Origin of the sequence: Peterkaempfera bronchialis (assembly GCF_003258605.2) — a bacterium.
GTDB lineage: Bacteria > Actinomycetota > Actinomycetes > Streptomycetales > Streptomycetaceae > Peterkaempfera > Peterkaempfera bronchialis.
The window spans coordinates 4,893,777-4,951,447 of sequence record NZ_CP031264.1; the positions used below are offsets into that span (position 1 = coordinate 4,893,777).

46 protein-coding genes (2 of these 46 cut by a window edge) are annotated in these 57,671 nt (G+C 73.3%); 32 read left to right on the forward strand and 14 right to left on the reverse strand.

All coding sequences use genetic code 11. From position 1 onward, the window contains the following. A protein-coding gene (gene gabT, locus C7M71_RS21835) for a 4-aminobutyrate--2-oxoglutarate transaminase (RefSeq protein ID WP_111494366.1) crosses the window boundary here: on the reverse strand, nucleotides 1–1,353 show its 5' portion. It extends 33 nt beyond the left edge of the window; only the first 1,353 of its 1,386 coding nucleotides appear in the window; the start codon lies at nucleotides 1,351–1,353; its stop codon lies beyond the left edge, outside the window. Between the two features lie 253 nt (nucleotides 1,354–1,606). On the opposite strand from gabT, the gene C7M71_RS21840 reads away from it, so the two are divergent. The 3 genes from C7M71_RS21840 to C7M71_RS21850 all read left to right on the forward strand — a co-directional run bounded on the left by C7M71_RS21840 (nucleotide 1,607) and on the right by C7M71_RS21850 (nucleotide 7,141). Further along, nucleotides 1,607–3,754 (forward strand): ATP-binding protein, encoded by a 2,148-nt coding sequence (locus tag C7M71_RS21840; RefSeq protein WP_229758841.1) that lies wholly within the window; start codon nucleotides 1,607–1,609, stop codon nucleotides 3,752–3,754. Between the two features lie 171 nt (nucleotides 3,755–3,925). Next, the gene (locus C7M71_RS21845; RefSeq protein WP_114914485.1) at nucleotides 3,926–5,521 is read left to right on the forward strand and encodes a PucR family transcriptional regulator; all 1,596 of its coding nucleotides are present in this window, start codon (nucleotides 3,926–3,928) and stop codon (nucleotides 5,519–5,521) included. 174 nt (nucleotides 5,522–5,695) lie between these two features. After that, nucleotides 5,696–7,141 (forward strand): aldehyde dehydrogenase family protein, encoded by a 1,446-nt coding sequence (locus tag C7M71_RS21850; protein WP_111495036.1) that lies wholly within the window; start codon nucleotides 5,696–5,698, stop codon nucleotides 7,139–7,141. 57 nt (nucleotides 7,142–7,198) lie between these two features. Here the strand turns inward: C7M71_RS21850 and C7M71_RS21855 are convergent, their stop codons facing one another. Both C7M71_RS21855 and C7M71_RS21860 read right to left on the reverse strand, forming a co-directional pair. Beyond that, the gene (locus tag C7M71_RS21855) at nucleotides 7,199–7,870 is read right to left on the reverse strand and encodes a DedA family protein (protein ID WP_229758842.1); all 672 of its coding nucleotides are present in this window, start codon (nucleotides 7,868–7,870) and stop codon (nucleotides 7,199–7,201) included. After that, the gene (locus C7M71_RS21860) at nucleotides 7,867–8,673 is read right to left on the reverse strand and encodes an MBL fold metallo-hydrolase (RefSeq protein ID WP_111495034.1); all 807 of its coding nucleotides are present in this window, start codon (nucleotides 8,671–8,673) and stop codon (nucleotides 7,867–7,869) included. Before C7M71_RS21860 ends, C7M71_RS21855 begins: the two co-directional genes overlap by 4 nt. Nucleotides 8,674–8,860: 187 nt before the next feature. Between C7M71_RS21860 and C7M71_RS21865 the strand changes: the two genes are divergently transcribed. From C7M71_RS21865 to C7M71_RS21895, 7 genes are all read left to right on the forward strand, one after another. Continuing rightward, nucleotides 8,861–10,957, forward strand: a complete 2,097-nt coding sequence (locus tag C7M71_RS21865) for a phage holin family protein (RefSeq protein ID WP_114914486.1) — start codon at nucleotides 8,861–8,863, stop codon at nucleotides 10,955–10,957. Nucleotides 10,958–11,065: 108 nt separating this feature from the next. Further along, nucleotides 11,066–13,045 (forward strand): acyl-CoA dehydrogenase family protein, encoded by a 1,980-nt coding sequence (locus C7M71_RS21870; RefSeq protein WP_111494400.1) that lies wholly within the window; start codon nucleotides 11,066–11,068, stop codon nucleotides 13,043–13,045. A 104-nt stretch (nucleotides 13,046–13,149) separates the two neighbouring features. Continuing rightward, on the forward strand, nucleotides 13,150–14,382 hold the full coding sequence (gene dxr, locus C7M71_RS21875; protein ID WP_111494402.1) for a 1-deoxy-D-xylulose-5-phosphate reductoisomerase: 1,233 nt from the start codon (nucleotides 13,150–13,152) through the stop codon (nucleotides 14,380–14,382). A 204-nt stretch (nucleotides 14,383–14,586) separates the two neighbouring features. After that, on the forward strand, nucleotides 14,587–15,879 hold the full coding sequence (locus C7M71_RS21880; protein WP_175607811.1) for a M50 family metallopeptidase: 1,293 nt from the start codon (nucleotides 14,587–14,589) through the stop codon (nucleotides 15,877–15,879). Nucleotides 15,880–16,131: 252 nt separating this feature from the next. Next, on the forward strand, nucleotides 16,132–17,292 hold the full coding sequence (ispG, locus tag C7M71_RS21885) for a flavodoxin-dependent (E)-4-hydroxy-3-methylbut-2-enyl-diphosphate synthase (RefSeq protein ID WP_114914487.1): 1,161 nt from the start codon (nucleotides 16,132–16,134) through the stop codon (nucleotides 17,290–17,292). Nucleotides 17,293–17,460: 168 nt separating this feature from the next. Further along, complete coding sequence (locus tag C7M71_RS21890; RefSeq protein WP_111495279.1) at nucleotides 17,461–18,315, forward strand: GNAT family N-acetyltransferase; 855 nt, start codon at nucleotides 17,461–17,463, stop codon at nucleotides 18,313–18,315. Nucleotides 18,316–18,337: 22 nt separating this feature from the next. After that, nucleotides 18,338–18,868: a GNAT family N-acetyltransferase gene (locus C7M71_RS21895; RefSeq protein WP_111495277.1), complete on the forward strand. Its 531-nt coding sequence runs from the start codon at nucleotides 18,338–18,340 to the stop codon at nucleotides 18,866–18,868. 44 nt (nucleotides 18,869–18,912) lie between these two features. On the opposite strand, the gene C7M71_RS21900 is transcribed toward C7M71_RS21895, so the two are convergent. From C7M71_RS21900 to C7M71_RS30790, 3 genes are all read right to left on the reverse strand, one after another. After that, entirely contained in the window at nucleotides 18,913–19,836 is a 924-nt protein-coding gene (locus C7M71_RS21900; protein WP_111495275.1) for an aminoglycoside phosphotransferase family protein, read from the reverse strand. Between the two features lie 77 nt (nucleotides 19,837–19,913). Further along, nucleotides 19,914–20,402 (reverse strand): ferritin-like domain-containing protein, encoded by a 489-nt coding sequence (locus C7M71_RS21905; protein WP_229758843.1) that lies wholly within the window; start codon nucleotides 20,400–20,402, stop codon nucleotides 19,914–19,916. A 206-nt stretch (nucleotides 20,403–20,608) separates the two neighbouring features. Then, entirely contained in the window at nucleotides 20,609–21,085 is a 477-nt protein-coding gene (locus C7M71_RS30790) for a hypothetical protein (protein ID WP_162824070.1), read from the reverse strand. Nucleotides 21,086–21,251: 166 nt separating this feature from the next. Here C7M71_RS30790 and rimP point away from each other — a divergent pair, with 166 nt between their 5' ends. The 9 genes from rimP to C7M71_RS21955 all read left to right on the forward strand — a co-directional run bounded on the left by rimP (nucleotide 21,252) and on the right by C7M71_RS21955 (nucleotide 30,490). Continuing rightward, on the forward strand, nucleotides 21,252–21,785 hold the full coding sequence (gene rimP, locus C7M71_RS21915; protein WP_111495324.1) for a ribosome maturation factor RimP: 534 nt from the start codon (nucleotides 21,252–21,254) through the stop codon (nucleotides 21,783–21,785). A 2-nt stretch (nucleotides 21,786–21,787) separates the two neighbouring features. Next, entirely contained in the window at nucleotides 21,788–22,756 is a 969-nt protein-coding gene (nusA, locus tag C7M71_RS21920; protein WP_111495322.1) for a transcription termination factor NusA, read from the forward strand. A 57-nt stretch (nucleotides 22,757–22,813) separates the two neighbouring features. Then, on the forward strand, nucleotides 22,814–23,104 hold the full coding sequence (locus C7M71_RS21925; RefSeq protein WP_111495320.1) for a YlxR family protein: 291 nt from the start codon (nucleotides 22,814–22,816) through the stop codon (nucleotides 23,102–23,104). Between the two features lie 186 nt (nucleotides 23,105–23,290). Further along, nucleotides 23,291–26,401: a translation initiation factor IF-2 gene (gene infB, locus C7M71_RS21930; protein ID WP_114914489.1), complete on the forward strand. Its 3,111-nt coding sequence runs from the start codon at nucleotides 23,291–23,293 to the stop codon at nucleotides 26,399–26,401. Between the two features lie 151 nt (nucleotides 26,402–26,552). Continuing rightward, the gene (locus C7M71_RS21935; protein ID WP_111493835.1) at nucleotides 26,553–26,846 is read left to right on the forward strand and encodes a DUF503 domain-containing protein; all 294 of its coding nucleotides are present in this window, start codon (nucleotides 26,553–26,555) and stop codon (nucleotides 26,844–26,846) included. Between the two features lie 86 nt (nucleotides 26,847–26,932). Further along, nucleotides 26,933–27,373: a 30S ribosome-binding factor RbfA gene (rbfA, locus tag C7M71_RS21940; RefSeq protein ID WP_111493837.1), complete on the forward strand. Its 441-nt coding sequence runs from the start codon at nucleotides 26,933–26,935 to the stop codon at nucleotides 27,371–27,373. Nucleotides 27,374–27,375: 2 nt separating this feature from the next. Next, nucleotides 27,376–28,500: a DHH family phosphoesterase gene (locus C7M71_RS21945; protein ID WP_229758844.1), complete on the forward strand. Its 1,125-nt coding sequence runs from the start codon at nucleotides 27,376–27,378 to the stop codon at nucleotides 28,498–28,500. Nucleotides 28,501–28,543: 43 nt separating this feature from the next. Beyond that, the gene (truB, locus tag C7M71_RS21950) at nucleotides 28,544–29,443 is read left to right on the forward strand and encodes a tRNA pseudouridine(55) synthase TruB (RefSeq protein WP_111493839.1); all 900 of its coding nucleotides are present in this window, start codon (nucleotides 28,544–28,546) and stop codon (nucleotides 29,441–29,443) included. A gap of 93 nt (nucleotides 29,444–29,536) precedes the next feature. After that, on the forward strand, nucleotides 29,537–30,490 hold the full coding sequence (locus C7M71_RS21955; RefSeq protein WP_111493841.1) for a bifunctional riboflavin kinase/FAD synthetase: 954 nt from the start codon (nucleotides 29,537–29,539) through the stop codon (nucleotides 30,488–30,490). A 58-nt stretch (nucleotides 30,491–30,548) separates the two neighbouring features. Here the strand turns inward: C7M71_RS21955 and C7M71_RS21960 are convergent, their stop codons facing one another. Next, a complete protein-coding gene (locus C7M71_RS21960; RefSeq protein WP_229758845.1) occupies nucleotides 30,549–31,844 on the reverse strand; it encodes a MinD/ParA family ATP-binding protein in 1,296 nt (431 codons plus the stop codon). A gap of 284 nt (nucleotides 31,845–32,128) precedes the next feature. On the opposite strand from C7M71_RS21960, the gene C7M71_RS32010 reads away from it, so the two are divergent. Then, nucleotides 32,129–32,668 (forward strand): hypothetical protein, encoded by a 540-nt coding sequence (locus C7M71_RS32010; protein WP_229758846.1) that lies wholly within the window; start codon nucleotides 32,129–32,131, stop codon nucleotides 32,666–32,668. 454 nt (nucleotides 32,669–33,122) lie between these two features. On the opposite strand, the gene C7M71_RS21965 is transcribed toward C7M71_RS32010, so the two are convergent. Continuing rightward, nucleotides 33,123–33,902, reverse strand: coding sequence for a hypothetical protein (locus C7M71_RS21965; protein WP_111490526.1), 780 nt, complete (start codon nucleotides 33,900–33,902; stop codon nucleotides 33,123–33,125). Beyond that, nucleotides 33,902–35,311 carry a type VII secretion protein EccE gene (gene eccE, locus C7M71_RS21970; protein ID WP_175607720.1) on the reverse strand — a complete coding sequence of 470 codons (1,410 nt, stop codon included), beginning with the start codon at nucleotides 35,309–35,311 and terminating at the stop codon, nucleotides 33,902–33,904. The genes C7M71_RS21965 and eccE overlap by 1 nt, the downstream gene beginning before the upstream one ends. A 207-nt stretch (nucleotides 35,312–35,518) precedes the next feature. On the opposite strand from eccE, the gene eccB reads away from it, so the two are divergent. From eccB to mycP, 4 genes are all read left to right on the forward strand, one after another. Then, nucleotides 35,519–37,147: a type VII secretion protein EccB gene (gene eccB, locus C7M71_RS21975; protein WP_162824329.1), complete on the forward strand. Its 1,629-nt coding sequence runs from the start codon at nucleotides 35,519–35,521 to the stop codon at nucleotides 37,145–37,147. Between the two features lie 177 nt (nucleotides 37,148–37,324). Continuing rightward, nucleotides 37,325–37,636 (forward strand): WXG100 family type VII secretion target, encoded by a 312-nt coding sequence (locus C7M71_RS21980; protein ID WP_111490528.1) that lies wholly within the window; start codon nucleotides 37,325–37,327, stop codon nucleotides 37,634–37,636. A 74-nt stretch (nucleotides 37,637–37,710) separates the two neighbouring features. After that, on the forward strand, nucleotides 37,711–38,007 hold the full coding sequence (locus C7M71_RS21985) for a WXG100 family type VII secretion target (RefSeq protein ID WP_111490529.1): 297 nt from the start codon (nucleotides 37,711–37,713) through the stop codon (nucleotides 38,005–38,007). A 110-nt stretch (nucleotides 38,008–38,117) separates the two neighbouring features. Continuing rightward, the gene (gene mycP, locus C7M71_RS21990; RefSeq protein ID WP_407675931.1) at nucleotides 38,118–39,419 is read left to right on the forward strand and encodes a type VII secretion-associated serine protease mycosin; all 1,302 of its coding nucleotides are present in this window, start codon (nucleotides 38,118–38,120) and stop codon (nucleotides 39,417–39,419) included. 115 nt (nucleotides 39,420–39,534) lie between these two features. On the opposite strand, the gene C7M71_RS21995 is transcribed toward mycP, so the two are convergent. The 4 genes from C7M71_RS21995 to C7M71_RS22010 form a co-directional block, all read right to left on the reverse strand. Next, nucleotides 39,535–40,950: an APC family permease gene (locus C7M71_RS21995; protein ID WP_111490530.1), complete on the reverse strand. Its 1,416-nt coding sequence runs from the start codon at nucleotides 40,948–40,950 to the stop codon at nucleotides 39,535–39,537. A gap of 431 nt (nucleotides 40,951–41,381) precedes the next feature. Continuing rightward, a complete protein-coding gene (gene eccCa, locus C7M71_RS22000) occupies nucleotides 41,382–45,329 on the reverse strand; it encodes a type VII secretion protein EccCa (RefSeq protein WP_111490531.1) in 3,948 nt (1,315 codons plus the stop codon). 294 nt (nucleotides 45,330–45,623) lie between these two features. Continuing rightward, nucleotides 45,624–46,406 (reverse strand): 5'/3'-nucleotidase SurE, encoded by a 783-nt coding sequence (gene surE / locus C7M71_RS22005; RefSeq protein ID WP_111490532.1) that lies wholly within the window; start codon nucleotides 46,404–46,406, stop codon nucleotides 45,624–45,626. 36 nt (nucleotides 46,407–46,442) lie between these two features. Next, nucleotides 46,443–47,441, reverse strand: a complete 999-nt coding sequence (locus tag C7M71_RS22010; RefSeq protein ID WP_111490533.1) for a 1-phosphofructokinase family hexose kinase — start codon at nucleotides 47,439–47,441, stop codon at nucleotides 46,443–46,445. Between the two features lie 249 nt (nucleotides 47,442–47,690). Between C7M71_RS22010 and eccD the strand changes: the two genes are divergently transcribed. The 6 genes from eccD to C7M71_RS22040 all read left to right on the forward strand — a co-directional run bounded on the left by eccD (nucleotide 47,691) and on the right by C7M71_RS22040 (nucleotide 55,146). Further along, nucleotides 47,691–49,181 (forward strand): type VII secretion integral membrane protein EccD, encoded by a 1,491-nt coding sequence (eccD, locus tag C7M71_RS22015; protein WP_111490534.1) that lies wholly within the window; start codon nucleotides 47,691–47,693, stop codon nucleotides 49,179–49,181. 243 nt (nucleotides 49,182–49,424) lie between these two features. After that, nucleotides 49,425–49,715, forward strand: coding sequence for a 30S ribosomal protein S15 (gene rpsO, locus C7M71_RS22020; RefSeq protein ID WP_111490535.1), 291 nt, complete (start codon nucleotides 49,425–49,427; stop codon nucleotides 49,713–49,715). 437 nt (nucleotides 49,716–50,152) lie between these two features. Continuing rightward, a complete protein-coding gene (locus C7M71_RS22025) occupies nucleotides 50,153–52,360 on the forward strand; it encodes a polyribonucleotide nucleotidyltransferase (RefSeq protein WP_111490536.1) in 2,208 nt (735 codons plus the stop codon). A 127-nt stretch (nucleotides 52,361–52,487) separates the two neighbouring features. Further along, entirely contained in the window at nucleotides 52,488–53,846 is a 1,359-nt protein-coding gene (locus C7M71_RS22030) for a M16 family metallopeptidase (RefSeq protein WP_229758848.1), read from the forward strand. A gap of 84 nt (nucleotides 53,847–53,930) precedes the next feature. Then, on the forward strand, nucleotides 53,931–54,686 hold the full coding sequence (gene dapB, locus C7M71_RS22035; protein ID WP_111490537.1) for a 4-hydroxy-tetrahydrodipicolinate reductase: 756 nt from the start codon (nucleotides 53,931–53,933) through the stop codon (nucleotides 54,684–54,686). Nucleotides 54,687–54,690: 4 nt separating this feature from the next. Beyond that, nucleotides 54,691–55,146, forward strand: coding sequence for a tetratricopeptide repeat protein (locus C7M71_RS22040; protein WP_111490538.1), 456 nt, complete (start codon nucleotides 54,691–54,693; stop codon nucleotides 55,144–55,146). Between the two features lie 25 nt (nucleotides 55,147–55,171). Here the strand turns inward: C7M71_RS22040 and C7M71_RS22045 are convergent, their stop codons facing one another. After that, nucleotides 55,172–55,777 carry a GNAT family N-acetyltransferase gene (locus tag C7M71_RS22045; protein ID WP_111490539.1) on the reverse strand — a complete coding sequence of 202 codons (606 nt, stop codon included), beginning with the start codon at nucleotides 55,775–55,777 and terminating at the stop codon, nucleotides 55,172–55,174. A gap of 194 nt (nucleotides 55,778–55,971) precedes the next feature. Between C7M71_RS22045 and thyX the strand changes: the two genes are divergently transcribed. Further along, nucleotides 55,972–56,706 (forward strand): FAD-dependent thymidylate synthase, encoded by a 735-nt coding sequence (gene thyX / locus C7M71_RS22050; protein ID WP_111490540.1) that lies wholly within the window; start codon nucleotides 55,972–55,974, stop codon nucleotides 56,704–56,706. Nucleotides 56,707–56,989: 283 nt separating this feature from the next. Beyond that, nucleotides 56,990–57,671, forward strand: partial view of a 4-hydroxy-tetrahydrodipicolinate synthase gene (gene dapA, locus C7M71_RS22055; protein WP_111490541.1) — the 5' portion only. The gene runs 218 nt beyond the window's last position; the window shows 682 of its 900 coding nt (coding positions 1–682); it begins with the start codon at nucleotides 56,990–56,992; the stop codon falls past the right edge of the window.

Below are 57,671 nucleotides of genomic sequence, written 5' to 3' on the forward strand. Positions count from 1 at the left end.
CAGGCCTTCGAGGAGCAGGTGCTCCGGGATGACCAGCGGGGGCAGGAAGCGCAGCACATTGCCGTAGGTGCCGGCGGTGAGGGTGACCAGCCCCTCGGCGTGGCATGCCTTGGCGATGGCGGCGGTGGCCTCCGGGTGGGGCTCCTTGCCGCCCGGCTTGACCAGCTCGACCGCGATCATGGCGCCCCGGCCCCGGATGTCGCCGATCCGCACGGTGTCGGAGTGGGCGTACTTCTCCTGGAGCTCCCGCAGGCGGCCCAGCATGATCTCGCCGATCCGCTGCGCCTTCGCGGTGAGGTCGAGCTCCTTCATGGTCTCGATGGAGCCCAGTGCGGCGGCGCAGGCCACCGGGTTGCCGCCGTAGGTGCCGCCCAGGCCGCCGGAGTGCGCGGCGTCCATGATTTCGGCGCGGCCGGTCACGGCGGCCAGCGGCAGGCCGCCGGCGATGCCCTTGGCAGTGGTGATCAGGTCGGGGACGATGCCCTCGTCCTCACAGGCGAACCACTGGCCGGTGCGGCAGAAGCCGGTCTGGATCTCGTCGGCCACGAAGACGATGCCGTTGGCCTTGGCGAACTCCACGATCGCGGGCAGGAAGCCCTTGGCGGGCTCGATGAAGCCGCCCTCGCCCAGGATGGGCTCGATGATGATCGCGGCGACGTTCTCGGCGCCGATCTGCTTGTTGATGAGGTCGATGGCCTGTGCGGCGGCCTCGGCGGCGCAGTTCTCGGCGCCGGTCAGCCAGCGGTACGGGTAGGCCACCGGGACCCGGTGCACCTCGGGGGCGAACGGGCCGAAGCCCTGCTTGTACGGCATGTTCTTGGCGGTGAGCGCCATGGTGAGGTTGGTGCGGCCGTGGTAGCCGTGGTCGAACACCACGACGGCGCTGCGCTTGGTGTAGGCGCGGGCGATCTTCACGGCGTTCTCGACGGCCTCGGCGCCGGAGTTGAAGAGCGCGCTCCGCTTCTCGTGGTCGCCCGGCGTCAGCGCGTTGAGCTGCTCGGCCACCGCGACATAGCCCTCGTACGGGGTGACCATGAAGCAGGTGTGGGTGAAGGCGGCCAGCTGCTCCGAGGCACGGCTCACCACGGCCTCGGCGGCGTTGCCGACGTTGGTGACGGCGATGCCCGAGCCGAAGTCGATCAGCGAGTTGCCGTCGACGTCCTCCACCACGCCGCCGCCCGCGCGGGTGATGTAGATCGGCAGGGTGGTGCCCACGCCGGCCGCGACGGCGGCGGACTTGCGGGCGTTGAGTTCCTGCGACTTGGGGCCGGGGATCGCGGTGACAAGGCGGCGCTCCTGCGGGAGCGACGGGCCGCCGGGCAGCTGCCCGGCGCTGGACGGAGCAGCGCTCATGGAGTTCTCCAGACGTACGGGGCGGGCCGCGGATTTCGGCTCTCTTGGGTGCAGGCTAAGGCCCGCTTCACGGGGGCTGCATACGCCACTGGGGCGTAGTGGGGCTTCCGAGTTGGCCCCGCCGGACATCGCCGCTCCGCCTGATCCGCTTCCGCGAGCCTCTCACCCGGGCGTGCCGCCTCCACTACATTGAGTCGGGGCTGGTCGGTGGGGTGCGCCGGCGGGTGGAGACGGGCGAGGGAGCGGGGCCGCGATGGGACTGGACGGCACGTACGGACAGCGGACCGGCGGCGAGCCCCCGGTGTCCGAGCCGCCGTTCCTCCCCGGGGCCCGCAAGGACCCGCCGCCGCGGCCCCCCCACAGCCCCGGCCGCCCGTCCGGCGGCCCCTTCGACCTGCGGTCCTGGCTGGCCACGCCGCGTGTCGGCGGCATCCCGGGGGTGTACGGGCTGGGGCATGTGCCCAAGCGGCAGGAGACCGAACCCGGCAGCGCCGCCGTCCCGGGCCGCACACTGCTGGCCAGGGGGGCGCTCAACCTGGTGGTGGCCTGGGTGGTGTTCCTGTACGGCGGACCGGTGGTCTTCCAGGTCCTGGGCTGGGTCTTCCATCTGGACCGCCTGAGCGCGGATGGCTGGACCAGCCCCTATGTACTGGTCCAGGGGGCCCTTCAGGCAGCCATGATCGCGGTCCTTGTCTGGATCTTCGGGCGGATGGGGCGCTGGAAGGAAGTCTGGCGGCGGTATGCCGCTCCCGCGCTGTCCCGGCTGGTCACCCATGAGCGGCCGGAGCCGGGGGACGGGCCGGGGGTGCCGGGCGTGGCGGAGGTGGACCCGTGGGAGGGGATGCGGGGGGCCGGGGAGCAGGCCGGGGTGTGGCGGCTGGACGAGGAGACCCGGCGCGGGGCCGTCGGGGATGTGGACTATGTGCGGATCCGGCGGGCGTGGCAGGGGGTGGTCGCCGACCCGGGGCGGCTGCGGCAGTTCGCCGAGGAGGTGGCCGGGCGCGGGGGTGCCGCCTGTGCGCACCCGTCGGCGGCGCGTGACCTGGACCGGCGGTGGGCCGAGCATGATCTGCTGGCCCGCCAGGTGCGGCTCGGGGTGGCGCAGGATGTGCCGAAGAACCCGGTGACGCACCGGGGGGCGGGGTTCGCCCTGGACCCCGCGCTGCTGGGGACGTCGCTGCTGGCGGTCGGACCGGCGGGCACCGGGAAGTCGGCACTGCTGGTGCGTCCGGTGGCCGAGGCGCTCTGCCTCCAGGCGCTGGCCAACACCGCCTGCGTGGTCGTGGTCGGGGCGGCCGACGCCGACCTGGGGCCGGATGCGTCGTACGACGTGGTGATCGCCCCCGGCGACCCGGACTCGGCGTATGGGCTGGACCTCTACGGCGCCACGCAGAACACCGACGAGGCCGCCGCCCGGCTGGCCGACGCGCTGCTGCCGGACGAGCTGGCGCTGCGGGCCGAGGGTGCCCGGGCGACGGTGCAGCAGGTGGTGGGCCCCTTCCGGGCGGCGCATGGGCGCCACCCCGGGGTGCAGGAGCTGCGCGATCTGCTGCTGGGCGAGGCACCGGCCTGGTCGGGCCTGTACGAGGCGCTGCGGGCGGCCGGCCGGCTGGAGGCGCACCGCCATGACCTCCAGCAGCGGGAGCGGCAGCACGGCCGGGCCGACGACCCGGGGACGCTGCTGGCGGACCGGCTGGCGCTGCTGGACCGGCCGGCCTTCGCGGGCTGCTTCAATCCGTCGGAGCCGGAGCTGGGCCGGGAGAAGCCGCCGTTTGCGATGCGGGCGCTGGACCATCCGCTGCGGGTGCGGGTGAAGCTCCCCGAGCAGAGCCATCCGGAGGCGGCGCGGATGCTGGCCCGGCTGGTGGTGGCGCAGTTTGTGCAGGCGGCGTGCGGGCGGCAGGACCGGTCGCTCTTCGCCGGGCTGGTGGTGGACGACGCCGCGGCGGCGGTCGACGGCCACACGGTGCGCGGGTTGCAGCGGATGCGCGGCGCCAACGCGGGCGCGCTGCTGACCCTGCGCAGCCTCGCGGACCTGCCGGAGACGCTGCGGACGCCGCTCTTCGGCGCGGTCGGCTGCCGGATGGCCTTCCCCGGGATCGCGCCGTGGGACGGCAGGCTCTTCGCGGAGGCATGGGGCACCGTCTGGGTGCAGGAGAAGGCGGTCACCCAGACCCCGGACACCTCCGGCGGGCTGCTGCGCCGCTCCGCCCGTGCCTTCCGGGGACTGCTGGCCGGTACCCCCGTGCAGACGGAGAGCGTGACCACCCGGTCCGTGGAGCGCCAGCTGTGGTCGCCCTCCGACCTGGCGCACGCCCTGCCGACCGGTCATGCGGTGGTGTCGCTGACCAGCGTGGAGGGTGCTCAGGTGCCGCCGCTGCTGGTCGATCTGCGGAGCTGACCGGGCCGGGTCGTGCCGCAGCGGAGGACTCCGTGGCAGTGGTTGTCCGGGGCGTCCATAATCGTGTCGTAGCCGCACGTCCTGTCCCGTTTCCGACGACCGTGCCGCACCGCCGGTGCCGCGAGGATGCGGTGCCGCGACGGGCGGTGCGGCGCGCTCTCCGAAGGTGCCATGCCCCCGACCCTCGCCTCCCTGGTCCGCAACTCCTCCCTGCACCTGACCGTCCTCGCCGGCGAGGACCAGCTCGACCGGCCGGTGCGCTGGGTGCACACCAGTGAACTGGACGACCCCACACCGTTCCTGGAGGGGGGAGAGCTGCTGCTCACCACCGGGATCAAGCTCGGCGGCCCGGACGGCCCGGACGGACCGGGTCGTGGTGACGCGGCGCTGCGGGCCTATGTGCACCGGCTCGCCGACGCCGGGGTGGTGGGCCTGGGCATGGGCGTCGGCCTCTCCCACAGCGAGGTGCCGCAGCCGCTGGTGGAGGCGGCGGCAGAGCGCGGGCTGCCGCTGCTGCGGGTGCCGCAGCCGACCCCGTTCATCGCGATCAGCAAGGCGGTGTCGGCGGCGCTGGCCGCCGAGCAGTACGAGGCGGTCACCACCAGCTTCGAGGCGCAGGAGGAGCTCACCCGGGCGGCGCTCGGCAAGGGCGGCACAGCCGCCGTGGTCCGCCGGCTGGCCGGGCGGCTGGGCGGCTGGGCGGCGCTGTACGACGCCTCGGGCGCGCTGTCGGTGGTGGCGCCGGACTGGGCGGCCCGGCGGGCGTCCCGGCTGGCCGGGGAGGTGGACCGGCTGCGCCGCCGTCCGGCTCCGTCGAGCGCCGCGCTGCAGGGGCGGCCCGGCGGGGTGGACACCGCCGACGAGGACTTTGTGGTGCTCCAGTCGCTGGGCGCGGACCGCCGCCCGCGCGGCTTTCTGGCGGTCGGCACCGAGGACCGGCTGAGCCCCACCGAGCGCTATGTGCTCAACGCGGCGGTGGCGCTGCTCACCCTCACCCTGGAGCGCTCCCGGGAGCTGCGCCGGGCCGAGGAGCGGATGGGTACGGCGCTGCTGCGGCTGGTGCTGGCCGGGGAGGCGGCGACCGCGCGCGAGGTGGCGGCGGTGCTGTACGGGGGCCTGCCGGAGGGCGCGGTGCGGGTGCTGCTGGCGCAGCCGCCGGAGGGCGCGCAGGGGGACGAGGACCCGCTGGCGGACCTCGCCGACCGGGCGGAGCAGGCGGCGCGGCGGGCGGGGGAGCGGCTGCTGGTGGCCCGGGAGCGGTCGGGGCCGGAGGAGCGGCTGGTGCTGCTGGTCCCGGACGGCGGCGCGGTGCACCGGGACTGCCTGACGGCGGCGGAGCAGGACGAGGCGGTGACGCTGGGCGTCTCGGCGTCGGCCGGGATGGAGCAGGCGGGGGCGGCGTTCGCCCAGGCGGAGCGGGCGCTGGCGGTGGCGCTGCGCGGCGGGCGGCGGGTGGTGGACCACGACGAGGTGGGGGCGGGGTCGCTGCTGCCGCTGCTGGGTGACGAGGCGGTGGCCGCGTTCGCGGAGGGGCTGCTGCGGCCGCTGCGGGAGCATGACCGTACCGCGCGCGGCGATCTGGAGGCTTCGCTGCGGGCCTGGCTGTCGCGGCACGGCCAGTGGGACGCGGCGGCGGCCGACCTGGGGGTGCATCGGCACACGCTGCGGTACCGGATGCGCCGGGTGGAGGAGCTGCTGGGCCGGTCGCTGGACGACACCGATGTGCGCATGGAGCTCTGGCTGGCGCTGCGGGCCGGCGACCGCTGACCGGTGGGGCCCATCCGCCCTGGTCGTGTACGCCGCTGCGGAGTGTCCGGGCGGCCGGGTACTCCTCGGCGGCCAATCTGCCCGGGCGGGTCGGCGCCCTACCGTGGTGAGGCGCGGCGGCCGACCGCCGCCGACACCGCAGCAGAGACGACCAGGGAAGGGCCGGTACCGACTGTGACCACCACCCATGATTTCTGGCTGGCCGGCCGCCGGGAGAGCGGCCCGGAGGCCTTCGAGGTCCACCACCCCTGGGACGGCAGCCTCGTCGGCCGCGTCAGCGTGCCCACGGAGGAGCAGGTGGAGGAGGCGATTGCCGCCGCCGTCGCCGTACAGGACGCGTACTCCGCCACCCCGGCGCACGTCCGGGCCGCCGCGCTGGACCATGTCTCCAAGCGGCTGGTCGAGCGGACCGAGGAGCTGGCCCGGCTGGTCACCGCCGAGAACGGCAAGCCGATCAAGTGGGCCCGGGGCGAGATCGGCCGGGCGGCCTCGGTGTTCCGCTGGGCCGCCGAGGAGGCCCGCCGGTTCAACAGCGGCGAGGCGCAGCGGCTGGACACCGACGCCGGCGGCGCCGGCCGCCTCGCGCTCACCCGGCGCTTCCCGCGCGGCGTGGTGCTGGGCATCGCCCCGTTCAACTTCCCGCTGAACCTGGTGGCGCACAAGGTCGCCCCGGCCATCGCGGTCGGCACCCCGATCATCCTCAAGCCGGCCCCGGCCACGCCGATCTCCGCGCTGGTGCTGGGCGAGATCCTGGCCGAGACCGACCTGCCCGCCGGGTCGTGGAGCGTCCTGCCGGTCCCCAACGACCGGATGCCCGCCCTGGTGCGGGACGAGCGGCTGCCGGTGATCTCCTTCACCGGCTCCGGCCCGGTCGGCTGGGGCATCCTCGACTCCGCGCCGCGCAAGCACGTCACCCTGGAGCTGGGCGGCAACGCCGCAGCGGTGGTCCTCGCCGACTGGTCGAGCGAGGAGGACCTGGAGTGGGCCGCGACCCGCATCGCGACCTTCGCCAACTACCAGGGCGGCCAGTCCTGCATCTCGGTGCAGCGGGTCATCGCCGACGCCGCCGTCTACGACCGGCTCGCGGCGAAGGTCGTCGCCAAGGTGCAGACCCAGGTGACCGGTGACCCCTCGGACGACGCGGTGGACGTCGGCCCGCTGGTGAGCGAGGACGCCGCCAAGCGCGTCGAGTCCTGGGTGGACGAGGCCGTGGCGGCCGGCGCCCGGCTGCTGGCCGGCGGCAAGCGCGAGGGCGCCAGCTATGCGCCGACCGTGCTGGCCGACCTGCCCGCTGGTGTGACGCTCTCCTGTGAGGAGGTCTTCGGCCCGGTGCTGAGCCTGCACCGGGTGGAGGGCGCCGAGGAGGCGTTCGCCACGGTCAACGACTCCCCGTACGGGCTCCAGGCGGGTGTCTTCACCCACGACCTTCAGACCGCCTTCCGCGCCCACCGGGAGCTGGAGGTCGGCGGCGTGATCGTCGGCGATGTGCCGTCCTACCGGGCCGACCAGATGCCGTACGGCGGCGCCAAGCAGTCCGGTGTGGGCCGCGAGGGCGTCAAGTACGCGATGGACGACTACACCTATGAGCGGGTGCTGGTGCTGACCGGCCTGGCCCTCTGACGCGGTGGACCGCCCGAGGCCCCTCTCCCTGTGCTGGGAGAGGGGCCTCGGCCGTTTTCAGCGGGCGACGCGTTCCTCGGGGGCCAGCGGCGGCTCCCCGCCCGCCGAGCGGCGGCGCAGGGCGGGAACGGCGGCCAGCAGCAGGACCAGCCCCACCGCCGCCAGCACCCCCTCCCAGGGCTCCCGGAACAGCACGCCGCCCACCACGCCGATCGCCTGGTAGCAGAGCGCCCAGGCCACCGCGGCGAACACATCCGCCCGCAGAAAGCGGCGGACCGGCCAGCCGGAGACCAGGCAGGCCGCCATCACCGGGATCCGCCCCGCCGGGATCAGCCGGGAGAGCACCAGCACCGCCCGGTCGTGCGCGGCCAGGCGGTCCTGGGCGGCGCGCATCCTGGGGGTGTCCATATGGCCGCGCAGCTGCCCGGCCCAGCGGCCCCCGGCGTGTACGGCCAGCCAGTACAGCAGCGCATCGCCCACCCAGGCGGCGAGCGACGCGACACCGAGCACCAAGGGCAGGTCCACGGCCGGCCAGTGGGAGTGCCAGGCGACCACCGAGGCCGCGCTCACCAGCGCCCCGGTGGGCAGCACCGGTAGCACCGAACCCACGACGACCAGCACGAAGAGCGTCGGGTAGCCGACGGCCTGCGGGGTGGACGAGGAGTCGGTCACGGTCACACCGGCGGTCAGGCCGGCCGTGGCGAGGCCGGTCCACAGGGGATGGCTCACCGGCGGCCGTCCTCGGCGCCACCGGTTCGTACGCCGGGGCCGACGGTCAGGTCGACGGTGCCGCCCGGGGTGAGTTCATGCACGGCGGTGCCCGGTGCCAGCCGGGCGGCGTGGCGGGCGAACTCCCGGCCGGGGGCGTCGAACCAGGCTCCGGGGCGGCTGCCCAGCCCCATCGGGCAGAAGGTGCCGAAGTGCACGGGGACGGCGCTGCGCGGCGCCAGCACCCGTACGGCCTCGGCGGCCCGCCCCGCGTCGAGGTGGCCGGGGCCTAGGCCCGGTCCCCAGCCGCCCACCGGCAGCAGCGCATGGTCGCAGGGGCCGACCTCGTCGGCCAGGCCCGGGAAGAGGTCGGTGTCGCCCGCGAAGTAGGTGGTGGCCGCGCCCCGGATCACAAAGCCCAGCGGCTGCACCCGCTGCGGGCCGACCGGCAGCCGGCGGCCGTCGTGGCGGGCGGCCACGGCGCGGACCACCAGGGCGCCGACCGTGAACTGCTCGCCGGGGGCCAGCTCGGCCAGGCGGAGGTGGCCGAGTCGGCGCAGGGACGGGACGGCGCGCAGGGCGCCGCGTGGCAGCAGCACCGGGGTGCCGGGCGGCAGTGCCCGCAGGGAGGGCAGGTGCAGATGGTCCGCGTGCAGGTGGGAGACGAGCGCGGCGTCGGCGCGCAGCGCCTCGGCGCCGGGCAGTGGGCCGCGTCGGCGGCGCAGGTGTGCGAGGCGGGCGGTGAGCAGCGGGTCGGTGAGCAGCCGGACACCGGAGTCCTCCACGGTGACGGTGGCATGGCCCCACCAGGTGATGACCGCCACGTCCGGGCCCCTCTCGCCTGGTCCGCCCCGCCCGCCTGACGGCGGGCCGGTAGCGCTGCTCCGATCAGGTTACTTCGGCTGGAACGGGGAGGGTGCGGATGTGGGCGGGGCCCGGGCCGGGTGGGGGTGGGGCGGCGGGGGAGACTGGCCGGGGGTTTTCGGAGTGGTGAGGAGGCGGGTCCGGGGTATGGCGCGGTGGCGGAGCGTGTCGCGGGCGGTGGCGCAGACCCTGGCGGTGTGGCTGGCCGCGACGGTGACGCTTGCGGTCCTGGCGGTGGTGCTGCCGGGTTTCCAGCTGGCGTCCGGCCCCGGTCCGGGGCCGGTGGGGCCGCTGGTGGCGGCCGGTACGGCGGCGGCCTTCATCGGCGTGCTGGGCGCCGTGCTGTGGCCGCTGATCGTACGGGCGCTGCTGCTGGTGCCCGCGCTGGTGCTGGCACTGCTGGTCTTCGGCCTCAACGGAGCCGTGGTCCTCGTCGCCCTGGAGCTGCTGCCGGAGCGCCCCGGCAGCCTCACCCTGTCCACCGCCGCCGTGGTGGCGGCGGTGCTCTCGGGCACCACCTCGGCCGCGCACGGCGCCATCGCCGCCCGGGACGACGAGGCGTACCGGCGGCGGCTGGCCCGGTTGGCGGGGCGCCGCGCGGGGCGGCGGGTCCGGGACGGGGCACCGCAGCCGGGGGCGGCCCCCGGGGTGGTCTTCCTCCAGCTGGACGGGCTGGGCCACGAGGTGCTGGTGCGGGCGCTGCGGGACGGCGTGATGCCGACGCTGTCCGGCTGGCTGTCCGGCGGCAGCCACCGGCTGGCCCCGTGGCGCACCGACTGGTCCAGCCAGACCGGCGCCAGCCAGCTGGGCATCCTGCACGGCGACAACCACGATGTGCCCGCCTTCCGCTGGTACGAGAAGGACACCGGCCGGCTGATGGTGTGCAACCACCCGTCGAGCGCGGCCGAGCTGGAGCGCCGCCGCGCCGACCGGCCGGGCCTGCTGGCCCGGGACGGCGCCAGCCGGGGCAACCTCTTCAGCGGCGGGGCGCAGCAGTCGGCGCTGGTGCTCAGCGTCTCGGGCCGGCTGGGGCGGCGGGACCGGTCCGGTTACTTCAGCTACTTCGCCGACCCGGCCAATGCGCTGCGGACGCTGGGTTCGCTGCTGGCCGAGGTGGGGCGGGAGCTGGTGCAGTCGGTCCGGCAGCGGCTGCGCGACGTACGGCCCCGGGTGCGGCGCGGCGGGCTCTACCCGCTGGTGCGGGCGTTCGCCACGGTGGTGGAGCGGGATGTGGTGGTGGCCGCGGTGGTGGGCGACATGCTGGCGGGCCGGTCGGCCGTCTACGCCGATCTGGTGGCGTACGACGAGGTGGCGCACCACTCGGGCGTGGAGCGGCCGGAGACGCTGGAGGTGCTGCGCCGCCTGGACCGCGCCGTGGCGCTGATCGCCGGGGTGGCCCGCTATGCGCCCCGGCCGTACCGGATCGTGGTGCTCTCCGACCACGGGCAGAGCCAGGGGGAGACATTCGCGCAGGCGTACGGGCAGAGCCTGGAGCAGCTGGTGCGGTCCGGCTGCGGGATGCGCGGGCCGCTGCCGGACGGGCAGGCGGGGGCGGACGGGCAGGCGGGGGCCGACGCCGGGCGGGGCGCGGAGGCGCGTACGGCGGCGCAGCTGGCCCTGTACGGGCGTGAGCGGGCCATGGCCGCGCCGGGCATGCGGGAGGCGGCACGGGAGGCGCGGGGGGAGCCGCTGGTGCTGGCCTCCGGCAATCTGGGCCTGGTCTACTTCCGCGACCTGCCGCGCCGGATGACGCTGGAGGAGATCGAGCGGCGCCACCCGGGGGTGCTGGCGGCGCTGACCGGGCATCCGGGGATCGGCTTCGTCCTGGTCCGCAGCGAGGAGCGGGGGCCGCTGGTGATCGGGCCGGGCGGGCTGCGGGAGCTGGCGACCGGCGTGGTGAAGGGCGACGATCCGCTGGCGGTCTTCGGCGAGGGGGCCGCGCAGGCGGTGGCCCGCACCGACTCCTTCCCGCACTGCGCGGATCTGATGGTGAACAGCGCCTATGACCCGGCGACGGGGGAGGTGCACGCCTTCGAGGAGCAGGTGGGCTCGCACGGCGGTCTGGGCGGCGGGCAGAGCCGCCCGTTCCTGCTGCACCCGGTGGCGCTGCGCGGGCCGGAGGGGGAGCTGGTGGGCGCGGAGGCCGTGCACCTGCTCTTCCGGGGGTGGCTTGAGGAGTCGCAGTCGCCCGAGGTGACCGGTGGGGCGGACGTGAATGCGGTGCCGACTCCTGGGCAGAAGTAGCTCGTCCTCACGTCTGGTGATGTTGGCGTCACCGTGGGTACCGTCAGGTAGTACCGGCTGGTAACAGACGTTTCCCGCCCGTCCCGGAACAGCGGCGAGGTGAGCTGCATGTCCGCACCAACCCACCCGCGCAGCGAAAGCTCCAGCGGGTCCCCCTCCGGCCCGAGGGTCACCGAGCGCGAAGCGCGGCGGGTCGCCGAGGAGGCCCGCGATCAGCAGTGGCGCAAACCCAGCTTCGCCAAGGAACTCTTCCTGGGCCGCTTCCGGCTGGACCTCATCCATCCGCACCCGCACCCCGACGAGGAGTCGGTGCGCGAGGGCGAGGCGTTCCTGGCACGGCTGCGCGCCTTCTGCGAGACCCGGATCGACCCCGCGCAGATCGAGCGGGACGCCCGCATCCCCGACGAGGTCGTCAAGGGGCTGAAGGAACTCGGCGTCCTCGGTATGAAGATCGACAAGAAGTACGGCGGACTGGGCCTCAGCCAGCTCTACTACAACAAGGCGCTCGCCGTCCTCGGCAGCGTCAGCCCCGCCATCGGCGCGCTGGCCTCCGCCCACCAGTCCATCGGGGTGCCGCAGCCGCTGAAGACCTTCGGCACCCGCCAGCAGCAGGAGAAGTGGCTGCCGCGCTGCGCCACCACCGACATCACCGCCTTTCTGCTCACCGAGCCGGACGTCGGCAGCGACCCGGCGCGGCTGGCCACCATGGCGGTGCCCAGCGAGGACGGCAGCGAGTACGTCCTGGACGGGGTGAAGCTCTGGACCACCAACGGCGTCGTCGCCGACCTGGTGGTGGTGATGGCCAGGGTGCCCCGCAGCGAGGGCCACCGGGGCGGGATCACCGCCTTTGTGGTGGAGTGCGACGCTCCCGGCGTCACAGTGGAGAACCGCAACGCCTTCATGGGCCTTCGGGGTATCGAGAACGGCGTCACCCGGTTCCATGAGGTGCGGGTGCCCGCCGAGAACCGGATCGGCGAGGAGGGCGCGGGCCTGAAGATCGCGCTGACCACCCTCAACACCGGGCGGCTCTCCATTCCCGCGATGTGCGCCGGTGCGGGCAAGTGGTGCCTGAAGATCGCCCGCGAGTGGTCGGGCGCCCGCGAGCAGTGGGGCAAGCCCATCGCCGAGCACGAGGCCGTCGCCGCCAAGATCGCGTACATCGCGGCCACCACCTTCGCCCTGGAGGCGATCGTCGACCTCTCCAGCCAGATGGCCGACGACAACCGCAATGACATCCGCATCGAGGCGGCCATCGCCAAGCTCTACTCCACCGAGCACGCCTGGCTGATGGCCGACGACCTGGTGCAGATCCGCGGCGGCCGGGGCTTCGAGACCGCCGAGTCGCTGGCGGCGCGCGGCGAGCGGGCGGTGCCCGCCGAGCAGCTGCTGCGCGACCTGCGGATCAACCGGATCTTCGAGGGCTCCACCGAGATCATGCATCTGCTGATCGCCCGCGAGGCGGTGGACGCCCACCTCTCCGTCGCCGGCGACATCATCGACCCCGACGCCGACCTCAGGCAGAAGGCCAGGGCCGCCGCCCGGGCGGGGGGCTTCTACGCCCGCTGGGTGCCCAAGCTGGTCGCCGGACCCGGTCAACTGCCCACCTCGTACGGGGAGTTCTCCCCCAAGGGGTACCAGGACCTCGGCGCCCACCTGCGCTATGTGGAGCGCGGCAGCCGCCGGCTCGCCCGGTCCACCTTCTACGCCATGTCCCGCTGGCAGGGCCGGATGGAGACCAAGCAGGGCTTCCTCGGCCGGATCGTGGACATCGGCGCGGAACTCTTCGCGATGAGCGCCGCCTGCGTACGGGCGGAGATGCTGCGCACCGGGGACGCCCAGCAGGGCAGGGCCGCCTACGAGCTGGCCGACCTCTTCTGCCGGCAGGCCCGCATCCGGGTCGAGGAGCTCTTCGACCGGCTCTGGCGCAACACCGACGACCTGGACGCCAAGGCCGCCCGGGGCGTCGTCCGGGGCCGCTACGCCTGGCTGGAGGAGGGCATCATCGACCCGTCCGGCGACGGGCCGTGGATCGCCGACGCCACGCCCGGGCCCTCGCAACGGGAGAATGTGCACCGCAGCTTCCGGTAGTGGGCGCCGGGCGCGCGGCCGGTGCCGGGCGGCCGACCGCGCGCCCGCCCCCGGGTGGCCGCCCTGTGGCGTGCCCGACCGCCGGGCACGCCACAATGGGGCGCATGGAATCCCTCCTCGCCGACCCGCATCTGCGCTTCGAGCCCGCTGTCGCCGACCCCACCGGACCCCGTGAACTGGTGATCCTCGGATCCACCGGATCGATCGGGACCCAGGCCATCGACGTGGTGCTGCGCAACCCCGACCGGTTCCGTGTGGTGGGGCTCTCCGCAGCCGGCGGCCGGGTGGAGCTGCTGGCCGAGCAGGCCCTGCGGCTGGGCGTGCGGACGGTGGCGGTCGCCCGCACCGACGCCGAGCCCGCGCTGCGGGAGGCGCTGGCGGCCGGGGCACAGGGCCGTCCGCTGCCCGAGGTGCTGGCCGGACCGGACGCGGCCACCGAGCTGGCCCGCAGGGAGTGCCACTCCGTACTCAACGGCATCACCGGCTCCATCGGGCTGCGGCCCACGCTGGCCGCGCTGCGGGCCGGCCGGGTGCTGGTGCTGGCCAACAAGGAGTCGCTGATCGTCGGCGGTCCGCTGGTGAAGGCGCTGGCCAGGCCGGGCCAGATCGTCCCGGTGGACTCCGAGCACACCGCGCTCTTCCAGGGGCTGATGGGCGGTAGCCGCCGCGAGGTGCGCAAGCTGGTGGTGACCGCCAGCGGCGGCCCCTTCCGCGGCCGTACCCGGGAGGAGCTGGCCGCTGTCACCCCGGAGCAGGCGCTGGCCCACCCGACCTGGGCGATGGGCCCGGTGATCACCGTCAACTCCGCGACCCTGGTCAACAAGGGCCTGGAGGTGATCGAGGCGCATCTGCTGTACGACATCCCGTTCGACCGGATCGAGGTCGTCGTCCACCCGCAGTCCATCGTTCACTCGATGGTGGAGTTCACGGACGGTTCCACCCTCGCCCAGGCCAGCCCGCCCGATATGCGGATGCCCATCTCGCTCGGCCTTGGCTGGCCGGACCGGGTGCCCGACGCCGCACCGCCGTGCGACTGGACCAAGGCCGCGACCTGGGAGTTCTTCCCGCTGGACGACGAAGCCTTCCCCTCGGTGGCGCTGGCCCGTGAGGTCGGTACGCTCGGCGGGACGGCTCCGGCGGTCTTCAACGCCGCCAACGAGGAGTGCGTGGACGCCTTCCTGGCCGGTCGGCTCGCCTTCAACGGCATCGTGGACACGGTTGCCAAGGTGGTCTCCGAACACGGCACCCCCGATCGGGGAACCGGACTCACCGTCGAGGACGTATTGCAGGCGGAGGCATGGGCGCGCAGGCGTGCCCGGGAGATCGCGTCCGGCTGACCAATCGGCTGGCCGGTCGGCTGACCGGTCGGCTGACCAATCGGTTGACCGTCCGGTGGGTCGGGGGGCGCGTGGGGGGCGCGTGGGGACCGGGCCGGGGCGCGTCGGGGTGGGACAGGTCGCGGCGGGGGACGGTGAGGGAGCGTTGAGGAGCAGCATGGCGAAGCGGACGGCTACAGCGGAGGACCCCCGATGACAGCACTCATGGCACTCCTCGGCGTTGTGGTCTTCGTGGTCGGGCTGCTCTTCTCCATCGCCTGGCATGAACTCGGCCACCTCTCCTGGGCCAAGCTCTTCGGCATCCGGGTGCCCCAGTACATGGTCGGCTTCGGGCCGACCATCTGGTCGCGGCGGAAGGGCGACACCGAGTACGGCATCAAGGCGATACCGCTCGGCGGCTACATCCGCATGATCGGCATGTTCCCGCCGGGGGCGGACGGCCGGATCACCGCTCGCTCCACCTCCCCCTGGCGCAGCATGATCGAGGACGCCCGCGAGGCCTCCTACGAGGAGCTGAAGCCCGGCGACGAGACCCGCCTCTTCTACACCCGGGCCCCGTGGAAGCGCGTCATCGTGATGTTCGCCGGGCCCTTTATGAACCTGATCCTGGCGTTCGGCCTCTACCTCGCCGTGCTGATGGGCTTCGGCCAGCCCGCAGCCCTGCCGACCATCCAGTCCGTGCAGAAGTGCGTGGTGCAGGCGGGCCAGCCCACCGACAGCTGCGCCAAGGACGCGCCCGCCACCCCCGCGGCCCTGGCCGGGCTGCGGGCCGGGGACACCATCGTCTCCTTCGACGGCGACCGCATCAGCAGCTACGACCAGCTCCAGCAGGACATCCGCAAGGCCCCCGGCAGGACGGTCGAGATCGTCGTCGACCGCAAGGGCGAGCAGCTGACCTTCCACACCGAGCTGGTCACCAACAAGGTCAGCGCCCTGGACGGCCGCGGCAACTACATCCCCGGCAAGACCGTGGACGCCGGCTTCCTCGGCATCCAGCCGCAGACCGGAGTGGTCCAGCTGGGCTTCGGGCAGAGCCTGGACAAGATGGGCGACATGGGCGTGACCGGGGTGAAGTCGCTGCTCGCCCTGCCCTCCAAGATCCCCGGCCTCTGGGACGCCACCTTCAACGGCGCCCCCCGTGCCGCCGACTCCCCGGTCGGGGTGGTAGGCGCGGCCCGGGTCGGCGGCGAGATCCTCAACCTGGACATCCCCGCCTCCCAGCAGGTCGCCATCTTTGTGCAGCTGGTCGCCGGGTTCAACCTCTCGCTCTTCCTCTTCAACATGCTGCCGCTGCTGCCGCTGGACGGCGGCCATATCGCCGGTGCGCTCTGGGAGTCGCTGCGCCGCAAGGCCGCCCGCGTCTTCCGCCGGCCCGACCCGGGCCCGTTCGACGTGGCCAAGCTGATGCCGGTCGCCTATGTGGTCGCGGGCGTCTTCGTCTGCTTCACGCTGCTGGTGCTGCTCGCCGACGTGATCAACCCGGTGAAGATCTCGTAGGTGCGGGTCTCGTGGGTGCGGGACTCGTAGGCGTGGATCTCGTGGGCGCAGATCCCGTAGCTGACGCGGGGCCGGGCGGTCGGCGAAGGCCGGGGATGACGTCGGACGGGTGGCGCGGGCGGTGCTGATGTGCTCCGCCGGACCCCGGTGCCGTACGGTTGGCGCCGGGAGCGCGCACTCACAGCCCGCGCCCCCGGCCCGGCCGGTATGCGCGGCCGGGTCGCAGCCGCAACCCCGGGGACTCCCACGCAGATGACCGCGATCTCGCTCGGTATTCCGTCCATGCCGCTCAAGCCGCTCGCCGTGCGCCGCAAGTCGCGGCAGATCATGGTGGGGGGTGTGCCGGTGGGTGGTGATGCGCCGGTGTCGGTGCAGTCGATGACGACGACGGTGACGGCTGATGTCAATGCGACGTTGCAGCAGATTGCGCAGCTGACGGCGTCGGGGTGCCAGATCGTGCGGGTGGCGGTGCCGTCGCAGGATGATGCGGAGGCGTTGCCGGCGATTGCGCGGAAGTCGCAGATCCCGGTGATCGCGGACATCCACTTCCAGCCGAAGTATGTCTTTGCGGCGATTGACGCGGGGTGTGCGGCGGTGCGGGTGAATCCGGGGAACATCAAGCAGTTCGACGACAAGGTGCGGGAGATCGCGGGGGCGGCGTCGGCGGCGGGGGTGCCGATCCGGATCGGGGTGAACGCGGGGTCGTTGGACCGGCGGTTGATGGAGAAGTACGGGCGGGCGACTCCGGAGGCGTTGGTGGAGTCGGCGTTGTGGGAGTGCTCGCTGTTCGAGGAGCACGGGTTCCGGGATATCAAGATCTCGGTGAAGCACAACGATCCGGTGGTGATGGTGAATGCGTATCGTCAGTTGGCGGCGGCGTGTGACTATCCGCTGCATCTGGGGGTGACGGAGGCGGGTCCGGCGTTCCAGGGGACGATCAAGTCGGCGGTGGCGTTCGGGGCGCTGCTGGCGGAGGGGATCGGGGACACGATCCGGGTGTCGCTGTCGGCGCCTCCGGTGGAGGAGGTCAAGGTGGGGAACCAGATCCTGGAGTCGCTGGGGCTGCGGCAGCGGGGTCTGGAGATTGTGTCGTGTCCGTCGTGCGGGCGGGCGCAGGTGGATGTGTACAAGCTCGCGGAAGAGGTGACCGCGGGCTTGGAGGGGATGAATGTGCCGCTGCGGGTGGCGGTGATGGGGTGCGTGGTGAACGGGCCGGGGGAGGCGCGTGAGGCGGACCTCGGGGTGGCGTCGGGGAACGGCAAGGGGCAGATCTTCGTCAAGGGCGAGGTGATCAAGACCGTGCCGGAGTCGAGGATCGTGGAGACGCTGATCGAGGAGGCGCTCAAGCTCGCCGAGCAGATGGAGGCGGACGGCGTCGAGTCCGGCGAGCCGATGGTCACGCCGGTTGGCTGATCGGTCTGGTGGGTGTGGGTGTGGGTGTGGGTCGGGGGCCGGGTGGCTGAGGCTGTCCGGCCCCGCGCGGTGCGCGGGGGCTGCGGGGTAGGGTGCGACGCGCGGTGCTCGTACCCTCGGACCACGGGGTGCGGCGTGGGCAGCCCGACGGCATGGTGAGGCACACAGATGCTGGGAAGTTCGGTATCGACCACCCGCGTCCTTGAGGCACCCGACCTTGAGGACGCCCTTGACGTACTCGACCGCGACCCGGTGGCCAACGCCTTTGTCGCGGCCCGGGTCCATGTGGCCGGGCTCGACCCCTGGCGGCTCGGCGGCGAGATGTGGGGCTGGTACGACGACGGTGGGCGGCTGGAGGCGCTCTGCTATGCCGGTGCCAACCTGGTGCCGGTAAGCGCCGGTCCGGAGGCCGTACGGGCCTTCGCCGAGCGGGCACGCAGGCAGGGGCGGCGCTGCTCCTCCATCGTCGGACCGGCCGAGGCGACGGCCGAGCTCTGGGCACTGCTGGAACCCGGCTGGGGACCGGCCCGCGAGGTCCGTGGCTGCCAGCCGCTGATGACCATCACGGAGCCCTCCGCCGGGGTCACCGCCGACCCCCGGGTGCGGCGGGTGCGGCGTGACGAGATCGAGCTGTTGATGCCCGCGTGCGTCGCGATGTTCACCGAGGAGGTCGGCGTCTCGCCGATGGCCGGGGACGGTGGGCTGCTCTACCGGGCCCGGGTCGCCGAACTCGTCACCGGGGGACGGGCGTTCGCCCGGTTCGAGGAGGGCCGGGTGGTCTTCAAGGCCGAGATCGGCGCCGTCACCGACCGGGCCTGCCAGATCCAGGGCGTCTGGGTCGCCCCCGACCGGCGGGGGCAGGGGCTGTCCGAGACCGGGATGGCCGCCGTGGTGGAGCACGCGCTGCGGGAGGTCGCACCCGTGGTCAGCCTGTACGTCAACGACTTCAACCTGCCCGCGCGGGCCGCCTACCGGCGGGTCGGCTTCCAGGAGGTCGGGGCGTTCATGTCCATTCTCTTCTGACCTCGCGGTAACGTCCCCCGCCATGGACGATGTGACGATCGAGCCCTTCGACCTCGCCGACCGCGCCGAGGAGGCGCTCGCGGTGCAGGCCCTCGCCTTCGGGCTCACCGACGAGGAGATCGCGGTCCGGTTGCAGATCGTCACCCGCCACGCCGGCTACCCGGGCGTGATCGCGCTGGGGGCGATGCGCGGTCGGCGGCTGGTCGGTTTCGGGTACGGGATGCCCAATGACCGCGCGCACTGGTGGAGCACCGTCATCCAGCCGTATCTGGAGGCGGGCGGCAACGGCCACTGGCTGGACGACTCCTTCGCGGTCACCGAGCTGCATGTGCTGCCCGCCTGCCAGGGGCGGGGGCTGGGTACGGCGCTGATCACCGGGCTCTGCGGGCGTTCCGGGCTGCCGCGCAGCATTCTCTCGGCCGTGGACGCGGAGACGCCGGCGCGCAGGCTCTACCGGGCGCTGGGGTACGCGGACCTGGCTCGGGCGGTGATGTTCCCCAATACCGACCGGCCCTATGCGGTGATGGGGGCGGTGCTGCCGTTGCGGGGGTAGGGGGGATGTGCCTTTCAGGTGTGACGGCTCAGGTGTGTGACGGCTCAGGTGTGTGCGGCGAATTCCAGGAAGAGCTCGGCTGAGGTGGTGTCGCCCACGGTGAGGCTCCAGATGCCTGCCTCGACGGCGCGGAAGAGGGTCCAGCCGCGAAGCCGTTCGCGGTCCACCTCCACGGAGTCGGCGAGCCGTTGCAGTCGGCGGCGGACGGCCGCCTCCGGGCCGGGGGAGCCCAGCAGGGTCTCCATCCGGTCGTTGGCCAGCCACGCCAGGTCGTAGGCCCGCTCGCCGACCAGCGGCTTGGGGTCGATGGCAAGCCACGGGGCCCGGTCGGACGCCAGCACATTGCCGTGGTGGAAGTCGCCGTGCAGCAGGAACCGCTCCGGCTCGGAGGCAAGCAGGGCGGCCGACGTCTCCAGGGCCTCGTCGATCAGCGGGAGGGCGTTCGCTGCGGCGCAGACGGGCAGGTCGCGGCGGGTTCGGAGGAGGTCGCGGAGGCTGCCGGCGTATGCGGTGACCGTGCGGAAGGGGTGGTCCGGGGGAGGCTCCACCCAGAGCCGCTGGAGGACGGAGGCGGCCTCCAGGTTGGCCTTGGCCTCGGGGAGGGAGCGCAGCGAGATGTCGCCGTGCAGCCGCTCCAGCAGCAGTACCGCGTGGGCGGGGTCGGCGTCGAGCATGCGGACGGCGCTGTGGCCGTTCCAGTGGGCGAGGGCGGCGTGCTCCTCGGCGGTCTCGACGGTCAGCAGTCCGGCCTTGAGGGCGGCGGGGGTGCCGTCGGCGCGGCGTACATAGACCACCAGGCTGATCTGGCCGCCGGGCTCGACGATGCGTTCGGCGGTGAGGTGCCAGCGGTCCAGGTAGCCGGCGACCAGGGTCGGTGCGGCGGCCAGCCAGGCGGCGCCGGGTTCGCCTTCCCAGGCGCGGAGGTTGCGTTCCAGGCGCTCGGGGATGGTGATGGCTACCGACGACATGGGGTCCCTTCGTGGTGCTCCCCTGGGGCTGGACGTGGGTTTGCCCATTGTGGGGCATGGGGGTGGGGGAGGTTGGGTTACTGGGGGGTTGGGGTGGGTGCGGTGGGGGTGGGGGTGGCGGTGCGTTCGGGGAGGCCGGGGAAGGCGGGGCCGGTGGGGTGGCCGCGCCAGCGGGCGGCGCGTACGGCGGCTTCGCGGAGGGCGTCGGCGGCGGTGCGGCGCAGGTCGCCGGTGGCGGCGGTCACCAGGTCGGCGTGGACGGCGGTGAGGCGGTCCTCCAGCAGGGTGGCGAGCTGTACGGCGGAGGCCGGATCGGTGACGGGGAAGGGGAGTTGGTAGCCGGGCGCGGCGGGGGTGGGGGTGGTGTGGCGGGCGGTGAGTTCGCGCTGGAGGGCGTCGCGGTGGGCCTGGTGTGCGGCGTAGGCGGCGCGGGCCGTGGTGAGGCGGCTGCCGGTGAGGTGGGCGCCGACGACGCCGTAGCCGTAGACCGCGGCGTGCTCGGCGGCCAGGGCGGCTTGCAGGGCGGTCAGCACGGCGGGGGTCGGGGAGGCGCTCGGGGTGGTCACGGGTGGCTTCCGGGGTCGTGAGGTTCGGCGGGGCGGGGGACCGGAACAGATCCCTTTTTCTGCTGAGGCGCAGCGGGTTGCTTTGTCGGGGTGGGTCGGGGCGTGGTTTGTTGCGGGTCGGGGTGCTGCGTGGGGGTTGGGGCTGTTGGGCTGGTGCGGGTGTCGGCCGGTGGGGGGAAGGTCTGTGGGTGGCTGGGGTGGGTTGGTCAGGGTTGGGCGAGGAGGAGGGCGTGGACGGCGCCGGCGGCGGCGACGGAGGCGAGGAGGCGGGCGAGTTCGGGGGAGGCGGTGGGGAGGGCGGTGATGCGGGTGTCGGCGGTGCGGCGCTCTGCGGCGGCGAGGGCGGTGAGCGTTGCGGCGGGGGTGGGAGGGCTGGTGGGTGGGGCTGTGGTGGGTGGGGTGGGTGGGGTGGGTGGGGTGGTGGAGAAGGCGGTGCGGTGTTGGAGCAGCTGGGCGCGGAGGGGGTGGAGGCGGGCGGCGAGGGCGGGGTGGGCGGTGAGGGCGGCGTCGTAGGCGGCGATCAGCGCGGTGGTGGCCTCGGCGGCCCGGCGGCGGAGGGCCACGTCGGGGTCGGGGGTGGCGGCCTTGCGGGGGGAGGGGGCGCCGTCCGAGCAGGCGGTGAGGGTGAGGGCGGCTCCGCCGAGCGTGGCGCTGAGGAGGGCCCGCCGGGTGGGGGACTGCATCGACACGCTCCCGCTGTGTAGAGGTCTGCCGCACGGAAGGTACCGGCTGGGCGGCGGGCCCTCGACACCGGGGTGGGCGGTTGCACGGAATCGGCACTTGGGTGGTTGACCGGATAGGCTTTGCAACGCTTCCGACAACAGCAGACGCGGCCGAGGAGTCACCCGGATGAGCACCAACCAGAACGATCGGCTGCGTGCCCTGATCGAGCCGTTGACGGCGGAGGCCGGGTTGGATCTGGAAGAGGTCCGGGTCACCCAGGCCGGGCGGCGCAGGCAGCTCCAGGTCGTGGTGGACGCCGACGGCGGCGTCGAGCTGGACGCGGTGGCCGAGCTGAGCCGGGAGATCGGGCAGACGCTGGACGACGCGGATGCGATGGGCGGTGCCCCGTATGTGCTGGAGGTCGGCTCCCCGGGAGTGGACCGGCCGCTGACCGAGCCCCGCCACTGGCGCCGGGCCGAGGGGCGCCTGGTGAAGGCGCAGCTGGCGGCCGGCGGTGAGCTGGTGGCCCGGGTGCTGGAGGCGGACGGCGAGGGCGCGCTGGTGGAGGTTCAGCCCGTGAAGGGCCGGGGCCGCGCCGTGGAGCGCAGGCTGGAGTACACCGAGGTCGCCAAGGCCCGGGTGCAGGTGGAGTTCAGCCGCAAGGACGAGCAGGACATCGACGCCTCCGCTGAGGGGGACGAGAGCAACGAGGAGGCGTAGCCGTGGACATCGACATGAGTGCCCTGCGCGGGCTGGTGCGGGAGAAGGAGATCTCGTTCGACCTGCTGGTCGAGGCGATCGAGTCGGCCCTCCTCATCGCCTACCACCGTACGGAGGGCTCGCGCCCCCGGGCGCGGGTCGAGCTGGACCGCAAGACCGGTCATGTGACGGTGTGGGCGCTGGAGGAGGCGGACGAGGCGGGGGAGCCGCGCGAGTTCGACGACACCCCCAGCGGGTTCGGCCGGATCGCGGCGACCACGGCCAAGCAGGTCATCCTGCAGCGGCTGCGGGACGCCGAGGAGGAGCGCACCTTCGGCGAGTACGCCGGGCACGAGGGCGACATCGTGACCGGTGTGGTGCAGCAGGGCAACGACCCCAAGAGCGTGCTGGTCGACATCGGCAAGCTGGAGGCGATCCTGCCGCCGCAGGAGCAGGTGCCGGGCGAGGACTACAAGCACGGGACGCGGCTGCGGTCGTATGTGGTCGCGGTACGCCGGGGGGTGCGCGGGCCGTCGGTGACGCTGTCGCGGACCCACCCGAACCTGGTGAAGAAGCTCTTCGCGCTGGAGGTCCCGGAGATCGCGGACGGGTCGGTGGAGATCACCGCCATCGCCCGGGAGGCGGGTCACCGGAGCAAGATCGCGGTGCGCTCGCACCGGCAGGGGCTGAACGCCAAGGGCGCTTGCATCGGGCCGATGGGTGCCCGGGTGCGCGCGGTGATGGCGGAGCTGCACGGCGAGAAGATCGACATCGTCGACTGGTCGGACGACCCGGCGGAGATGGTCGCGCATGCGCTGTCGCCCGCACGGGTGACCAAGGTGGAGATCGTGGATCTCCAGCAGCGGTCGGCGCGGGTGATCGTGCCCGATTACCAGCTGTCGCTGGCGATCGGCAAGGAGGGCCAGAACGCCCGGCTCGCGGCTCGGCTGACCGGTTGGCGGATCGACATCCGACCCGACACCGAGCAGTAGCGGCCCCGGTGGGATCACCGGGCCGCGAGAAGTACCAGTGGAGGAGTAGACTTGAACGTGTCTGGCCGGACGCGTGCCCGTGCATGCCCTGAACGCACCTGCGTGGGCTGCCGCAAGCGGGCGGCCAAGCACGGACTGCTGCGTGTGGTGGCGGTGGAGGGCGCATGCGTCCCCGACCCCCGCGGCACGCTGCCCGGCCGAGGGGCGCATCTGCACCCCGACCCGGGATGCCTCGACCTCGCGGTCCGCCGTCGGGCGTTTCCGCGGGCCCTCCGTCAGGAGGGGCCGCTCGACACCACGGCGCTCAGGCAGTTCTTGAGGCAGCACAGTGTCGGACACCCCCGCTGAGTGCGGGGGAGTTCGCTGTAAGGAGCACGGTGCGCGGGCACGGTTATTGGGCACGCGCCGACACCAGGTACCTCGCGAGATGGAAGTAGGTCGAGATTGCGATGAGCACTCGATGAGTACGCGATGAGTACGCCCATGAAGTAGCAACGGTCCGGCGGACGACCACCCCGGACCAGAAGGAGCGAAGTGGCTAAGGTCCGGGTTTACGAACTCGCCAAGGAGCTCGGCGTGGAGAGCAAGGTCGTCATGGCCAAGCTCACCGAGCTGGGTGAGTTCGTCCGTTCGGCGTCCTCGACGATCGAGGCGCCGGTGGTTCGCAAGTTGACTGATGCATTCCAGGGGGGCGGCTCCGGCCGGTCCTCCGCCAAGCCTGGCCCGCGGAAGCCCGCGGCGCCCCAGCCGTCCGGCGACGCCGGTGCGGCTCGTCCCGCGCCCGGTCCGCGCCCTGCGCCGCGTCCGGCCGCCGCTGCCCCCGCGCCGGGTCCGCGACCCGCGCCGCGTCCGGCTGCGGCTCCCGCTCCGGCGGCAGCGGCTCCGGCTCCGCGTCCGGCCCCGGCCCGTCCGGCTGCCCCTGCGGCGCCTGCGGCCGAGTTCTCCTCCCCGGCTCCGGCGCAGCCGCAGCCGCAGGTGGAGCAGCAGCCGGCTGCTGAGGCGCCCCGTCCGGCGGCGGCTCAGACGCCGCGTACGGACGCTCCGCGTACCGGCGCCCGTCCGGGCCCGCGTCCCTCGGGGCCGCGTCCGGGCAACAACCCCTTCACCTCCAGCAACACCGGCATGGCCCGTCCGGGCGGCGACCGCCGCCAGGGTGGTGGCCAGGGCGCTCCGCGTCCCGGTGGGCAGGGTGCTCCGCGTCCGGGTGGTCCCGGTGCGGGTGCTCCGCGTCCGGGCGGCGGCCAGGGCGCTCCGCGTCCCGGCGGCCAGGGTGCTCCGCGCCCGGGTGGTGCGCCGCGTCCCGGTGGGCAGGGCGCTCCGCGTCCGGGTGCCCCCGGTGCCGGTGCCCCGCGTCCGGGTGGCGCTCCGTCGCCCGGCGGGATGCCGAGGCCGCAGGGCCCGCGTCCCACTCCGAGCGGTATGCCGCGTCCCAACCCCGGCATGATGCCGCAGCGTCCCGCTGCCGGCCCGCGTCCCGGCCCCGGCGGCCGTGGTCCGGGTGGCCCGGGCGGGCGTCCCGGCGGTCCGGGCGGGCGTCCGGGCGGTGGCGGCGGCTTCGCCGGCCGTCCCGGTGGTGGCGGCGGCGCAGGCCGTCCGGGCACCGGTGGTGGCGGCGGCTTCGGCGGCCCGCGTCCCGGTGGTGGCGGTGGCGGCTTCGGTGGCCCGCGTCCCGGCGGTTTCGGCGGGCGTCCCGGCGGCCCGGGTGGCCGTGGGGGAACGCAGGGCGCGTTCGGTCGTGGCCCGGGCGGTCGCCCGGCGCGCGGTCGTAAGTCGAAGCGCGCGAAGCGCCAGGAGTACGAGGCCATGCAGGCCCCGTCCATCGGCGGCGTGATGCTGCCGAGGGGCAACGGCCAGACCGTGCGCCTCTCGCGTGGTGCCTCGCTGACGGACTTCGCCGAGAAGATCAACGCCAACCCGGCGGCTCTGGTCTCGGTGATGTTCAACCTGGGTGAGATGGTCACCGCGACCCAGTCGGTCTCCGACGAGACGCTGCGGCTTCTCGCCGAGGAGATGGGCTTCGTCCTGGAGATCGTCTCCCCGGAGGACGAGGACCGCGAGCTGCTCGAGTCGTTCGACATCGAGTTCGGCGAGGACGAGGGCGACGAGGACGCGCTGTCGGCGCGGCCTCCGGTGGTCACCGTCATGGGCCACGTCGACCACGGTAAGACCCGACTGCTGGACGCCATCCGGAAGTCCAACGTGGTCGCGGGCGAGGCCGGCGGCATCACCCAGCACATCGGTGCCTACCAGGTGACGGCCGAGGTGAACGGCGAAGAGCGTCCGATCACCTTCATCGACACCCCCGGTCACGAGGCGTTCACCGCCATGCGTGCCCGTGGTGCCAAGTCCACCGACATCGCGATCCTGGTGGTCGCGGCCAACGACGGCGTCATGCCGCAGACGGTGGAGGCGCTCAACCACGCCAAGGCCGCCGGTGTGCCGATCGTGGTCGCGGTCAACAAGATCGACGTCGAGGGTGCGGACCCGACCAAGGTCCGTGGTCAGCTGACCGAGTTCGGTCTGGTGGCCGAGGAGTACGGCGGCGACACCATGTTCGTCGACATCTCCGCCAAGCAGGGCCTGCACATCGAGCAGCTGCTGGAGGCCGTGGTCCTCACCGCCGACGCCTCGCTCGACCTGCGGGCCAACCGGGAGCAGGACGCCCAGGGCATCGCGATCGAGGCCCACCTGGACAAGGGGCGCGGCGCCATGGCGACCGTCCTGGTCCAGCGCGGCACCCTGCGGGTCGGCGACTCCATGGTCGTCGGCGACGCATACGGCCGCGTCCGGGCGATGCTCGACGAGAACGGCAACAACGTCGCCGAGGCGGGCCCGTCCCGTCCGGTGCTGGTGCTCGGTCTCACCTCGGTGCCCCGCGCCGGCGACAACTTCATCGTCGTCGAGGAGGACCGCACCGCCCGGCAGATCGCCGAGAAGCGGGCCGCCCGCGAGCGCAACGCGGCCTTCGCCCAGCGCCGTGTCCGGATCTCCCTGGAGGACCTGGACAAGGCCATCGCGGCGGGCTCCATCGAGCAGCTCAACCTCATCATCAAGGGCGATGTCTCCGGTTCCGTGGAGGCCCTGGAGGACGCGCTGCTCAAGCTGGACGTCGGCGAGGAGGTCGAGCTCCGCATCCTGCACCGCGGTGTGGGTGCGATCACCGAGTCCGACGTGGACCTGGCGATGGGCTCGGACGCCATCATCATCGGCTTCAACGTGCGGGCCGAGGGCCGTGCGCGTACCGCGGCCGACCGCGAGGGCGTCGACATCCGCTACTACTCGGTCATCTACCAGGCGATCGAGGAGATCGAGGCGGCCCTCAAGGGCATGCTCAAGCCGGAGTACGAGGAGGTCCGCCTGGGCTCCGCGGAGATCCGCGAGGTCTTCCGCTCCTCCAAGTTCGGCAACATCGCCGGTGTGCTGGTCCGCGAGGGCCTCATCCGCCGCAACGCCAAGGCCCGCCTCATCCGGGACGGCGCCGTGGTGGCGGAGAACCTCACCATCGAGGGCCTGCGCCGCTTCAAGGACGACGCGACCGAGGTCCGCGAGGGCTTCGAGGCCGGTGTGACCCTGGGGTCGTTCAACGACATCAAGGTCGACGACGTCATCGAGACGTTCGAGATGCGCGAGAAGCCGCGCGCCTAAGCGGCCATCGCCCGGGGCCGGGCGGCGGAGGACGGGATCTCCCCGAAATCCGTCGACCGGCCCCGGGCGCGCTGTGTACGGTTCAGCGTATGCATCGGCCCTGTTCAGGGGCCGCCCTACGAGGCCATCAGGCCGGCTGGGCCTGTCACACATGTTCGTGGGAACACTCACTTTCGACCTGCTCCTCGGCGACGTCCACTCGTTGAAGGAGAAGCGGTCGCTGGTGCGGCCGATCGTGGCCGAGCTACAGCGCAAGTACGGCGTCAGCGCGGCCGAGGTCGGAAACCAGCAGCTGCACCGCAGGGCCGAGATCGGCTGTGCGGTGGTGTCCGGCGATGCCGGGCACATCGGGGAGATCCTGGACAGCTGCGAGCGGCTGGTCGCCGGCCGCCCCGAGGTGGAACTGCTCTCCGTACGGAGGCGGTTCCACGGCGACGACGATTGAGAGACCGAACGCGCCCCACGGCCCGGGGCGCGGGCCGGTACGTTGGGGCAGGGGCTCGTACCGCGCCCACTGCACGAGGAGGACACGTGACCGACACCGCGAGGGCGCGCAAGCTCGCCGACCGCATTCAGGTGGTCGTCGCGGAGACCCTGGAGCGGCGGATCAAGGACCCGCGCCTGGGCTTCGTGACCATCACCGACACCCGGGTCACCGGGGACCTGCGGGAGGCCACCGTCTTCTACACGGTCTACGGCGACGAGACCGAGCAGGCCGCCACGGCGGCCGCGCTGGAGAGCGCCAAGGGCATCCTGCGCTCCGAGGTCGGACGGCAGACCGGGGTGCGCTTCACCCCGTCCCTGACGTTCGTCGCGGATGCCGTGCCGGACAACGCGCGCCACATCGACGAGCTGCTGGACCGGGCCCGGATCTCCGACGCCCGGGTGCGGACCGCTGCGGCCGGCGCCAGCTACGCCGGCGAGGCGGACCCGTACCGCAGTCCCGACGCCGACGACGACGAGGACGCATAGCCATGACCGGCGAGCCGTCGGCGGCCGCCACCGGGGCACCCTCCACCGTTCGGGCGGAGGGTGCCCGCGCCATGCCCGGGGACTCCTCGGGCGTACCGCGACCGCGCACCGCCGCCGAGTCGGCGGGCAGGCCGGCCGCTCCGGGCGAGCGGGACTGGACCGAGGTGCTGGCGCTGGTCGGCGAGGCCCGGGAGATCGACCTGATCTGCCATGTCTGCCCGGACGGCGATGCGCTGGGCTCGGCGCTGGCCGCCGGTCTCGCGCTGCGCTCGCTGGGCGCCACGGTGCGGGTCTCCTTCGGGGACGACCCGCAGGTGGTGCCCGCCTCACTGGCCTTTCTGCCCGGCCAGGAACTGCTGGTCCCGGCGGCCGAGGTGCCGGACCGGCCCGACCTGGTGATCACCTTCGATGTCGCCGCCGAGGGCCGCCTGGGCCTGCTGCGGGAGAAGGCGCTCGCCGCCCGGGCCATGGTGGTGATCGACCACCACGCCTCCAACCCCGGCTTCGGCACCCACCGGCTGATCGACCCCGCCGCACCCGCCACCGCCGTGCTGGTGGACGAGCTGCTGCGGCGGCTCGGGGTGCCCCTCGACCAGCCGATCGCGACCTGCCTCTACACCGGCGTGGCCAGCGACACCGGCTCCTTCAAGTACCGGGCCACCACCCCGGCCACCCATGAGTTCGCCGGTCGGCTGCTGGCCACCGGCATCCGGCACGACCTGATCTCCCGCACCCTCTGGGACACCTCCTCCTTCGGCTACCTCAAGGTGCTCTCCGCCGCGCTGGAGCGCGCGGAGCTCGACCGTGCGGCGGTCGGCGGCCTCGGACTGGTGTGGACCTGGGTCCCGTACGCGGACCTGGCCGCCCACGGGGTCGCCGTGGAGGAGATCGAGGGCCTGATCGACATCGTGCGCCGCACCGCCGAGGCCGATGTCGCCCTGGTGCTCAAGCAGGACCCGGACGGCACCCTGCGCGGCTCCTCCCGCTCCAAGGGCGCCGTCGACGTTGCCGCCGCCTGCGGCGCGCTGGGCGGCGGCGGCCATGTGTACGCGGCCGGGTTCTCCACCGACCTGGGCGTGCAGCAGACGCTGGAGTGCTTCCGCGCGGCCCTGCGGCCCGCTCGCTGAACGAGAAAGGAAAGGGCGCGTCCACCGCGCCGCCACCCATCTGATGAAGCGCAAGGGAACCGGCCCCGACGGCCTGGTCATCGTCGACAAGCCCGCCGGCATCACCTCCCACGGCGTGGTCGCCCGGATGCGCCGCCTCGCGGGCACCCGCAGGGTCGGCCACGCCGGCACCCTCGACCCGATGGCGACCGGAGTGCTGGTCATCGGCGTGGAGAAGGCCACCCGGCTGCTCGGCCACCTGATGCTGACCGACAAGACCTACGAGGCCACCATCCGGCTGGGCCGGACCACGGTCACCGACGACGCCGAGGGCGAGGTCACCGCCACCGTCTCCGCCGAGGGGGTCACCCCGGAGGCGGTCGCGGCCGGGGTCGCCGCGCTCACCGGCGAGATCCTCCAGGTGCCGTCCAAGGTCAGCGCCATCAAGATCGACGGCAAGCGGTCCTACGCCCTGGTCCGGGACGGCGAGGAGGTCGAGCTGAAGGCCCGGCCGGTCACCGTCTCCCGGTTCACCGTGCACGGGCAGCGGCCCGCCACGGCGGAGGACGGCACCCCGCTGCTCGACCTGGACGTCACCGTGGACTGCTCCTCCGGCACCTATGTCCGCGCCCTCGCCCGCGACCTCGGCGCAAGCCTGGGAGTGGGCGGCCACCTCACCGCGCTGCGGCGCACCCGGGTCGGCCCGTACACCCTGGAGCAGGCGCACACCCTGGAGCAGCTGGAGGAGTCCTTCACCCATCTGCCGATCGGCGAGGCCGCCGCTGCGGCCTTCCCCCGCTGGGACATCGGCGAGGACCAGGCGCGGCTGCTGGTCAACGGCGTACGGCTGAAGTCCCCCGGCCTGGAGCCCGGCCCGGTCGCCGTCTTCGGCCCCGAGGAGCGCTTCCTGGCGCTGGTGGAGGAGAAGCACGGCCAGGCCCGGCCACTGGCGGTCTTCGCCTGACGGCGGTGCCGTCCGGTGCGGAGGCGGACCGGTGGGCATGGCACGCTATAGAGGTAGATCGGCGAGCGAATGTGCGGACAAGGAGCGGTCAGGGTGCAGCGCTGGCGTGGCCTGGAGGACGTCCCCCATGGTTGGGGGCGCAGCGTCGTCACCATCGGTTCCTTCGACGGGGTGCACCGGGGGCACCAGTTGATCATCGGGCGGGCCGTGCAGCGCGCCCGGGAGCTGGACGCCGCCTCGGTGGTGGTCTTCTTCGACCCGCACCCCAGCGAGGTGGTCCGCCCCGGCAGCCACCCGCCGCTGCTCGCCCCGCCGCACCGCCGTGCGGAGCTGATGGGCGAACTGGGCGTGGACGCGGTGCTGATCCTGCCGTTCACCCGGGAGTTCTCGCAGCAGGCCCCCAAGGACTTCGTCCGCCAGGTGCTGGTCGACGCCCTGCATGCGCGGACCGTGGTGGAGGGCCCCAACTTCCGCTTCGGCCACAAGGCGGCCGGTGATGTGGCGCTGCTGGCGGAGCTGGGCGAGGGCTACGGCTTCGACGTCGAGGTCGTGGACCTCTATGTACGCGGCGAGGCCGGCGGCGGTGAGCCGTTCTCCTCCACGCTGGCCCGCCGGCTGGTCGGCGAGGGCGACATCGGCGGCGCCGCCGAGGTGCTGGGCCGCCCGCACCGGGTCGAGGGCGTGGTGGTGCGCGGCGCCCAGCGGGGCCGCGAACTCGGCTACCCCACAGCCAATGTGGAGACGCTGCCGCACACCGCGATCCCGGCCGACGGCGTGTACGCGGGGTGGCTCACGGCCGACGGCGAGCGCATGCCCGCGGCGATCTCGGTGGGGACCAACCCGACCTTCGACGGCACCGCGCGCACCGTGGAGGCATACGCCATCGACCGGGTCGGCCTGGACCTCTACGGGCTGCATGTGGCCGTGGACTTCCTGGCCTTCCTGCGCGGCATGGAGAAGTTCGACACCATCGACGCGCTGCTGGAGCGGATGGCCGACGACGTCAAGCGCGCCCGCGAGCTGACCGACGGCCACGACGCCCGCTGACATCCGCTTGCGGAGACGCGGAGGCCCTGCGACCTGGCGGTCGCAGGGCCTCTGTCGGCTATGGCTGCGGCGGGTAGCCGTAGCCCGGCTGCTGTCCCTCGTACCCGGGCGGCGGAGGCGGAGGCGGCGGTGCACCCGGGCTGCTCTGCGGGGGCGGCTCCGGGGTGCCCGGCGGAGGCGGCTGCTGCGGGCCGGGCGGCTGCTGTGCCCAGCCGGGGGGCATGGGCTGCTGCTGCGGGGGCGCCTGCTGGGGATAGCCGTAGCCGGGCACCGGACCGCCGCCCGGGTAGGGCGGCGCGGCCGGGGCCTGCGGTCGGCCGGGCGGACCCCAGGGCTGGCCCTGCTGGGGTGCCCCCGGGTCGCCCCACGGCTGACCGGCCTGCTGCGGGGGCATCCCCGGCTGCGGGCCCCAGCCCTGCTGCTGCGGCTGCTGCCCCGGCCACCCCTGCTGCGCCCACACCCCGGCGGCCTGCTGCGCCCGCTGGAAGTCCTCGGCGACCAGTGCCGCCAGATCGAAGTAGGCCTCCCGGACCTTGGGCCGCATCATGGCGATGTCCACCTCGGCACCGGCGGCCAGGTGCTCGTCGAACGGCACCACGACCACCCCTCGGCAGCGGGTCTCGAAGTGCGCGACGATGTCCTCGACCTTGATCAGCTTGCTGGTCTCGCGGACCCCGGAGACCACCGTGATGGAGCGCTGTACCAGGTCGGCGTAGCCGTGCGCGGAGAGCCAGTCCAGCGTGGTGGAGGCGCTGCTGGCACCGTCCACGCTGGGCGTGGAGACGATGATCAGCTGGTCGGCGAGGTCCAGTACGCCGCGCATGGCGCTGTAGAGCAGGCCGGTGCCCGAGTCGGTGAGGATGATCGGGTACTGGCGGCCCAGGACCTCGATCACCTGCCGGTAGTCGGCGTCGTTGAAGGTGGTGGAGACCGCCGGGTCCACGTCGTTGGCCAGGATCTCCAGGCCGGAGGGCGCCTGCGAGGTGAAGCGGCGGATGTCCATATAGCTGTTGAGGTGCGGGATCGCGGTCACCAGGTCGCGGATGGTGGCCCCGGTCTCGCGCCGCACCCGGCGGCCGAGGGTGCCGGCGTCCGGGTTGGCGTCGATGGCGATCACCTTGTCCTGGCGCTCGGTGGCCAGGGTGGCGCCGAGCGAGGTGGTGGTCGTGGTCTTGCCCACGCCGCCCTTGAGGCTGATCACGGCGATCCGGTAGCAGCTCATCACCGGCGTACGGATGACCTCCAGCTTGCGCCGGCGCTCGGCCTCGGCCGCCTTGCCGCCGAACTTGAAGCGCGGCTGCTGGCGGCGCTCCTGCGGCTGGCGGCGCAGCAGCCGGTCCGAGGAGAGCTCCACGGCGGCGGTGTAGCCGAGCGGGGCGCCGTGCGCGGTGCGCGGCGGCGGGCCGCCCGGGCCGGGGAACGCGGCGGGCGGTTCGCCCCCCGGGCCCCCTGGACCGCCCGGGTGGGGGCCGGGCTGCGGCCAGCCGCCCTGGCGCGGGTCGGCGGGCGGCTGCTGCGGCGGGGCGGCTGCGTACGGGCCGGGCGGGTACGGGCCCGGGGCGGGCTCGGGGGCGTAGGGGCTCGGCGGGTAGGGGCCGGGCTGCGGGCCGGGGGCGCCCCAGGGGTGCCCGCCACCGGGTGGCCGCTCTGCTGGGGGCCAGGCGCGGGCGGCTGGGGCTGCTGCGGGGGCTGGGGCTGCTGGAACTGCTGGGGCTGCTGGGGCTGTTCGGGTACGGCCTGCGGTGGCGGCCCGGGGGCCCACTGCGGCCCGGGGACGTCGGCGGCCCACGGCGGGGTCGGCGCGGTGGGGGCGGGCGGCGGTCCGGGCAGCGGGCCCTCGGGTGCGGCTGCCTGCGGGGGAAGGGCTGCTGCGGCATCGGGCCGGGCGCGGCGGCCGGGGGCATGGCGGGACCGGCCTGCGGCTCAGGCTCGGGGGTGGGCAGCGGCGGTGCCTCGGGGACGGGCAGCGGTGCGGTCGGCAGCGGTGCGGTCGGCGGGGCTGCGGTCGGCGGCGGTGCGGTCGGCGGCGGTGCGGCCGGGGCGAGGTTCACCGGCGGAGCGCCCTCGGGCTCCGGTGGCGGTCCGTCCGGCGCGGGCGCCTGCGGCGGCGCGGCCTCCGATGCGTCCTGGGCAGCGCCGGACGATCCGTTCTGGGTGTACCAGGCCGGGGGAGTGTAGTCGGGCGCGTCAGACCACTCCTCGTCCTCGTCCGGCGCGTTGTCGCCGACGTAGACGCCGTCGCGATCGGTGCTCAACTCGAACTCCCTCTCTCAGCTCCGACGGGCAGCCGCTCAGGCCGCGCCCCGCCGGTCGTCCCCGTGTCGGAGCCCGTCCCTGACACGGGGACGGGTGTCCGCGAGGCACCAGCCTATGAGCTACCCCGCGACTCGGGATAGTCCGGGCTGCGGTGCCCGCCGTCCGGCGCTCCGCGCGGTGCGGGAGATCGCCGAGCAGAGGCCGCTGTCGCCCGGAACGGGCCGAGGTCAGCAGGCTGCCGCAGGTCTCGCAGACCCCTGAGGGTGAGAGGAGGCCCTGTGCGGTTGACTCGGACGGGGCGTCAGCACGCCCCCGCCGCCCGGTCGGCGACGCCGGTCACGGACCGTATCACGCGGTACCGACAGGACCGCCGGGCTCAGTCCACCCGCCGGGGGGCACCCAGCAGCTGCGCCTCCGCGTCCACCGGCGAGGTCATCACAAACTGGCGCCGCATCCGGTTCGCCCAGAGCGTGACGTCGTCCCCCATCAAGGGAAGCGCGCTGACATCCGCCTCGGTCAGGTTCATCACCCGCCCGATGGTCTCCGCCTCCTGCGGCGACACCCGCTGAGCCCCCACCAGATCGGCTGCACCCAGCACCCGCTGGGCGTTCGGCCCCAGATAGGGCAGCAGGGTGAGCATGGTCTGCCACGGCCCGGCCGACAGCCGGCTACGCGGCGGGCGGGCACCGAGGTCCCGTACGACCAGGACCGGCGCGGAGACCGAGGGCCCCTGCGGACCCAGTCGCCCCACCTGGTGCACCGTCACGCACGGCTGGCCGCCGCCCGCCGCCTGCGCCATCGGCGCCCACGCCTGCGGGCGGCCGGTCTCCACCGCGACGCGGGCACCGGTGGCCGCTGCCCGCAGTGCGATCAGCTGGGCCGTCCACACGCCGCCGACCAGCACGATCTCGTATCCGGTCGGGCGGAAGAGGCCCAGCACCGCCGGCTGCTGCTGCGGGTCGACGCCCAGCAGCACCCCGTCGTCGCCGACCGGCAGGGAGAGCGCATTCAGCTCCTCGGCGGTGACCACATGGCGTTCGCGGCGCGGGCCGCGCAGGCCGAAACCGGCCCGCACCCGGGCGAACGGGCGCGGCGCCGCGCCCTCGGCGGCGCCCTGGCCGGCGGGGGAGTGCGGGGCATAGGGCTGATACGCCATCAGCGGGTTCCTCCCAGCGGCAGAGTGGCGAGCATGCCGGGGGCCTGCTCCATGTCCAGGCGGACCAGACCGGTGCCGGTGCTCTGGGCACGGGACTCCAGCAGCCGCCCGACCTGGGTGACCTCGCTCTCGCTGCGGGCGGTGAGCCGCAGGTGCCCGGTGACGGCCACCGCACCGCCGGTGCCCCGGCTCGCGGTGAGGCTGAAGGTGCTGGCGAGGACGGGCAGGCCGGTCAGCAGGTTCACCAGATCGGGTGCCGTGGTCCGGCCGCCGCTGCCGCCGGGCCGGCTCAACTGCGGCCAGCGGGAGATCCAGTAGGTGGTGTGCCAGCGGTCGTCCACCCGCCAGAACCGGCGGCCCTCCTGGGTGCGCCGGGTGTTCCCGGCACCGGCGCCGCCGCCGGTGCCCTGGCGGCCCGCGGTGGCCAGCGGGTTGACGCAGGTGGAGGTCGCCAGCGCGGAGATCAGCTCCCGCTCGTCCAGCACGGTGGCGGTGAATCCGGCCCCGGCCAGCCGGGCGGCCAGCTGGTCGGCGGCCCGTTGCAGCGCCTTGCGGGTGCCGGTCTCGCCGCCGCCCCGGGCCAGCACGGCGGCGGCCGCCCGCTCCGGGTCCAGCCGCAGCGACACCCAGGTCAGGCGGAGCGAGGGGGTGGACGGCCCCTCCGGCAGCTGCTGGTAGGCCCGGGCGGCGAGCGCCTGCTCGGGCAGGTGCGGCGCGGGGGCGGGCTGGGTGTGCTGGACGACCTGCACCGACTCCAGGGTGATGTCGTCCACCTGCAACGCGGAGGTGAGTACGGAGAGCGGCAGCGGGCGGGCGGTGCGCAGCGGCCGCAGCGGCTCGTCCTTGGCCTGCACCAGCAGCACCGCGCTCAGAAAGGTGGAGTCGCCGACCATGCCGGTCTCCCGCCGGGCGCGGCGCTGGCCGCTGCCGCCGCCGTCGGTCTCGGTGGCGTGGGTGCAGGTGCGCAGCGCCGGGTCGATCTCCAGCGCCGGGGCGATGCCGGGGTCGGTCCCGGTGGGCGGGACATTGCCGGGTGCGGCGCGGCGGCGGGCGCGCAGCGCCAGGACGGTGCCCAGGTACTCGGGCAGCGACCGGCCGCGCATCGGCACCAGGGCGATCACCAGCAGCAGGGCGGCGGGGACCGCCATCGCCCCGGCCATGGTCCTGCCGACGGTCCAGCCGACCGCCACCAGGGCCGCCGCCACCTCGATCAGCACCAGCTGCTGGAGCCGGATCGGCCCGAGCCGCCCGGGGCGCGGGTGGACCCGTACCGAGACGGGCGTCAGCGGTGCCGGACCGGGCTCGGCCGCCGCCCTCCTCCGCCGACTGCGGGCGTCCGCCGGAGACGGCGGCTGCGGTGGCCTGCCCTGCGGTGCGCTGCGTCGCTCTGGAGCGGTCTGGCTTCGCATCCCCCGAGTGACCCCCTCTGGTTGGATACCGGCGACCGGTTGGCTGATCGCCATACCGTACCCGTACCGTACTGACCGTCTGCCCGCCCGCATCGTAAGGGGTTTGAGCCCTGCGGTGCCCGGGGGGAGGCCACGGCCGAGCGGATTCCGATGCGCGGCGGCCGACGGGGAGAACGGGGCGATTCGGACAGGTGGGAGACGACGAGGATGGCATCACGTCGGGACGAGCTGAACGCGTACACGTTCGCGCGGCGCCGCACCGTGGGGGCGTTCCTACAGCCTGCCGGGGGCGGTAACGACGAGGACGCGCCGCGTCCGGTGCGGGCGGTGGTGCCCAGCCTGGTGATGGCCGCGCTGGTGGTCGCCGGCTTCGGCATGTGGGGCCTGATCAAACCGGCCGCGCCGAAGGGCTGGGACGACGGCCGGTCCATCGTGGTGGGCAAGGAGTCCACCACCCGCTATGTGGTGCTCGCCAATCCGGACAAGCCCGACGAGAAGACCCTCTACCCGGTCCTCAACATGGCCTCGGCCAAGCTGGTGCTGGACGCCGACTCCAAGGTCACCTTTGTCGAGGACAAGGTGCTGGACCGGTACGGCAGGCACGGGGCGACCATCGGCATCCCCTATGCGCCGGACAAGCTGCCGCCCGCCGGGGAGGCGGGGCAGGCCAAGGTGTGGACGGTCTGCGACCGGCCCGGCGACGACACCGGCCACACCACCGTCAACCAGGCCGTCTTTGTGCTGACGGACGCGCAGGCGGCTCCGCTGCGCAATCCGCACTTCCGGCTCTCCCGGGGCAATGCGCTCTATGTCCAGGCGCCCGGGCCGGACGGCAAGGGCGGTGACGAGTACCTGGTCGACGCCACCGGCACCAAGCACTCCCTGGGCCGCGCCGACCCGCACGACAAGGTGGCGTCATCGCTGCGGGTCGGGCTGTTCGGCACCCAGGCGGCTCCGCAGCGGGTGACCCAGCAGTGGCTGGACACCCTGGCGGACGGCGAGGCCGTCACCTTCCCCAAGGTGGCGGGGTTCAAGGGCGGGTCGAGCATGGGGCTGGCCCACCAGGAGGACCGCAGGGTCGGCCGGCTGATGTCGTTCGACTCCAACAGCGACGGCACGCCGGAGTCCTACTACGTGGTGGGCGAGGACCGCCTCTACCGGCTGAGCGACTTCGAGTTGCAGCTCTTCCAGAGCAACCCGGCCACGCTGGAGGTCTACGGCGACCAGCGGATCACCATCAGCCCGCTGACCTCGGCGGAGCACGCCCAGTACGCCGGGCCGGTGGGCCAGGAGAACCGGCTGCCGCTGCCGTCCGACTGGCCGCAGTCCCGCCCCGACCAGGCGGTCAACCGGACCGACTCCGAGGGCGGCACCCGCAGCGTCGTGTGCAGCACCTTCGAGGGCCTGGACGAGAAGAGCAACCCCAGGCGGAGCGTGTGGGCCTCGACCGCCTTCCCGGCCTCGGCCACCAACGGCTCGGCCAGCGCCCATGTCACCCCGGGCACCGGCCTGCTGTACCGGGCGATGGAGGGCGCCGCCGGGGCCGCCGGGTCCGAGGTGTCGGGGTCGGTGTTCCTGCTGACCGAGACGGGGCTGCGGTACCGGGTGGTGGCCAACGGGGACAGCGCGGCCAAGAGCTCCGTACTGCCGGAGCGCAGCCAGTCCCCGGACGCCTCGGACGGGCAGCAGGCGCAGGCGCAGCAGGGCAACGACGCACAGGCGCGGCTGGGCTACAAGGACATCCGGCCGTCGCTGGTGCCCAAGGCATGGTCCGACCTGGTGCCGGCCGGACCCAATCTGGACACCAAGTCGGCTTTGCAGCCGCAGACCTCCTGACGGGTGATCATCAGCGCTGCGGCGCGGGGCGGTTCGGGATGACTCGGGTCCGCAGCGGTGTTGGGGGCCTTGCGCCCGAGGACTAGAGTGCTTGTGGACATCACGTCGTGATGTTGACCGGGGGGCCGCGGACAGAGTCGCTCGGTCAGGTCATCTGTCTCATGGGGGACGTGGAACATGTCGGGTCAGTTCAGGACTACCGCCGAGGAGATGCGGGCGTTCTCCGGCCGCATCGCCGAGGTCAACTCGTCCATCCAGCAGGAGCTCAGCCGTCTCAACAGCCTGGTGAGCTCGATCACCTCCGGCTGGCAGGGCCAGGCCGCCTCCGCCTACCACCAGCTCCAGGAGCAGTGGAACGAGGACGCGACCAAGCTCAACCGCGTGCTGGACGAGATCAAGCAGGCGATCGACGCGACCACGCAGCAGTACTCCGCGACGGAAGAGGACCAGCGCTCGTCGCTGAGCAACGTCCAGGCCCACTTCGGCTGACGGCTCGCCTCACCCGCTGAACCGCAGGCCCGTACGGGGCGGGCCGGGAAGATCCTCTCGTACAAGGAGACGTCATGTCCGACGGCCACATTCTCGTCAATTTCAGCACCATCCAGAACGCCGGCTCCGAGGTCCGCTCCACCGCGAGCCGCATCCAGAGCCAGCTGGACGAGCTCAAGGCGGGCGTGCAGCGCATCGCCAGCAGCTGGGAGGGCAAGGCCCAGGAGGGCTACCAGGCCCGCCAGGCCGAGTGGGACCGCTCCGCGGCCGACCTGCACCAGGTCCTCAACCAGATCGCCGGTGCGCTGGACAACGCCGCCCAGAGCTACCAGCAGACCGAGAACAAGAACGCCTCCATCTGGGGCAGCTGACCCCGTCCCCGGTGGTCAGGGGCGGACGCCCGGGGGCGTCCGCCCCTGAGGGCTGTGCGGCCGCCGACCACCACGACGACGAGGACCTGCGCGAAAGAGGGGCAGTACAGGTGCCGTTGAGCAACCAGAGGCAGGCCCGTGTACGCAGCCGGGCCCTGCGGGGCGCCATCCGGCCGGCGGTCTCGGCCGCCGCCGCGCTGGGCGTCCTGGCCGGTGTCGCCGCCGCTCCGGCGTCCGCCGCCTCCGGCGGGCGGGACGAGGTGCGGTGGTCCCCGCTGAGCCCGGCGGCGGCCGGTGAGTGCACCTTCCCGTCCAAGAATGTGGCCGCCGTGCCCTGGGCGCTCCAGCGGGTCGTCCTGGACCAGCTGTGGAGGGGCGGCATCACCGGCAAGGGCGTCACCGTGGCGGTGATCGACACGGGAGTGGACGCGACCAATCCGCAGCTCCAGGGCAAGGTCAAGGCGGGCCCGGTGCTGCTGACCGACCCGCAGACCAAGAAGGCCCTGCCCGGCGGCTCCACCCTGGACCCGGTGGGCCATGGAACCAAGGTGGCCGGCATCATCGCCGCCCGCCCCAGCCCCGCCACCGGCTTCGTCGGCCTGGCGCCGGACGCCGAGATCCTGGCCATCCGGCAGAACGACAGCGAGGGCAGCGGCGACGTCGGCACCCTGATCCAGGCGATCGACGCCGCGGTCGCCCAGCACGTCCAGGTGATCAACATCTCCCAGGACGTCCGCGCGAGCAGCGCCTCGGGGGCCTTCGCCGACCAGGGCAAGCTGGCCGACGCCATCCACCGCGCTGCCTCCCAGGGCATCGTGGTGGTGGCCTCCTCGGGCAACGACGGCAAGCAGGGGGACACCTTCCCGGCCGCCTTCCCCGAGGTCATCGCGGTCGGCGCGTCGGACCGCAACAACGAGCGGGCGTCCTTCTCCCAGTACGGGTCCTTTGTCGACGTCGCCGCCCCCGGTGTGGACATGCTCTCCACCGTGCCGCGCGGCGGGCAGTGCGTGGACAACGGCACCAGCTTCTCCGCGCCCTATGTGGCGGGGGTCGCGGCGCTGCTCCGGCAGAAGTACCCCCGGTGGCCGGCGGCGGCCATCGCGGCCCGGATCGAGCAGACCGCGCAGCGCAACCGGCGGGACCGCGACGACTTCACCGGCTGGGGTGTGGTCGACCCGGTGAAGGCGGTCACCTCCGACGCGCCACCGGCCACCGCGCCCGCGCCCGACCCGCAGACCGCGCTGGCCAGCGGGTCCCTGGTGGCGCAGCCGCTGACGCTGGGCGAGACCCAGGCCGACCGGGACCGCCGCACCGCGACCTATGTGCTGGGCGCGGGCCTGCTCGGGGTGGTGCTGATCGGCGGCGGCTCGGTGGTGCTCCGCGACCACCGGCGGCGCCGCACCGCCGGCTGACCGGACCGATGCCGTACGGCGGAGGCCGGGACCCCGATCGGGGTCCCGGCCTCCGCCGTACGGCACGGCGCGCCGTCAGGCGTGCCTCTCGGACGTGCACTCTCGGACGCGGCTGTCAGACGCGCTCGTCCTCCGGGACGGTGATCACCCAGTGGGTCTGCTGCCGGGGCCGCAGATAGAGCGCCCAGTAGAGCGCGGCCACCGCCACGATCCCGCCGGTGACCAGCAGGTCCTGGCTGGTCTGCTGCCACAGCACATAGGCCAGCACCACGATCAGCAGCACCGGGACGGCCGGCCAGAGTGGCATCCGCCAGGCGGGGATGTGCCGGTGCCGGCTCCGCCGGGAGAACAGCGCGGCGATGGCGACCAGCAGGTACATCCCGGTGACGGCCACGCCGGTGATGCCGCTCAGCGCCTCCACCGGGACAAAGCAGAGGACCGCCCCGGGGACGCCCACCGCCAGGGTGGCCACCCAGGGGGAGCCGAACCGGCCGATGGTGGAGAAGGCCCGGTTGACCGGCTCGGGCCAGGCGCGGTCGCGGGCGGAGGCGAAGAGCACCCGGGAGTTCTGGATCACCATGACGATGCCGGCGTTGATGATCGCCAGCGCGATGCAGAGGCTGATGAAGGTACCGACCGCGGAGCTGCTCCAGGCGGTGACCATGCCCGCGATGTCGCCCTTGGCCAGCGCCTCCAGGTCGGGCGCCCCCACGGTGATGGCGGCGACCGGGACCAGGATCACGGCGGTGGAGATGGCCAGCGTCCACAGCACCGTGCGGGCGACATTGCGGCGCGGGTTCTCCAGCTCCTCGGAGAGGTAGACGGCGGTGCTGAACCCCTGGGTCACAAAGAGGGCGATGGCCAGCCCGGTGACCATGGTGCTGATCGCCACCGTCTGGGAGGTACCGCCGCTCCCGGCGGTGACCCCGTGCAGCAGCGCCGAGGCGCCCCGCTCGCTGTGGGCGAAGCCCAGCACCGCCACCACGGCGGCCGCGATGACCTCCAGCACCAGGAAGATGCCGGTGATCCAGGCGTTGGCCCGCAGGTCCAGCAGACCGGCCAGGGTGGCCAGCAGCATCACCGCCGCACCCGCCAGGGGCGTACTGAGGTGCACCACCGGCGCCAGGTAGTCGGCCGTTCCCAGGGCGATGATCGGCGGGACGATCATCACCACGATCAGCGACAGCACAAAGACCACCCAGCCGGTCAGCCGCCCTGCCAGCGTGCCGACCATCGCGTACTCGCCGCCGGCGCTGGGGATCAGGGTGCCCAGCTCCGAGTAGCAGAAGGCGACCGCGATGCAGAGCACGGCGCCGACGGCGATGGTGAGGCCGGTCGCCGTGCCGAGGTCCGCGAAGAGATCCGGCACGATCACAAAGAGGGAGGAGGCCGGGGTCACGCAGGAGAGCGTGAGCAGTGTGCCGCCCACCACGCCGATGGAGCGGGTGAGCTTCTTGGCACCGCCTGCCGCCGAGGTCGGCTGCGCGTCGGCGGGGGCACCGGCGCGGGGCGGGTGGAGCGTGTCGGTCATGCGGGTTCCGATCGGGTCGGGGTGTTTCCTCAGGGGGAGCGCTATCGCCTCCGGTGCTCTGCGCTGGTCTCTGGATGGATCGCTCCCATGCAGAGATAAAACCTTTGACGAATCCTTAACGTCAACTCGGCTATGACGACGAAATCCGTAGGTCAAAAGCCTTGCGGCCGATGATCTGGAGGGTGGATGCGGGCCTTGACCGCCATGCCCCCTTTGTTCCCGCCCTTGGTTTGCATGGTCATGCGCAAGAGACGGCTGTGAACCCATGGGTAACAAGCGGGCCTGCCAGGGAAACGCAAAGGCCGCCGAGGAGTGCCCTCCCCGGCGGCCCCGCCCCCGCGCCCGGCACGGGAACCGTCGCGACCCCGCCGCCGACATCGGAAAACGTTACGCATCCGACTCTCGGACCCGGCCCACCGACCCCGCCCGGCTCAGTGCGAGGGCAGCCAGCCCGTCTGCACCATCTGCCCGCTGCCGATCCGCCGCGAGACGAAGACGCCCCGCCCCGGCGGCAGCGGCTGCGGCTTGACCGTGCCCAGCAGCGCGCCCTCGTCCTTGCTGCCGGAGAGCACCACGCCCTGCGCGCCCAGCTCCTTCATCCGCTGCATCACCGGCTCGAACATCGCCCGCCCGGCGCCGCCCGCGCCGCGCGCCAGGATCACCCGCAGCCCGATGTCCCGGGCGAACGGCAGGAACTCCATCAGCGGCTGGAGCGGATTGCCGGAGGACGTGGCGACCAGCTCATAGTCGTCGACGATCACAAACATGTCCTTGCCGGTGTACCAGGTGCGCGTCCGCAGCTGCTCCGGGGTGACATCCGGGCCGGGCAGCCGCCGGGCGCAGGAGCCGCGCAGCAGCTCCACGATCTGCTGGAGCGCGGGCTGCGCCGCCGAGTACTCCACCAGATGGCTCTGCGGCACGGTGCCCAGCAGCGCCCGCCGGTAGTCGGCGACCACGATCCCGGCCTCCTCCGGCGTGTACCGCTCGGTGATCTGCTTGATCAGCATCCGCAGCATGGCCGACTTGCCGGACTCGCTCTCGCCGAAGACCACAAAGAGCGGGTCGGTCTCGAAGTTGACGAAGACCGGCGACAGCTCCACCTCGTCCACGCCGAAGGCGACCCCCCGGTCCGGGAACTCGAACCCCTTCGGCAGCTGCTCGGCCGGCAGCACCGTCGGCAGCATCCGCACCTGCGGGGCGCGGGCGCCGGACCAGGCCGCGTCCACCGAGTGCACCAGCTGGGCCGAGCCGTCCTGGAGGTCCTCCACCGAGGAGGAGCCGTCCAGCCGGGGCAGACCGCCCAGGAAGTGCAGCTTCTCCGGGGTCAGGCCCCGGCCGGGGGCCCCCGCCGGGACGTTCTGCGCCACCTTGCGGTCGATCTCGGACTCCATGGAGTCGCCGAGCCTGAGTTCGATCCGGTTCTGGAGCAGGTCCTTCAGCGCGGGGCGGACCTCGGCGTACCGGGACGCGGTGACCACCAGGTGGATGCCGTAGCCCAGACCGCGCTGGGCGATGTCCGCCACCACCGGCTCCAGCAGCTCGAACTCCTGCTTGAAGGTGAGCCAGCCGTCGATCATCAGGAAGACATCGCCGAACTGCTCGTTCGGCAGCGCGCCCTGCGCCCGCCGGGTGCGGTAGGTGGCGATGGAGTCGATGCCCTGGGCGCGGAACAGTTCCTCGCGCCGGTTGAGCACCCCGTGCACCTCGCTGACCATCCGGCGCACCTTCTCGGCGTCCAACCGGCCCGCGACCCCGCCCACATGCGGCAGCCCGGCCAGGCCGGTCATGCCGCCGCCGCCGAAGTCCAGGCAGTAGAACTGCACCTCGGCCGGGGTGTGGGTGAGCGCGAAGGCCGCCACCTGGGTCCGCAGCATCGTCGACTTGCCGGACCGGGGGCCGCCGACCACCATGCCGTGCCCGGCCGCGCCGGCGAAGTCCTGGTACATCACATCGCGCCGCTGCTCGAACGGCTTGTCCACGATGCCGACCGGCACCACCAGCCGGCCCAGCGCGCCGAACTCCGGCGCGGTCAGCCCGCGCTCGGCGGTGGTCTGCAACGGCGGCAGCAGCTGGTCCACGCTGGGCGCCTCGTCCAGCGGCGGCAGCCACACCTGGTGGGCCGCCGGACCCTGGCCGACCATCCGCTGCACGATCACATCGAGCACCGTGTCCGCCAGCGCGTCGTCCTCGCGGTGCTGCTCCGGCTCCGGCTCGGTGGCCACCGGCTCGATCACCGGCACCTCGGCCGCCGTGAACAGCACCGGCCGCCGGCTGGAGAGCTGCCCGGTGGAGCGCACCTGCCCGGCGGGGCGGTACGGACCGGAGACATACGCCGCCTTGAAGCGGTCCATCACATCGGTGCCGAACTTCAGATAGCCCACCCCCGGCACCGGCGGCAGGTGGTACGCGTCCGGCACGCCCAGCGCCGCCCGCGACTCCGCCGCCGAGAAGGTCCGCAGGCCGATCCGGTACGAGAGATAGGTGTCCAGACCGCGCAGCCGCCCCTCCTCCAGCCGCTGCGAGGCCAGCAGCAGGTGCACGCCCAGCGATCGGCCGATCCGGCCGATCTGGATGAACATCTCGATGAAGTCGGGCTTGGCGGTCAGCAGTTCGCTGAACTCGTCGATGATCAGGACCAGCGACGGCAGCGGCTCCAGCGCGGCGCCCGCCGCGCGGGCCCGCTCGTACTCGTGCAGGTTGGCGTAGTTGCCCGCCGAGCGCAGCAGCTCCTGGCGGCGGTTGAGCTCACCGGTGATCGCGTCGCGCATCCGGTCGACCAGGGTCAGCTCCTCCGCCAGGTTGGTGATCACCGCGGAGGTGTGCGGCATCTCCGCCATCCCGGCGAAGGTCGCACCGCCCTTGAAGTCGGCCAGGACGAAGTTGAGGATCTCCGAGGAGTGGGTCATGGCCAGACCCAGCACCAGCGTCCGCAGCAGCTCCGACTTGCCGGAACCGGTCGCGCCCACGCAGAGCCCGTGCGGGCCCATGCCCTCCAGCGCGGCTTCCTTGATGTCCAGCATCACCGGCTCGCCGCCCGCGCCCAGGCCGATCGGCACCCGCAGCCTCTCGTGCGAGGCGCGCGGGCGCCAGGTACGGGAGATGTCGATGGAGCCGGCGTCGCCCACCCCCATCAGGTCGGTGAAGTCCAGGTTGGAGAGCAGCGGCTCGTCGTCGCCGCCCGCCGAGATCCGGTACGGGGCCAGCTGGCGGGCCAGCGCCTCCGACTGCCAGGCGGAGAGGGTGTCCGGGGTGCCGGTGTACGCGGCGCCCGAGGCGGACTGGAGCAGCAGCCGGTCGGGGGAGACCGTCACCACCAGGGAGCCGGACAGCTCGTCCAGGTCGCCGGGCACCACCTCGATGATGGTGACGCCCTGGAGGCCCTCGGCGCCTGCCAGCACCGAGTCCTGCGGCACGGCGGCGCCGTCCACCACGACCACCACCTGCGGCTGGTCCGGGCTGGGGGTGGAGTCGCGGTGGAAGCGCGGCCGACCGGCCAGCTCCTCCTCCAGCAGCTCCTCCAGCTCGCCGAGGCCGGTGGTGATCAGCCGGCGGGAGCCCGCGCCGTCGCTCTCCTTGCGGTGCTGGGTGTGCGGCAGCCACTTGGCCCACTCCCACTCCTCGGCGGCGCCGGGGGCGGCGGCGATGGCGACCATCAGGTCGTCGGGGGAGTGCAGTGTCGTCAACTGCGCGATCATCGCCCGGACATTGCCGTACACGGTGTCCGGGTCGCCGCAGACGGTGATGTGGTAGAAGGCGCGCAGCGAGACCGCCAGCGGCAGCTCCGCCAGGGTGCCGTGCGAGGCCAGGAAGGTCCGCATGGCCTCGGCGGTCAGCGGCTCCAGCTCGTCCATCGGCGCGGTCTGCGGCGCCACCAGCGGAGTGGCCAGCTGCTGCGGGCCGCGCCCCAGCCGGATCTGCCCGAAGTCGGGATCGCCGGGCCGCCGCTCCCACAGCCGGCGGCCCTCCGCCACGACCGACCAGAGCTGGTCGGGTTCGGGGTGCAGATAGAGCTGGGCCCCGCGCTGCTTCTCGGCGGTGCGGCGGACCTGACGGCGCATCTGCGCGAGGTACTTGAGGTAGTCGCGGCGCTCGTCCGACATCCCGGAGCCGCCGCCCCGGCGGGCCCGGACGATCTGCGCCGCCGCCATACCGGCGGTGGAGGCGACCATCAGGATGCCCATCACCCGCATGGTGCTGCCGGCGTTGGGCATGAAGAAGATCGCCGCCGAGCCGCCCATGCCGAGCAGCGGCAGCAGGTTCATCATCCAGTCGTCGCGCCCGTTGCGCGGCAGCTCCGGCGGCGACTCCAGCTGCACCGGCTCGTCCGGGACCGGGGGCGGATAGGCCCTCGGCGGTCGCTTGACGGTCACCACGCTCACTTCGGCACCAGCCCTCACGCACGCTGTCGATCGAGTCGCTTCGTCGTTCCGCCGGACCGGTCGGCCGCCGCACACCGCAGTGCGTACCCGGTCGGTCCGGGGCGAGAGCCCCCGTGGCCCCCTCCGCCGACCGCAGGGAGCCGGGACCGGTCTGCCGTCCCCCGCGCACCCCTGCGCAGGGGCCGATCCTACTGGTACCTGACAATGCAGCCGACCCCCCGCCCCGGCCTGACGGGCTGTCAGCGGCGCGGCGGGGCAGGCCAGGACGCCCGTACGGCGTCTCGGCGGCGGGGCTCAGCGGCTGTGCGGGACGCTGACGTCGGGCAGCGGCGCGAGCGGGGTGGCGGCGGACTCGCGCGGCGGCTGGAGCAGGCTGAGCGTGGCGTACCCCTCGGCCAGCAGCCCGGCGTCGGTACGCAGGTCGGGGTCGGGGTCGGTCTCGGCGACGGTGAGGCGGACAAAGCCGGCGCCGCGTTCGGTGATCTTCGTCTGGACGGCGCCGAAGGGGGCGAGTTCGGCCCGGCGCAGCCCCTTGATGGCGCCGATCGACAGATTGGGGACATTGAGGTTGAGCACGGCGCCGGGGTCCGTCGCGGCCAGCAGCGGCAGCATGGAGCGGGCGACATGGGCGGCGCTCGCCCAGCGCATCGGGTGCCCGGCGTCCAGCGAGACGGCCATCGCCCGGCAGCCGTTGACGACGGCGGTGAACGCGGCGCCCACCGTCCCCGAGTGGATGATGGCGTAGCCCGTGTTGGCCCCCCGGTTGATACCGGAGAGCACCAGGTCCGGCGGGGTGCCGAAGGCGCCCTGCATGGCGATCAGCGCGATGAAGCCCGGCAGCCCGTCCACGCTGTGCGCCGGTACCTCCTCCAGGCCGGTCAGCCGCCGCCGCTCGACCACGATCCGCCCATGGTCCTCGACCGCGTTCAGCGCGGAGCTGCTGCCGCTGGCCTCCTCCATGGGGGCGGCGATGACCACCTCGTGGCCCTCCGCCCGTGCGGCCAGGGCGAGTTGGCGCAGCCCCTCGGAGTCGATGCCGTCGTCGTTGGTCACCAGGACGCGCAGCGGCGCGCTCATCGGCTCTCCACCCGGCTCATCGGCTGCCCACCCGGCTCATCGGCTCTCCATCCAGGCGGCCAGCTGGCGCCGGGAGACCGTCTGCCGGTGCCCCACCTCGATGTCCGCCGCCCGCATCTCCACCTGGGCGGCCAGCCGCTCCACGCCCTCCCGGTCGCCGGTGCCCAGACCGTGCCGGGTGACATTCAGCGCCCCGGCGGCGGCGCCGAGCCGGATCGCCGCGCAGACGTCGTCGCCGCGCAGCAGCCCGGCCACGATCCCGGCGGTCATCGAGTCGCCCGCCCCCGAGGGGTCCGCTGGATGCATGCGGACCATCACCACCTCGTACAGCTCGTCGCCGACCATCGCCAGCGACGGCTCCTCGGCCCGTGAGACGACCACCACCTGGCAGCCGGCCGCCCGCAGCGCCTGCATCGCACCGGCGATCTCCTCGGCGGTGCCGCCGCCGGCCAGCCCCTCCGCCCGCAGCTCCTCATGGCTGACCTTCACCAGGTACGCGCCGCCCTCCAGCACCGACGCCAGCCGGGGCCCGGACAGGTCGGCCACCACCCGGCGGCCATTGGAGGTGAGGTCCCCGGCGAGCCGCCGGTAGAGCGCATGCGGCACCGTCTCGCGGGCCACCGGGGACGGCCCGCTGAGCAGGCAGACCTGTGCGTCCAGGCCCTGCACCAGGGCCAGGTTGTAGAGCTCGTCCAGTTCATGGCGGGGCAGCGGCTCGCCCGGCGACTCGGCGACGGCGGTGCGCTGCCCGGCCCGGCGGTCGTGGATGTAGACCCCGTTGCGGGACGGGCCGCACACCGCGTGCACCTCGATCCCCTCGGCCATCAGCAGGCTCCTCAGCACCACGCCGCTCTCCCCGCCGAAGCTGCCGCAGAGCACGGCGCGGGCACCGAGCGCGGTGAGCATCCGCGCCTGCCAGACCCCCTGGCCGCCGGCGTGCAGATGGATGTCGGCGTCGTCGGCACGCCGCTCCACCGTCACGGTGAGCACGGGCGCCGGGGCGAAGACCATCACGCGGGGCGATGTGTCGGACATATCAGACATTCTGCACGCGGATCGCCGGAATCTCCTCCCCCGCGCACCACCTCCTCCGGGCTGCCTCCCCACCCACGGCCGATGGCCCCGGCGGCAGGCCCGGTTCGGTAGGGTGTCCGCGCGCCGGTCCTGCCAGGACGCGGTCATCTCCCGGCGGGGGCGGGCGCGATGGGCAGGGGGCCCGTCCGGCCCCGCACCGATCGCGTACAGCCAGACCAGGCCCGTACACCACAACAGGGGGGAGAGCCGGTGAGCGCCAGCGCAACGACCGGATTCTGCCGGGTCACCGTCGTCGCACCGGACAGCCGGATCGATGTCGCGCTGCCGGAGGACGTGCCGCTCGCCGATGTCTACCCGGAGGTGCTGCGGCTCTCCGGCCAGACACAGCCGGAGGGGGCGCCGACCGGATTCCACCTGGTGCGCCGCGACGGCACGGTGCTGGACAGCGGGCTGCCGCTCGCCGCCCAGCAGGTGCGCGACGGGGACCTGCTGTCGCTGCGCCCCTTCGCCGAGTCGCTGCCCCCCGCCGTCTACGACGACGTGGCGGACGCCATCGCCACCGCCGTGGCGGCGGACCGGCGCTTCTGGGGCCCCGAGCTGATGCGCACCTCCGGCCTGGTCGGCGCGGTGCTGCTGCTCAGCCTGATGGGCTTCGCCCTCTGGTTCTCCGACCTCCTCCATGACATGCACGGCCTCCCCGGACTCCTCTCCGGGGTCACCGCCGTGGTGCTGGTCGCCTTCGCCGGAGTCCGCGCCCGTGTCTACGCCGACCACGCCGCAGCGCTCGCCCTGGGCCTGGCCGCACTGCCGCACGCACTGATCGCCGGGTCCGGCATCATCGAGGTCGAGCACCCCGGCGCCCTGGTCGGCGGCGGACCCGGCCGACTCCAGTTCCTGGTCGCCTGCGTCACCGTGCTGATCGCCTCCGTGCTGCTGGTGGGGCTGCTGCCGGAGAAGGACTCGGTCTTCGTCGGCTCCGCCTTCGTCGCCGCCGCCGGCACCCTGGCCACCTTCGCCGCCGTCGTCATGGAGCGCACCTCCGCCGACTCCATCGCGGCCGTCACCGGTGCCGCCGCCATCGCCGTCACCGGCTTTCTGCCCGGCCTCTCCTCGCGCTTCGCCCGCCTCCCGGTCGGCTTCCACGCCCCCGGCCAGACCGGCGGCCGGGAGCGGTCCGCGACCGGGCCGTCCGGGCCGTCCGAGTACAGCGCCGCCGAGCGCGAGGCCCTGGACTACGAGCGGATCGCCGCCCAGGCGCGGCGCGGCCACGAGCTCCTGGTCGGCCTGGTCGGCGGCAGCGCCGCCGTGGTGGTCGGCGCCTGCGCGGTGCTCGGCTTCAGCGACCGCACCTGGGCCGAGGTCCTCGCCCTGGTGATCGGCGTCGCCACCATGCTCCGCGCCCGCCTCTTCCGCTACTCGGCGCAGGTCTTCTGCCTGGTCGTGGCCGGTCTGCTCGGCCTCGCCCTGCTGATCCTCGGCCTGGCGCTGCACACCCCCGCCTTCATCCTCTCCGTACAGGCCGGACCCGAGGCCGACATCCGCACCGTCTGGCTCTCCACCGCCATCGCGGCCGGCGCCGCCCTGCTGATCGCCATCGCCCTGGTCGTGCCCCGGCTGGGCGTCTCCCCCTTCTGGGGCCGGGTCCTCGACCTGGTCGACAGCCTGCTGCTGGTCTCCCTGGTGCCGATCACCCTGGCCGTACTGGACGTCTACGCCACCGTCCGCGGCCTCACCGGCTGACCCCCGCCCGCAAGCCCAAGGGCAAGCCCAAGGGCCCGCCCGCACGGCCCACCTCGTGCCCGCCGACCGGCCGGTCGGCGGGCACTGGTACGCTTGGCCACCGACCGTCGCCGCAGTCTGCCCGCACTTCCGGGGAGCGGCCCGCCGGTCGACGCACCAGACCCCGATGCATCAAGCCGAGTCCACCAAGGCGCCTGTGAAGCAGACCAGGACCGCTCGGCCCATTCACTCGAAGGAGTTGCTGTGGCTCTCGACGCCGCCGTCAAGAAGCAGATCATGACCGAGTTCGGCACCAAGGAGGGCGACACCGGCTCCCCCGAGGTCCAGGTGGCGATGCTCACCCGCCGCATCACCGACCTCACCGAGCACCTGAAGACCCACAAGCACGACCACCACTCCCGCCGGGGCCTGCTGCTCCTGGTCGGCCAGCGCCGCCGCCTGCTCCAGTACCTGGCCAAGAAGGACATCGAGCGCTTCCGTACGCTCGTCGACCGCCTGGGCATCCGCCGCGGTGCCGCCGGCGGCGCCAAGTAACACGTCGCCCGGGGGGCGGCTCCCCGCCAGGGGAAGCCGCCCCCCTCGCGCATCCCGGGCGGAAGCGCCCGGCGAGACGCGCGCCGCACCCTCCGGAGTTCCCGGTCCGCAAGCGTGGCAGAGGCCCAGTTTGTAGGGTGTGGATTTGTAGGGTGGAGGGAACGCCCCGTGGTGGCGCCGTGCACATGGCGCCCACGGGTACCCCGACACCGCGCGGGCTGCTGGCCTCAAACCGAGGCCGCCCGCACCCAGGGGAGCGTCCACCACGCGACCGCCGACTCGGTGCCAGGAGGCGCCGGTCCTCGGTAGTGGCCGCCGGGCAGCAGTCGGACACGCAGCCCGGAGGCTTCGATCGAAGACCGGCCCGGCCGGGGCCGGAGCGGAGCTACGCAGGGACGCTCCACCAGGGACGTACGCATAAAGAGGAGATCTTCCTGGTGGAAGAGAACGTGCACTACGCCGAGGCCGTCATCGACAACGGCGCCTTCGGCACCCGTACCATCCGCTTCGAGACGGGCCGCCTGGCCCGCCAGGCGGCCGGCTCCGCCGTGGCGTACCTGGACGACGAGACCATGGTCCTGTCGGCCACCACCGCCTCGAAGCAGCCCAAGGAACACTTCGACTTCTTCCCGCTCACCGTGGACGTCGAGGAGCGGATGTACGCCGCCGGGCGCATCCCCGGCTCGTTCTTCCGGCGCGAGGGCCGCCCCTCCGAGGACGCCATCCTCACCTGCCGGCTCATCGACCGCCCGCTGCGCCCCTCGTTCGTCAAGGGCCTGCGCAACGAGATCCAGGTCGTCTGCACCGTCATGGCGCTGGACCCGACCCACCTCTACGACGTGGTCGCCATCAACGCCGCCTCCGCCTCCACCCAGCTGGCGGGCCTGCCCTTCTCCGGCCCGATCGGCGGCGTCCGGGTCGCCCTGATCAAGGGCCAGTGGGTCGCCTTCCCGACCCACCCCGAGCTGGAGGAGGCCGTCTTCGACATGGTCGTGGCCGGCCGTGTCCTGGACGACGGCGATGTCGCGATCATGATGGTCGAGGCCGAGGCCACCGACAAGACCATCAAGCTGGTCGAGGGCGGCGCCGAGGCGCCGACCGAGGAGATCGTGGCCGCCGGCCTGGAGGCCGCCAAGCCGTTCATCAAGGTGCTCTGCAAGGCCCAGTCGGACCTGGCCGCCCGCGCCGCCAAGCCGACCGGCGAGTTCCCGGTCTTCCTGGACTACCAGGACGACGTGCTGGAGGCGCTGACCGCCGCCGTCCGCGACGAGCTGGCCCAGGCCCTCACCATCGCCGGCAAGCAGGCCCGCGAGGCCGAGCTGGACCGCGTCAAGGCGCTGGCCGCCGAGAAGCTGCTGCCCGAGTTCGAGGGCCGCGAGAAGGAGATCTCCGCCGCGTACCGCGCGCTGACCAAGAAGCTGGTCCGCGAGCGCGTCATCAAGGAGAAGGTCCGCATCGACGGCCGCGGGGTCACCGACATCCGCACCCTGGCCGCCGAGGTCGAGGCCATCCCGCGCGTCCACGGCTCGGCCCTCTTCGAGCGCGGCGAGACCCAGATCCTCGGCGTCACCACGCTGAACATGCTCCGCATGGAGCAGCAGCTGGACACGCTGGCGCCGGAGACCCGCAAGCGCTACATGCACAACTACAACTTCCCGCCGTACTCCGTGGGCGAGACCGGCCGCGTGGGCTCCCCCAAGCGCCGCGAGATCGGCCACGGCGCGCTGGCGGAGCGGGCGCTCATCCCGGTGCTGCCGACCCGCGAGGAGTTCCCCTACGCGATCCGCCAGGTCTCCGAGGCGCTCGGCTCCAACGGGTCCACCTCGATGGGCTCGGTCTGCGCCTCCACCATGTCGCTGCTGAACGCCGGTGTGCCGCTCAAGGCCCCCGTCGCCGGTATCGCCATGGGCCTGATCTCCCAGGAGATCGACGGTGAGACCCACTATGTGACGCTGACCGACATCCTCGGTGCCGAGGACGCCTTCGGCGACATGGACTTCAAGGTCGCCGGCACCCGGAAGTTCGTCACCGCGCTCCAGCTCGACACCAAGCTCGACGGCATCCCCGCCTCGGTGCTCGCCGCCGCGCTGAAGCAGGCCCGCGAGGCCCGGCTGCACATCCTGGACGTCATGGGCGAGGCCATCGACACCCCGGACGAGATGTCGCCGAACGCGCCGCGCATCATCACCATCAAGATCCCGGTGGACAAGATCGGTGAGGTCATCGGCCCCAAGGGCAAGATGATCAACCAGATCCAGGAGGACACCGGCGCGGACATCACCATCGAGGACGACGGCACCATCTACATCGGTGCGGTCGACGGCCCCTCGGCGGAGGCTGCCCGCACGACGATCAACCAGATCGCCAACCCGACCATGCCGGAGGTCGGCGAGCGCTACCTGGGCACCGTGGTCAAGACCACGACCTTCGGCGCGTTCGTGTCCCTGATGCCGGGCAAGGACGGCCTGCTGCACATCTCGCAGCTGCGCAAGCTCTCCGGCGGCAAGCGCGTCGAGAACGTCGAGGACGTCGTCAAGGTCGGCGACAAGGTCCAGGTCGAGATCGCCGAGATCGACCCGCGTGGCAAGCTCTCCCTCATCCCCGTCATCGAGGGCGAGGGCGACGAGGCCGCCGCGAGCTCGTGACCCCGGTCACGGCCGCAGCCTGACCCCCGGCCCGTTCCTCCCGCCCCCGGGAGGGACGGGCCGTACCCTGTACCGCACCCTGGCTGTATCGCACCCTGGTATCGCAACTGCTCCTGGAGGTCCCACCGTGGCTCAGGTCTCGGCGGCGCAGCAGCGCCCCGGCACGACCCGGACCCTGCTCAAGGGGATGGACGGCGCCGGCACCGTACGCCGCACCGTGCTCCCCGGCGGCCTGCGCATCGTCACCGAGACCCTGCCGACGGTGCGCTCCGCCACCTTCGGCATCTGGGCGGGGGTGGGATCGCGCGACGAGACGCCCGTCCTCAACGGCGCCACCCACTATCTGGAGCACCTGCTCTTCAAGGGCACCGAGCGGCGCAGCGCCCTGGACATCTCCTCCGCGCTGGACGCGGTCGGCGGCGAGATGAACGCCTTCACCGCCAAGGAGAACACCTGCTACTACGCCCGGGTGCTCGACAGCGACCTGCCGCTGGCCATAGACGTGGTCTGCGACATGCTCACCGGTTCCCTGATCCGCCCCGAGGACGTCGACGCCGAGCGCGGCGTCATCCTTGAGGAGATCGCCATGACCGAGGACGACCCCGGCGATGTCGTGCACGACCTCTTCTCCGAGGTCATGTACGGCAACTCGCCGCTCGGCCGTCCCGTCCTGGGCACCGTCGAGACCATCAACGCGCTCACCCGCGACCAGATCGCCGGCTTCTACCGCCGCCGCTACCGGCCCGAGAACCTGGTCGTCGCCGCCGCCGGCAATGTCGACCACGCCAAGGTCGTCCGCCAGGTCACGCGCGCCTTCGAGGCCGCCGGCGCACTCGGCCGCGAGGACGCCCGTCCCGCCGAGCCGCGCGCCGGCGCCCGCACCCTGAGTACGGCCGGCCGCACGGCGGTGCACAACCGGCCCACCGAGCAGGCCCACCTGGTACTCGGCCTGCCCGGCATCGCCCGGCGCGACGACCGCCGCTGGGCGCTGGGCGTGCTCAACGCCGCCCTCGGCGGGGGCATGAGCTCCCGGCTCTTCCAGGAGGTCCGCGAGAAGCGTGGCCTGGCCTACTCCGTCTACTCGTTCTCCTCGTCCTTCGCCGACAGCGGCATCTTCGGCATCTACGCCGGCTGCCAGCCCAAGCGGGTCGAGGAGGTGGCCAAGCTCTGCCGCGAGGAGCTGGACCGGATCGCCGAGCACGGCATCACCGAGGAGGAGCTGACCCGCTCCATCGGCCAGATCTCCGGCTCCACCGTGCTGGGCATGGAGGACACCGGCTCGCTGATGAACAAGATCGGCAAGGCTGAGCTCTGCTACGGCACCCATCTCTCGGTGGACGAGCTGCTCGGCCTGATCGGCGGGGTGACGGTGGACGATGTCCGCGCCGTCGCCCGCGAGGTGCTCGGTGCGCACCGGCCGTCGCTGGCCGTGATAGGACCGGTAGGGGACAAGCGAGCCGCCCGCCTCGTCGACGCGGTGGCCTGACCGCGCCCGTCCCGACATCGCGTACCCGAGCCGCCGTGCCCGAGTAGCCGTACCCCAGTCGCCGCACCCGAAAGGAAGCATCTGATGACCGCGCCGCTGCGAGTGGCTGTGATCGGAGCCAAGGGCCGTATCGGCTCCGAGGCATGCCGGGCCGTCGAGGCCGCCCCCGACCTGGAGCTGGTGGCCACCCCCGACCGGGGCGACAGCCTGGAGACCCTGGTCGACGGCGGAGCCCAGGTCGCGGTGGACCTCACCCACCCCGACGCCGTCATGGCCAACCTGGAGTTCTGCATCGGCCACGGCATCCACGGCGTGGTCGGCACCACCGGCTGGACCGAGGAGCGGCTGGCCACGCTGCGCGGCCGACTGGCCGCCTCGCCCGCCACCGGCGTCCTGATCGCGCCCAACTTCTCCATCGGCGCGGTGCTCACCATGCGGTTCGCCCAGCAGGCCGCCCGCTTCTTCGAGTCCGTCGAGGTGGTCGAACTCCACCACAACCGCAAGGCCGACGCCCCCAGCGGCACCGCCACCCGCACCGCCCAGCTGATCGCCGCCGCCCGCGAGCAGGCCGGCCTGGCCCGCCAGCAGGACCCCACCACCCACGCCCTGGACGGCGCCCGTGGCGCCGACGTGGACGGCGTGCCGGTGCACGCGGTCCGGCTGCGCGGACTCCTGGCCCACCAGGAAGTGCTCTTCGGCGATGTCGGCGAGACCCTGACGATCCGTCATGACTCCCTGCACCACAGCTGCTTCATGCCCGGCATCCTGCTCGGCGTGCGCAGGGTGGTGGACACCCCGGGCCTCACCGTCGGCCTGGAACACTTCCTCGATCTGGACTGACCGCATGAAGTCCCGTACCGGTTTCCTCGTCCTCGCCGCCGCCCTGCTCATCACCTTCGCGGTGGTGATCTCCGAGGGCGTCCAACTGATCGCCACCGGTGACCCGGCCGGGATCGGCATAGGCGTCTGCGCCCTTGTCATCCCGGCCATCGGCGGCTGGTTCCTCTGGCACACCGTGCAGTTCGGCCGCCGCAGCGAACTGCTCGCCCGCGAACTGGACGCCGAGGGCGGGCTGCCCGCCGACGAACTGGTACGCACCCCCGGCGGTCGCATCGACCGCGCCTCCGCCGACGCCGTCTTCGCCCGCCGCCAGGCGGAGGCGGAGGCGGCGCCGGACGACTGGCGCGTCTGGTTCCGCCTCGCCGTCGCCTACGCCGACGCCGGCGACACCCCCCGCGCCCGCCGCACCATGCAGCACGCCATCCGACTCCACACCACCCCGGCCGCCGAGCGGGTCTAGCCGAGCGGGTCCAGCCTGGCCGCGTCTAGCAGGCGGCCCCCGCGGTGCGGCTGCGGCAGGCCGCCCGCTGCTCCGGCACGGCCGTCAGCAGCATCCGGTACTGCACCTCCGGCACCCGAGCCCCGCCCAGCCGCAGCAGGCTGCGCGCACCGGTCGGGGCCAGGCCGTGCCGCTCGTAGAAGGCGCGCGCCCGCGCGTTCTCCTCCAGCACCCAGAGCACCATCGCCGGATACCCGTCGGCCGCCAGCCGCCGCCGCGCCTCGCCCAGCAGCAGCGACCCCACGCCCGTCGACCACGCCTCGGGGTGCGCATACAGGGCGTACAGCTCACCCGGCCGCTCGCCCTCGCCCGGCAGCGGCAGCATCGGCCGCGCCCCGCCGCACACCGCGAACGCCACCACCCGCCCGCCGCGCTCCGCCACCAGGTGGTGCCGGTCCCGAGGCCGCTCCCGGAAGTGCCTCAAGGCCCTGGTCAGCGCCTCCGGCCCGGAGTCCAGGGCATCCAGGTACGCGGGCGGCACCATCCCCCGGTAGGCGGCCCGCCAGCCGGCCGTACGCACCCGCAGCACATCCGCCATGTCCTCCGGGCGGGTATCCCGGACCACGGCCGGACCGTACCTCTCTGCGGTCATCTGTCCTCCCTGGGCACAGCGGCTCTGCCGAACCGTGCGGAAGAGGATACGAAGCCGGGCCGCCGACGGTTCGCCGGGGCCGCCCGTACACCGGGGCCGCCTGCCTGTACACCGGGGCCGCCTGTACACCGGGGCCGTCCGTACACCGGGATAGTCTGGGCGCCGCCCCGCACCACCGCCGAGAGGATCCGCCCGTGACCGACGAAGCCGCCCAGCAAGCCCGCTTCCGCGACGACGTGACCGTCGAACTGGTCCGCCACGCGGCCCGCGACAGCGATGTGCTCTGGGCCGCCCGGGTCTCCACGGCCGGCGAGCAGTCCCTGGAGGAACTGGAGAAGGACCCGGAGCGCTCCAAGGGCCTGATCAACTTCCTGATGCGCGACCGCCACGGCACGCCCTTCGAGCACAACTCGATGACCTTCTTCGTCAGCGCCCCGATCTTCGTCTTCCGCGAGTTCCACCGCCACCGCAGCGGATGGTCCTACAACGAGGAGAGTGGCCGCTACCGCGAGCTCCAGCCGGTCTTCTACGTGCCCGGTGAGGAGCGCAGGCTGGTCCAGCAGGGGCGGCCCGGAAAGTACGAGTTCGTCGAGGGCACGCCCGAGCAGCATGCGACGGTCACCTCGGCGATGGAGGACTCCTACCGCCGGTCCTATGACGCCTACCGGGAGATGCTGGCCGCCGGGGTCGCCCGGGAGGTCGCGCGGGCGGTGCTGCCGGTGGGCCTGTTCAGCTCCATGTACGCCACCTGCAACGCCCGCTCGCTGATGCACTTCCTCTCGCTGCGCACCAAGGACGAGCGGGCCGCGATCCCGTCCTTCCCGCAGCGCGAGATCGAGATGGTGGCCGAGCGCATGGAGGCCCGGTGGGCCGAGCTGATGCCGCTCACCCATGCGGCCTTCAACGCACACGGCCGCGTCGCGCCCTGACCTGCGGCGAGCAGTGGTGGGCCGTACCCGGTCGGGCATGTCCGGATTGCGGCCCCCGAGCCCCGTACCTAGGCTCACATCACGGATTCCGGTGCCGACTGAACCCCCGAGCAGACGGCACCGGAATCCCCGTGAGCAGCGGGTTCACCCGAAGTTCTTGCGGTGGTCACCGCAGGTCTCCGCCGAACCCTGCGGTTTCGGCCCCGCCGGGCCGCCTCCGGCGCATCCGCGGCGGGCACCCGCCCGGGGCGCACCCCGGTCCGCTACGAGTAGCGTTGGTTCCATGGCTCCGACCTCCACCCCTGAGACCCCCTTCGGCCGGGTCCTGACCGCGATGGTGACCCCGTTCACCGCCGATGGCTCCCTCGACCTCGACGGCGCGCAGCGACTCGCCGTCCACCTCGTTGACGCGGGCAACGACGGTCTGATCATCAACGGCACCACCGGCGAGTCGCCCACCACCACCGATGCCGAGAAGGCACAGCTCGTCCGGGCCGTGGTGGAGGCGGTCGGCGACCGCGCCCATGTCGTGGCCGGCGTCGGCACCAATGACACCCGCCACTCCACCGAGCTGGCCCGCCAGGCCGAGACCGCCGGCGCCCACGGCCTGCTGGTGGTCACCCCGTACTACAGCAAGCCGCCGCAGGAGGGCCTGTACCGCCACTTCACGGCGGTCGCCGACGCCACCGGCCTGCCGGTGATGCTGTACGACATCCCCGGCCGCAGCGGCGTGCCGATCGGCCACGAGACCATGGTCCGGCTGGGCGAGCACCCCCGGATCGTCGCCAACAAGGACGCCAAGGGCGACCTCGGCGCCGCCGGCTGGGCCATCGCCCGCAGCGGCCTCGCCTGGTACTCCGGCGACGACATGCTCAACCTGCCGCTGCTGTCGGTCGGCGCCGTGGGCCTTGTCTCCGTCGTCGGCCACCTGGTCACCCCCGAGCTGCGGGTGATGCTGGAGGCGT

Excerpts from the sequence above, each read along its gene's own strand:
- C7M71_RS21840 (WP_229758841.1), top strand. The coding sequence starts at position 1,607 with ATGGGACTGGACGGCACGTACGGACAGCGGACCGGCGGCGAGCCCCCG.
- C7M71_RS21845 (WP_114914485.1), top strand. The coding sequence starts at position 3,926 with ATGCCCCCGACCCTCGCCTCCCTGGTCCGCAACTCCTCCCTGCACCTG.
- C7M71_RS21865 (WP_114914486.1), top strand. The coding sequence starts at position 8,861 with ATGGCGCGGTGGCGGAGCGTGTCGCGGGCGGTGGCGCAGACCCTGGCG.
- C7M71_RS21870 (WP_111494400.1), top strand. The coding sequence starts at position 11,066 with ATGTCCGCACCAACCCACCCGCGCAGCGAAAGCTCCAGCGGGTCCCCC.
- dxr (WP_111494402.1), top strand. The coding sequence starts at position 13,150 with ATGGAATCCCTCCTCGCCGACCCGCATCTGCGCTTCGAGCCCGCTGTC.
- C7M71_RS21880 (WP_175607811.1), top strand. The coding sequence starts at position 14,587 with ATGGCACTCCTCGGCGTTGTGGTCTTCGTGGTCGGGCTGCTCTTCTCC.
- ispG (WP_114914487.1), top strand. The coding sequence starts at position 16,132 with ATGACCGCGATCTCGCTCGGTATTCCGTCCATGCCGCTCAAGCCGCTC.
- C7M71_RS21890 (WP_111495279.1), top strand. The coding sequence starts at position 17,461 with ATGCTGGGAAGTTCGGTATCGACCACCCGCGTCCTTGAGGCACCCGAC.
- C7M71_RS21895 (WP_111495277.1), top strand. The coding sequence starts at position 18,338 with ATGGACGATGTGACGATCGAGCCCTTCGACCTCGCCGACCGCGCCGAG.
- C7M71_RS21900 (WP_111495275.1), bottom strand. The coding sequence starts at position 19,836 with ATGTCGTCGGTAGCCATCACCATCCCCGAGCGCCTGGAACGCAACCTC.
- C7M71_RS30790 (WP_162824070.1), bottom strand. The coding sequence starts at position 21,085 with ATGCAGTCCCCCACCCGGCGGGCCCTCCTCAGCGCCACGCTCGGCGGA.
- rimP (WP_111495324.1), top strand. The coding sequence starts at position 21,252 with ATGAGCACCAACCAGAACGATCGGCTGCGTGCCCTGATCGAGCCGTTG.
- C7M71_RS21935 (WP_111493835.1), top strand. The coding sequence starts at position 26,553 with ATGTTCGTGGGAACACTCACTTTCGACCTGCTCCTCGGCGACGTCCAC.
- C7M71_RS21945 (WP_229758844.1), top strand. The coding sequence starts at position 27,376 with ATGACCGGCGAGCCGTCGGCGGCCGCCACCGGGGCACCCTCCACCGTT.
- truB (WP_111493839.1), top strand. The coding sequence starts at position 28,544 with ATGAAGCGCAAGGGAACCGGCCCCGACGGCCTGGTCATCGTCGACAAG.
- C7M71_RS21965 (WP_111490526.1), bottom strand. The coding sequence starts at position 33,902 with ATGGCGTATCAGCCCTATGCCCCGCACTCCCCCGCCGGCCAGGGCGCC.
- eccE (WP_175607720.1), bottom strand. The coding sequence starts at position 35,311 with ATGCGAAGCCAGACCGCTCCAGAGCGACGCAGCGCACCGCAGGGCAGG.
- eccB (WP_162824329.1), top strand. The coding sequence starts at position 35,519 with ATGGCATCACGTCGGGACGAGCTGAACGCGTACACGTTCGCGCGGCGC.
- C7M71_RS21980 (WP_111490528.1), top strand. The coding sequence starts at position 37,325 with ATGTCGGGTCAGTTCAGGACTACCGCCGAGGAGATGCGGGCGTTCTCC.
- C7M71_RS21985 (WP_111490529.1), top strand. The coding sequence starts at position 37,711 with ATGTCCGACGGCCACATTCTCGTCAATTTCAGCACCATCCAGAACGCC.
- C7M71_RS21995 (WP_111490530.1), bottom strand. The coding sequence starts at position 40,950 with ATGACCGACACGCTCCACCCGCCCCGCGCCGGTGCCCCCGCCGACGCG.
- surE (WP_111490532.1), bottom strand. The coding sequence starts at position 46,406 with ATGAGCGCGCCGCTGCGCGTCCTGGTGACCAACGACGACGGCATCGAC.
- C7M71_RS22010 (WP_111490533.1), bottom strand. The coding sequence starts at position 47,441 with ATGTCCGACACATCGCCCCGCGTGATGGTCTTCGCCCCGGCGCCCGTG.
- dapB (WP_111490537.1), top strand. The coding sequence starts at position 53,931 with ATGACCGCGCCGCTGCGAGTGGCTGTGATCGGAGCCAAGGGCCGTATC.
- C7M71_RS22040 (WP_111490538.1), top strand. The coding sequence starts at position 54,691 with ATGAAGTCCCGTACCGGTTTCCTCGTCCTCGCCGCCGCCCTGCTCATC.
- C7M71_RS22045 (WP_111490539.1), bottom strand. The coding sequence starts at position 55,777 with ATGACCGCAGAGAGGTACGGTCCGGCCGTGGTCCGGGATACCCGCCCG.